Source organism: Novosphingobium sp. TK71 (genome assembly GCF_055361505.1).
The window spans coordinates 2,105,387-2,163,057 of sequence record NZ_JBSZKA010000001.1; the positions used below are offsets into that span (position 1 = coordinate 2,105,387).

General features: G+C 67.4%; 40 protein-coding genes (2 of these 40 running past the window's edge). 23 read left to right on the forward strand and 17 right to left on the reverse strand.

From position 1 onward, the window contains the following. The 4 genes in view from ACXJ16_RS25125 to ACXJ16_RS25140 are tightly spaced (at most 56 nt apart) and all read right to left on the reverse strand, a layout consistent with a single transcriptional unit that may run on beyond the window. On the reverse strand, nt 1-552 hold the 5' portion of the coding sequence (locus tag ACXJ16_RS25125) for an MFS transporter (RefSeq protein ID WP_132469534.1). The gene continues 870 nt to the left of window position 1, outside the view; the window shows 552 of its 1,422 coding nt (coding positions 1-552); its start codon is at nt 550-552; its stop codon lies beyond the left edge, outside the window. Next, nucleotides 549-1,418: a CmcJ/NvfI family oxidoreductase gene (locus ACXJ16_RS25130; protein ID WP_463922462.1), complete on the reverse strand. Its 870-nt coding sequence runs from the start codon at nt 1,416-1,418 to the stop codon at nt 549-551. Before ACXJ16_RS25130 ends, ACXJ16_RS25125 begins: the two co-directional genes overlap by 4 nt. 56 nt (nt 1,419-1,474) lie before the next feature. Continuing rightward, nucleotides 1,475-1,897 (reverse strand): acyl-CoA thioesterase, encoded by a 423-nt coding sequence (locus ACXJ16_RS25135; protein ID WP_054436031.1) that lies wholly within the window; start codon nt 1,895-1,897, stop codon nt 1,475-1,477. 2 nt (nt 1,898-1,899) lie between these two features. Beyond that, complete coding sequence (locus ACXJ16_RS25140) at nt 1,900-2,580, reverse strand: glutathione S-transferase family protein (RefSeq protein WP_463922463.1); 681 nt, start codon at nt 2,578-2,580, stop codon at nt 1,900-1,902. Nucleotides 2,581-2,813: 233 nt separating this feature from the next. On the opposite strand from ACXJ16_RS25140, the gene ACXJ16_RS25145 reads away from it, so the two are divergent. Genes ACXJ16_RS25145 through ACXJ16_RS25160 form a run of 4 tightly spaced genes read left to right on the forward strand, consistent with a single transcriptional unit; the run spans nt 2,814 to nt 6,715 of the window. Next, nucleotides 2,814-3,566 carry a glutathione S-transferase family protein gene (locus ACXJ16_RS25145; protein WP_463922464.1) on the forward strand — a complete coding sequence of 251 codons (753 nt, stop codon included), beginning with the start codon at nt 2,814-2,816 and terminating at the stop codon, nt 3,564-3,566. A gap of 14 nt (nt 3,567-3,580) precedes the next feature. Beyond that, nucleotides 3,581-4,402: a beta-etherase gene (locus ACXJ16_RS25150; RefSeq protein WP_463922465.1), complete on the forward strand. Its 822-nt coding sequence runs from the start codon at nt 3,581-3,583 to the stop codon at nt 4,400-4,402. A gap of 53 nt (nt 4,403-4,455) precedes the next feature. Then, nucleotides 4,456-5,238: a glutathione S-transferase family protein gene (locus ACXJ16_RS25155; RefSeq protein ID WP_054436063.1), complete on the forward strand. Its 783-nt coding sequence runs from the start codon at nt 4,456-4,458 to the stop codon at nt 5,236-5,238. Between the two features lie 40 nt (nt 5,239-5,278). Continuing rightward, nucleotides 5,279-6,715, forward strand: a complete 1,437-nt coding sequence (locus ACXJ16_RS25160; protein WP_463922466.1) for an aldehyde dehydrogenase family protein — start codon at nt 5,279-5,281, stop codon at nt 6,713-6,715. 74 nt (nt 6,716-6,789) lie between these two features. On the opposite strand, the gene ACXJ16_RS25165 is transcribed toward ACXJ16_RS25160, so the two are convergent. Beyond that, entirely contained in the window at nt 6,790-7,704 is a 915-nt protein-coding gene (locus tag ACXJ16_RS25165) for an SDR family oxidoreductase (RefSeq protein ID WP_443478505.1), read from the reverse strand. Nucleotides 7,705-7,771: 67 nt separating this feature from the next. Between ACXJ16_RS25165 and ACXJ16_RS25170 the strand changes: the two genes are divergently transcribed. The 3 genes from ACXJ16_RS25170 (at nt 7,772) to ACXJ16_RS25180 (ending at nt 11,585) form a co-directional block, all read left to right on the forward strand. After that, complete coding sequence (locus ACXJ16_RS25170; RefSeq protein WP_054436037.1) at nt 7,772-8,497, forward strand: nuclear transport factor 2 family protein; 726 nt, start codon at nt 7,772-7,774, stop codon at nt 8,495-8,497. A gap of 69 nt (nt 8,498-8,566) precedes the next feature. After that, nucleotides 8,567-9,874, forward strand: coding sequence for an MFS transporter (locus ACXJ16_RS25175; RefSeq protein WP_443478504.1), 1,308 nt, complete (start codon nt 8,567-8,569; stop codon nt 9,872-9,874). 13 nt (nt 9,875-9,887) lie between these two features. Further along, nucleotides 9,888-11,585: an acyl-CoA dehydrogenase family protein gene (locus ACXJ16_RS25180; RefSeq protein WP_463922467.1), complete on the forward strand. Its 1,698-nt coding sequence runs from the start codon at nt 9,888-9,890 to the stop codon at nt 11,583-11,585. A gap of 22 nt (nt 11,586-11,607) precedes the next feature. Here ACXJ16_RS25180 and ACXJ16_RS25185 read toward each other — a convergent pair whose 3' ends face one another. Next, nucleotides 11,608-12,075, reverse strand: coding sequence for a MarR family winged helix-turn-helix transcriptional regulator (locus ACXJ16_RS25185; RefSeq protein ID WP_054436039.1), 468 nt, complete (start codon nt 12,073-12,075; stop codon nt 11,608-11,610). A gap of 105 nt (nt 12,076-12,180) precedes the next feature. Between ACXJ16_RS25185 and ACXJ16_RS25190 the strand changes: the two genes are divergently transcribed. Then, the gene (locus ACXJ16_RS25190; protein ID WP_463922468.1) at nt 12,181-13,650 is read left to right on the forward strand and encodes a lignostilbene-alpha,beta-dioxygenase; all 1,470 of its coding nucleotides are present in this window, start codon (nt 12,181-12,183) and stop codon (nt 13,648-13,650) included. A gap of 104 nt (nt 13,651-13,754) precedes the next feature. On the opposite strand, the gene ACXJ16_RS25195 is transcribed toward ACXJ16_RS25190, so the two are convergent. From ACXJ16_RS25195 to ACXJ16_RS25215, 5 genes are all read right to left on the reverse strand, one after another. Further along, the gene (locus ACXJ16_RS25195; RefSeq protein ID WP_463922469.1) at nt 13,755-15,377 is read right to left on the reverse strand and encodes an MFS transporter; all 1,623 of its coding nucleotides are present in this window, start codon (nt 15,375-15,377) and stop codon (nt 13,755-13,757) included. 8 nt (nt 15,378-15,385) lie between these two features. After that, the gene (locus ACXJ16_RS25200; RefSeq protein ID WP_463922470.1) at nt 15,386-16,483 is read right to left on the reverse strand and encodes an amidohydrolase family protein; all 1,098 of its coding nucleotides are present in this window, start codon (nt 16,481-16,483) and stop codon (nt 15,386-15,388) included. A gap of 4 nt (nt 16,484-16,487) precedes the next feature. Next, nucleotides 16,488-17,918, reverse strand: coding sequence for an NAD-dependent succinate-semialdehyde dehydrogenase (locus tag ACXJ16_RS25205; RefSeq protein ID WP_463922471.1), 1,431 nt, complete (start codon nt 17,916-17,918; stop codon nt 16,488-16,490). 82 nt (nt 17,919-18,000) lie between these two features. Then, nucleotides 18,001-18,765 carry a nuclear transport factor 2 family protein gene (locus ACXJ16_RS25210; protein ID WP_463922472.1) on the reverse strand — a complete coding sequence of 255 codons (765 nt, stop codon included), beginning with the start codon at nt 18,763-18,765 and terminating at the stop codon, nt 18,001-18,003. Nucleotides 18,766-18,812: 47 nt separating this feature from the next. Beyond that, nucleotides 18,813-20,228 carry an MFS transporter gene (locus tag ACXJ16_RS25215; protein WP_463922473.1) on the reverse strand — a complete coding sequence of 472 codons (1,416 nt, stop codon included), beginning with the start codon at nt 20,226-20,228 and terminating at the stop codon, nt 18,813-18,815. Between the two features lie 137 nt (nt 20,229-20,365). Here ACXJ16_RS25215 and ACXJ16_RS25220 point away from each other — a divergent pair, with 137 nt between their 5' ends. Beyond that, nucleotides 20,366-21,292, forward strand: a complete 927-nt coding sequence (locus tag ACXJ16_RS25220; RefSeq protein ID WP_185999291.1) for an SDR family NAD(P)-dependent oxidoreductase — start codon at nt 20,366-20,368, stop codon at nt 21,290-21,292. A gap of 11 nt (nt 21,293-21,303) precedes the next feature. Beyond that, nucleotides 21,304-22,206: an SDR family NAD(P)-dependent oxidoreductase gene (locus ACXJ16_RS25225; protein ID WP_463922474.1), complete on the forward strand. Its 903-nt coding sequence runs from the start codon at nt 21,304-21,306 to the stop codon at nt 22,204-22,206. Between the two features lie 20 nt (nt 22,207-22,226). Here ACXJ16_RS25225 and ACXJ16_RS25230 read toward each other — a convergent pair whose 3' ends face one another. Then, on the reverse strand, nt 22,227-22,691 hold the full coding sequence (locus ACXJ16_RS25230) for a winged helix-turn-helix transcriptional regulator (RefSeq protein ID WP_463922475.1): 465 nt from the start codon (nt 22,689-22,691) through the stop codon (nt 22,227-22,229). An 86-nt stretch (nt 22,692-22,777) separates the two neighbouring features. On the opposite strand from ACXJ16_RS25230, the gene ACXJ16_RS25235 reads away from it, so the two are divergent. The 5 genes from ACXJ16_RS25235 to ACXJ16_RS25255 all read left to right on the forward strand — a co-directional run bounded on the left by ACXJ16_RS25235 (nt 22,778) and on the right by ACXJ16_RS25255 (nt 27,650). Next, on the forward strand, nt 22,778-23,590 hold the full coding sequence (locus tag ACXJ16_RS25235; RefSeq protein ID WP_463922476.1) for an SDR family NAD(P)-dependent oxidoreductase: 813 nt from the start codon (nt 22,778-22,780) through the stop codon (nt 23,588-23,590). Further along, a complete protein-coding gene (locus ACXJ16_RS25240; protein WP_463922477.1) occupies nt 23,587-25,170 on the forward strand; it encodes a phytoene desaturase family protein in 1,584 nt (527 codons plus the stop codon). Before ACXJ16_RS25235 ends, ACXJ16_RS25240 begins: the two co-directional genes overlap by 4 nt. Beyond that, the gene (locus tag ACXJ16_RS25245) at nt 25,170-25,406 is read left to right on the forward strand and encodes a hypothetical protein (protein ID WP_463922478.1); all 237 of its coding nucleotides are present in this window, start codon (nt 25,170-25,172) and stop codon (nt 25,404-25,406) included. The genes ACXJ16_RS25240 and ACXJ16_RS25245 overlap by 1 nt, the downstream gene beginning before the upstream one ends. A 110-nt stretch (nt 25,407-25,516) precedes the next feature. Further along, a complete protein-coding gene (locus ACXJ16_RS25250) occupies nt 25,517-26,587 on the forward strand; it encodes a VOC family protein (protein ID WP_463922480.1) in 1,071 nt (356 codons plus the stop codon). Between the two features lie 91 nt (nt 26,588-26,678). Continuing rightward, complete coding sequence (locus tag ACXJ16_RS25255; RefSeq protein ID WP_463922481.1) at nt 26,679-27,650, forward strand: nucleoside hydrolase; 972 nt, start codon at nt 26,679-26,681, stop codon at nt 27,648-27,650. 8 nt (nt 27,651-27,658) lie between these two features. On the opposite strand, the gene ACXJ16_RS25260 is transcribed toward ACXJ16_RS25255, so the two are convergent. Genes ACXJ16_RS25260 through hisD form a run of 5 tightly spaced genes read right to left on the reverse strand, consistent with a single transcriptional unit; the run spans nt 27,659 to nt 31,625 of the window. After that, nucleotides 27,659-27,949: an antibiotic biosynthesis monooxygenase family protein gene (locus ACXJ16_RS25260; RefSeq protein WP_463922482.1), complete on the reverse strand. Its 291-nt coding sequence runs from the start codon at nt 27,947-27,949 to the stop codon at nt 27,659-27,661. Then, the gene (locus ACXJ16_RS25265; RefSeq protein ID WP_054436051.1) at nt 27,946-28,353 is read right to left on the reverse strand and encodes a VOC family protein; all 408 of its coding nucleotides are present in this window, start codon (nt 28,351-28,353) and stop codon (nt 27,946-27,948) included. The genes ACXJ16_RS25260 and ACXJ16_RS25265 overlap by 4 nt, the downstream gene beginning before the upstream one ends. Before the next feature lie 5 nt (nt 28,354-28,358). Next, complete coding sequence (locus ACXJ16_RS25270) at nt 28,359-29,510, reverse strand: alpha/beta hydrolase (protein ID WP_463922483.1); 1,152 nt, start codon at nt 29,508-29,510, stop codon at nt 28,359-28,361. Nucleotides 29,511-29,535: 25 nt separating this feature from the next. Then, entirely contained in the window at nt 29,536-30,291 is a 756-nt protein-coding gene (locus ACXJ16_RS25275) for an SDR family NAD(P)-dependent oxidoreductase (RefSeq protein ID WP_463922484.1), read from the reverse strand. A gap of 2 nt (nt 30,292-30,293) precedes the next feature. Continuing rightward, a complete protein-coding gene (gene hisD, locus ACXJ16_RS25280; protein WP_463922485.1) occupies nt 30,294-31,625 on the reverse strand; it encodes a histidinol dehydrogenase in 1,332 nt (443 codons plus the stop codon). A 173-nt stretch (nt 31,626-31,798) separates the two neighbouring features. On the opposite strand from hisD, the gene ACXJ16_RS25285 reads away from it, so the two are divergent. The 8 genes from ACXJ16_RS25285 to ACXJ16_RS25320 form a co-directional block, all read left to right on the forward strand. Continuing rightward, the gene (locus tag ACXJ16_RS25285) at nt 31,799-32,743 is read left to right on the forward strand and encodes a fumarylacetoacetate hydrolase family protein (RefSeq protein WP_463922486.1); all 945 of its coding nucleotides are present in this window, start codon (nt 31,799-31,801) and stop codon (nt 32,741-32,743) included. Then, nucleotides 32,740-33,288 carry a cupin domain-containing protein gene (locus ACXJ16_RS25290; RefSeq protein ID WP_463922487.1) on the forward strand — a complete coding sequence of 183 codons (549 nt, stop codon included), beginning with the start codon at nt 32,740-32,742 and terminating at the stop codon, nt 33,286-33,288. Before ACXJ16_RS25285 ends, ACXJ16_RS25290 begins: the two co-directional genes overlap by 4 nt. Continuing rightward, on the forward strand, nt 33,288-34,037 hold the full coding sequence (locus tag ACXJ16_RS25295) for an SDR family NAD(P)-dependent oxidoreductase (protein WP_463922488.1): 750 nt from the start codon (nt 33,288-33,290) through the stop codon (nt 34,035-34,037). The genes ACXJ16_RS25290 and ACXJ16_RS25295 overlap by 1 nt, the downstream gene beginning before the upstream one ends. Nucleotides 34,038-34,092: 55 nt before the next feature. Further along, on the forward strand, nt 34,093-35,307 hold the full coding sequence (locus ACXJ16_RS25300; protein ID WP_463922490.1) for an MFS transporter: 1,215 nt from the start codon (nt 34,093-34,095) through the stop codon (nt 35,305-35,307). Beyond that, nucleotides 35,300-36,013, forward strand: coding sequence for an SDR family NAD(P)-dependent oxidoreductase (locus ACXJ16_RS25305; RefSeq protein WP_463922491.1), 714 nt, complete (start codon nt 35,300-35,302; stop codon nt 36,011-36,013). The genes ACXJ16_RS25300 and ACXJ16_RS25305 overlap by 8 nt, the downstream gene beginning before the upstream one ends. A gap of 361 nt (nt 36,014-36,374) precedes the next feature. After that, nucleotides 36,375-37,217: a SapC family protein gene (locus ACXJ16_RS25310; RefSeq protein ID WP_054436060.1), complete on the forward strand. Its 843-nt coding sequence runs from the start codon at nt 36,375-36,377 to the stop codon at nt 37,215-37,217. 242 nt (nt 37,218-37,459) lie between these two features. Beyond that, complete coding sequence (locus tag ACXJ16_RS25315; protein WP_463922492.1) at nt 37,460-55,573, forward strand: hypothetical protein; 18,114 nt, start codon at nt 37,460-37,462, stop codon at nt 55,571-55,573. 105 nt (nt 55,574-55,678) lie between these two features. Further along, nucleotides 55,679-57,671, forward strand: partial view of a hypothetical protein gene (locus tag ACXJ16_RS25320; RefSeq protein ID WP_463922493.1) — the start only. 3,455 nt of this gene lie beyond the right edge of the window; the window shows 1,993 of its 5,448 coding nt (coding positions 1-1,993); its start codon is at nt 55,679-55,681; its stop codon lies off the right edge, out of view.

Sequence of the window (57,671 nt, forward strand, 5' to 3'; positions counted from 1 at the left end):
CAGCAGCGCGCCGATCAGGGTGAGCGGCAGGTTGATGAGGAAGATCGACTGCCAGCCGAGCGTTTCGGTCAGCAGCCCGCCCAGCGGCGGGCCGATGACCGGGGCGATCAGGGCGGGCGTGGTGCTGATCGCCAGCATTTCCACCAGCCGGTGCTTGGGCGTGACCCGCAGCAGCACGAGGTTGCCCACCGGCGTCATCAGGCTGGAGCAGAGCGCCTGCAGCGCGCGGGCCGCCACGAAGAACGCCAGACCCGTGCTCAGCGAACAGAGCAGCGAGGCGAGGCCGAAACCCAGCACCGAGCCGGTCAGCACCCGGCGCGGGCCAAGGCGCTGGGCCGCCCAGCTGCTGAGCGGCAGGAACGCGGTGGAAACCAGCAGGTAGGCGGTGATGCCTATGCCCATTCCGCTGGGCGCCACGCCGAAATCGCGCGCCATGTCGGGCAGGGCGGTGGCGATCACCGTCGCTTCGAGGATCGAGAGGAACATCACGAAGGCGACCATCATGGCCACCGCGCGCGGATCGGCCGATGTCTCGGCCGGAACTTCGGTCATCGCGGCTTTTCGAAGTAGGCGATGGCGCGGAATTCGTAGCTTTCACGCACGTGTGCATCCGGGCGGCTGGTGTCGTGGAAGGCGGTGTGCGGCGCGCGCCAGGCGCGGTCGTGGTCGCTGTCGTGGAACTTGATGAAGATCACTTCGTCCCGCGTCATGTCCGGGAAATACCACCAGCGATGGCCGGGGCTGTGCCGGAAGATCGTGGCGGCAACCATGTCCTCCTCGCCCTCTATCGGGGCGTAGAGCGCATCGCCTTGCGGGATCTCGTCCACGTCCACCTTGACGTTGGCCACGCTGTCCTCGTCTCCCACCGACGGCCCTTCGCAAAGCGCCAGCGGCCAGTCCTGCGGCGGAGGGGAGAACGTGCGCCACAGGCTGAAGGCGATGAAACGGTCATATCCCGGCCCGTCCGGGCGGCCTTTTTCGTAAAGGGCGGCGGCGATCTTGTGGGCCGAGCGCGAGTTGAAGTCGACATGGGCCTCGGCGGCGGGCGGCTGGTAGCCTTCGCCCGCGATGATCGGCGAGCGCAGCTGCCCGCCCATGCAGAACACGTAGTCGCACCCGGTCAGGGCCCTGGCGGCACGGGCCACTTCCTCGGGATAGGCGGCGAGTTGCCGCGGGTCGGCAAAGTCCTGCACGGCGGTTTCATGGCGGGAAATGCAGAAGCCGTGCTCATCGAGCGTGAACGGACGCTCGGCCAGCCGGGCGTTGCGGATCGTTACCGGATAGGGCTGGTAGACGCCGGTGTTGAACTCCTTGCCCGGCGCCCAGAAGCGCCGGTTGATGCGCGAGGTGGGCAGCAGGTAATCTATCGTGGTCTCTACTTGCGCGCCGGGGCGGCTGCGCGTGGCTGAATCGGTCATGCTCTCTCTCCCAAGGATGCCGCCCGGCTTTGCGCCGGTGCGGGCAGGCAAGGTGCTCAGCGCAGGAAGCGGTTCCTGACGGCTTCGGGTACGCGCGCGGACTGGAGGCCGCCGGGCCGGTCCGGCGCGGGCACGGTCCAGACGCGCTTCTCGGTGCCTTCCACGCAAATCCGCTCCCCCAGCCGGATGCGGTGGGCGATGGTGAAGCTGCTGTTTCCGAACTCCGGCGCGTCGGCCTCGATGGTCACGACGTCGCCGTAGCTCGCCGGAAAGCCGAAGCGGGCGGACAGGTCCACCAGCGGAAAGCCGGCGACGCCCAGCTCGGCTAGCATGTCGCGCTTTCGGGGCAGTCCGGCCGCTTCGAACAGCAGGACCGTGCTTTCGGCGAACATGTCGATGAAACGGGGGGCGAAGACGATCCCGGCCGGATCGCACTGGCCCCATTCGATGCGATGCTCGCGCGTGAGGAAGGGCGCCATCGTCAGGCCAGGATGTTCTTGCCCTGCCGGGTCGTCTTCTCGGCCATTTCCTCGGCGGATGGCGGCTGGGGCAGCATGAGGCCGCGCTGCACCGCGGGGCGCGCGCCGACGGTGCCGAACCAGCGCCGGAGATGCGGCAGGCCCTCCATGTCGATGCAGGCCCAGTCATGCCCGCGAACCCACGGGAAGCAGGCGATATCGGCGATCGAATAGTCCCCGGCGAGGTATTCGCTCTGCGCCAGCCGCGCGTCCATCACTTCGAACAGGCGGCGGCTTTCGCGCGTGTAGCGGTCTATCACGGCGGGCAGCTTCTCCTCGAAGTAGCGGTTGAACACCGTGGCCTGCCCCATCATCGGGCCGAGCCCGGACATCTGCCACATGACCCACTGGATCACCCGGCTGCGCCCGGCCACGTCGGCAGGCAGGAAGCGGCCGAATTTTTCGGCGAGGTAAATCAGGATCGCACCGGATTCGAACACCGTAAAGCCGCCATTTTCGGTCTCCACATCGTGGTCGATCAAAGTCGGGATGCGGCCGTTGGGGTTGAGGCGGACATACCAGTCCTCCTTCTGCTCCCGATCGGTGAGCGAGATCGCGCGCAGCCTGTAAGGCACGCCGAGCTCCTCCAGCATGATCGTGGTCTTCCAGCCGTTGGGCGTTTCCGAAGTCAGCAGTTCGAGCAAGCGTCTCTCCCGGGTGTTCGCCGCGCGATTCGGCGCGCCTTGCGCAGGGAAGAGAGCAGAGAGCGGCGCGCGCGACCAGAAGAGCACAAACAGTATCACTGGCAGTGACAGGCTGGCCCGCCTCAACCAGTTGGCGATTCTAATAGTATTGATGCTGGGCTTCCACGCGCCGCATTCCCAACGCAGTCTGCCTTCCAGATCCGCAAGGACGAACGGAGAGGGACTGCCGATACATGTTGACGCTCTACAGCTTTGGCCCTGCGGCCAATTCGCTCAAGCCGCTGCTCGCGCTCTATGAAAAGGGGCTGGAATTCACCCCGCGCTTCGTCGATCCCACGCGGTTCGAGCATCACGAGGACTGGTTCAAGAAGATCAATCCGCGCGGACAGGTGCCCGCGCTCGACCATGACGGCCACATCATCACCGAATCGACGGTGATCTGCGAATACCTCGAAGATGCCTTCCCCGATGCGCCCAAGTTGCGCCCGACCGACCCTGTGCAGATCGCCGAGATGCGCGTGTGGACCAAGTGGGTGGACGAATATTTCTGCTGGTGCGTCTCCACGCTGGGGTGGGAGCGCGGCATCGGGCCGATGGCCCGCGCGCTTTCGGACGAGGAGTTCGAGGCCAAGGTCGCCCGCATCCCGATCCCCGAGCAGCGCACCAAGTGGCGCACCGCCCGTGCCGGCTTCCCCAGGGACGTGCTGGAAGAGGAAATGCGCAAGATCCGCGTCTCGGTGGACCGTGTCGAGAAGCGGCTTTCCGAAAGCACCTGGCTGGTGGGCGAGCAATTCACGCTGGCCGACGTGTGCAACTTCGCCATCGCCAACGGCATGCAGAACAGCTTCGCGGATATCGTGAACCGCGAGGCGACGCCGCATCTGGTGAGCTGGATCGATCGCATCAACGACCGCCCCGGCTGCCAGAAGATGTTCGCCAATTCGAAAAGCGAATTCGGCGATCGCGGCCGCAAGGTCACGGTCTGAAGGGGAGAAGGGCGATGGCCAGGGACAACCGCATCACGCTCTACGATCTGCAGCTCGCTTCGGGCTGCACGATCAGTCCCTTCGTGTGGCGCACCAGGTATGCGCTGGCACACAAGGGTTTCGACGTGGACCTCGTGCCCGGCGGCTTCACCGGCATCGCCGAGCGGACCGGCGGGCGCAGCGAACGCGTGCCGGTGATCGTCGATGACGGCGAATGGGTGCTCGATAGCTGGAAGATCGCGGAATATCTCGACGAGAAATACCCCGACCGCCCCATGCTGTTCGAGGGGCCTTCGATGAAGGAACTGACCAGGTTCCTCGACGCCTGGCTCTGGACGACGGCGATCGGGCCGTGGTTCTCGTGCTATATCCTCGATTACCACGACCTGTCGCTGCCGCAGGACCACGCCTATGTCCGGCACTCGCGCGAGACGATGTTCCTTGGCGGGCGCAAGCTGGAGGACGTGCAGGCCGGGCGCGAGGACCGGCTGCCGCTGGTGCCGCCCACGCTCGAACCCTTCCGCAAGCTGCTGCGCGATACGCCGTGGCTGGGCGGGGAAAAGCCCAACTTCGCCGATTATACGGCGCTGGCGGTGTTCCTCTGGACGGCCTCTGTCGCCACCACCCCGCCGCTTACCGGGGACGATCCCCTGCGCGACTGGCTGGACCGGGGCTTCGACCTCTTCGGCGGGCTGGGCCGTCATCCCGCCATGCACACGCTGTTCGGGCTCCGGCTGCGGCCGGGCGACCCGGAACCCTTCGAATCCGGCGGCGCGGGGATAGAGGTGGCGCCGGTCAATCGCGGCGCCGCGCCGCAGGTCGAACCCGCCGATTGAACGGAGCACAGGCTATGGCATGGCATGACGAGCCGCCGGGCGGCGCCTTGCGGATGTACCACATACCGGGCTGCCCCTTTTCCGAACGGGTCGAGCTGCTGCTGGATCTCAAGGGGCTGTCTGGGCTCATGGCCGATCACGAGATCGACATTTCGCTGGCCCGGCCCGACTGGCTTCTGGCCAAGACGCGGGGAACCACCGCGCTACCGGCGCTGGAACTGGAAAACGGCGAGACGCTGAAGGAGAGCATGGTCATCATGCGCTACTTCGAGGATCGCTTTCCCGAAGTGCCGGTGGCGCGGGCCGATCCCTTCGAACATGCAGTGGAGGCGATGCTTTGCGCCACGGACGGGCAGTTCACCGGCGCGGGTTACCGGATGATCCTCAACCGGGATGCGGCCAAGCGCGAAGAGCACCGGGCCGAAGTCGATGCGCAATATGCCCGCCTCGACGACTTCCTGCGGCACTATGCACCTGACGGGAACTATCTGTTCGACCGGTTCGGCTGGGCGGAAGTTGCCTTCGCGCCGATGTTCAAGCGGCTGTGGTTCCTCGAATACTACGAGGCCTACGAAGTGCCGCAGCACCTTTCGCGCGTGCTGCGCTGGCGCGAGGCGTGCCTTTCGCACCCGGTCGTGCAGCGCCACCACGGGCACCGCGAACTGATGACGCTCTATTACGACTATGCGCAGGGCGGCGGGAACGGGCGCCTGCCGGAAGGCCGCGCGGTGTCGAGCTTCACGCTTGATCCCGCCTGGAACACGCGCCCGATGCCCCCGCGCGACAAGTGGGGACCTCCGGCGACCGACGCCGAACTCGGGCTCATCGCGGCCTGACCATCATCGACGAGAACAACCCTCCAACGGGAGCAGGATCATGAAGAGCTATCCGCAGAACTATATCGACGGCCGCTGGACCGACAGCCGGGGCGGCCGCCGTCATTCGGTGGTCAACCCGGCTACCGAGGGGCAGGCGAGCGAGATCGTGCTGGGCACCGCGGCCGACGTGGACCTTGCCGTGGAAGCCGCGCGGCGGGCGTTCGAGACGTTCTCGCAGACCGGCAAGCAGGAACGCATGGCGCTGATCGGGAAAGTGATCGAAGCCTACAAGGCCCGCATTCCCGACATTGCGGAGGCTATCGCCACCGAAATGGGCTGCCCGATCTCCACGGCCTCGACCGCGCAGGCGGGATCGGGCGTGGCCCATCTCGGACAGGCGCTGGCTTCGCTCGATGCCTTCGAATTTTCCGAGAAGATCGGCGACAATACGGTGCTGCGCGAGCCGATCGGCGTCGTCGCGCTCATCACGCCGTGGAACTGGCCGATGAACCAGATCGTCGCCAAAGTGGGGCCGTGCCTGGCCGCCGGTTGCACGATGATCCTCAAGCCTAGCGAGGAAGCACCCAGTTCCGCCGCGATCTTCGCCGAAGTGATGGAGGCCGCAGGCGTTCCGGCGGGAGTGTTCAACCTCGTGCAGGGTGACGGCGCGGAAGTGGGCACCGCGCTGGCGCGGCATCCTGGGATCGACATGATCTCCTTCACGGGCTCCACCCGCGCCGGGATCATGGTGGCCAAGAACGCCGCCGATACCGTGAAGCGGGTGTCGCAGGAACTGGGCGGCAAGTCGCCTAACATCATCCTCGAAGGCACGCCGCTGGACGTGGCGCTTCCCGGCGGCGTGGGCGGGGTGCTGCTCAACTCCGGCCAGAGCTGCGTGGCGCCTACGCGCATGCTGGTCCACCGTTCGCAGCATGACGATGCGGCCGAGAAGGTGGGCGAGATGTTCGCCGCCAAGCCGGTTGGCGATCCGCTCAGCGAAGGGCCGCACATCGGCCCGGTGGTGAACAAGGCGCAGTACGAGAAGATCCAGGGCCTGATCCAGAAAGGCATCGAAGAAGGCGCGACGCTGGTGACCGGCGGGCTCGGGCGGCCCGAAGGGCTGGACAAGGGCTATTACGTCAAGCCCACCGTCTTCGCCGACGTGACGCCCGACATGACCATCGCGCAGGAGGAAATCTTCGGCCCGGTGCTGGTCATCATGCCTTATGACGATGAAGCCGACGCGGTGCGCATCGCCAATGACACGCCTTACGGCCTTGGCGCCTATATCGCGGGCGATCCGGCGCGGGCGGGCAAGCTGGTGGGCAAGCTGCGCGCGGGCGCGGTCTTCGTGAATTCCGGGGGCCTTGCTTTCGACATGCCGTTCGGCGGTTACAAGCAGTCCGGCAATGGCCGCGAATTCGGCAAGTTCGGGATCGAGGAGTTCCTCGAGGTCAAGTCGGTCATCGGCCAGTACCAGCCGGTCGAGGCGTGACGAAGGGGGGCCGGTATCTCCCGGCCCCATATGCCCGCCCCGCAATGGTCGGACGGGGGCGCTGGGCGGATGGATCAGGTCAGATCGGCGATCGACACGGTTCGTCCGCCCGCCGCCGCGCGGTTTCCCTCGCGGCGCAGGCGCTCGATTTCCAGACGGGCCGCGGGGGCCGGTTCGTCGGGCAGGGCCGCCAGCGAGGCCTCGTAAATCTCGCGAAAATCCTCGGCATATTCGGGGTGGGAGAAGATCAGGGGGGCATTCTCCTCGATCCCGCGCAGGGTCTTCTCGCCCACTTCGAGCGGGTCCATGCCGAGGTCGAAGGCCGTGCCGAACTGCGTCAGCGCCGCGCGGTCAAGCTCGCCGAAGCCGCTTTCGCCGAATGTCTCGGGGCGGCGGAAGGCGCTGTCCCAGGCGTTGGTGCGGGTAAGGCCGGGACAGAGCAGCGATACACCGATGCCCTGCGGGGCAAGGTTGTAGCGCAAGGATTCGGTAAGGCCGCGCACCGCGAACTTGCTGGCGGTGTAGATGCCGGCCTGCGGACCGGAGAGATAGGCGGCCATGGATGCGACATTGACGACATGGCTTCCCGGCCCGGTCCGTTTCAGCAGAGGAAGCAACGCGACAAGTCCGTTTACTACACCTCCGAAGTTCACGCCCATGATCCAGTCGTAATCGGCATGGCTGGCTTCGTCCGTCGGGCCGAACACGGAGACGCCGGCATTGTTCACCAGCACGTCGAGCCGGCCGAAGGTCGCCTCGATTTCCCTGGCGACTTCGGCGAAGCGGGCGCGGTCGGTTACGTCCAGTTTCAGGAAAATCGGCGTTTCCCTGCCATTTTCCGCGAACCGTCGCTCCGCTTCGGCGCGGTAGTCCTCATTGCGGTAGCTTAGCGCAAGCCGGAAACCCGCGTTCGACAAGGCGCGGGCGATTCCGAAGCCCAGGCCCGAAACCCCTCCTGTCACGAAGGCCACGCGTTTGCTGTTTTTCATGACAATCCTCTCGGCAAGACGAATTTATTCGTTAGTGTAGCAAATCAATAATCGAGGAGAGATCGAGATGCCAGAGCCTGATTCGAACCTGCCTCCCGCCCATCTCGAAGCCCGTCTCGATGCGCTGGAGCACCGGGTGGGCGAACTGGAGGATGTGAATGCCATTCGCCGCCTGCACTGGGCCTATGGCTATTACATCGATTTCAACCTGCCGGATCAGGTTGCCGAACTCTTCGCCGAGGACGGCGTGGTCGTGTTCCTGTCGGGCGAGTACGTCGGCCATGCAGGGGTGAAGCGCCTTTACGGCGACTGGATCCAGCAGCGCTTCACCGGCGGAAAGCCGGGGCCGGTGAACGGGTTGCTGCTCGATCATTTCCAGATGCAGGACGTGATCACCGTCGCGCCCGATCGCCAGACCGCCAAGGGGCGCTTTCGCGGCATGCTGTTCGGCGGCTGGCACGACGATTTCCAGGACACGCGCGAGGAGATCATGCCGCAGCAGTTCATGGAAGCCGGCATCTACGAGAACGATTACGTGCGCGAGGACGGCGTGTGGAAGATCAAGCGGCTGGACTACATGATGCAGTGGCAGGGCGATTATGAGCAAGGTTGGGCGCACACCACCTCGCATCTCCAGCCCGCCGCGCTGACGTTCCCCGAGGATCCGATCGGCCCCGATCGCCTGCTGCCGCAAAGCGCCCACCGGCCCACCTGGCCCTATCGCCACGACGTGCCGATGCATTTCGCCCATCCCCGGTTCGGCAATGTTCTGGCTGGTCAGGAAGTGGGCTGAAAATCCGCCGGGACAGCGGCGGGGAGAGCCGCTAGCCTCGCAAAAAAGACGATAAAAGAAAGGGAAAGCGTGCCGGCAACAGATCCGCGTGAGATCATCGAGCGTGCCCCGATGTCACGGGCGCAAGTGGCGACCGTGGCGATCATGGTCGGGCTCAATGCGCTTGACGGGTTCGATGTGCTGTCGATCAGCTTCGCCGCGCCCGGCATCGCGGCGGACTGGGGGATCGACCGGGTGGCGCTGGGGGTCGTGCTGTCGATGGAACTGATCGGCATGGCCATCGGTTCGGTGGTGCTCGGCAGCGTCGCGGACCGGGTCGGGCGGCGGCGCACGATCCTCGGCTGTCTCTGCGTCATGGCGCTGGGCATGGCGATGGCGACGCAGGCGACGGGCGTGGCGACGCTTTCGGTCTGGCGCGTGCTCACCGGGCTCGGCATCGGCGGGATGCTGGCGGCGATCAACGCGGTGACCGCGGAATTCGCCAATGCCCGTCGCCGCAACCTGGCGCTGGCGGTGATGGTGATCGGCTATCCGCTGGGCGCGGTGATCGGCGGGCTCGCTGCCGCCTGGCTGCTGACCCTGTTCGACTGGCACGCGATCTTCTGGTTCGGCTGCCTCGCGACGGCGGCGTTCATCCCGCTGGTGTGGTTCCTGGTGCCGGAGCCGGTGCAGTTCCTGCTGGTGCGGCGCGGTCCGGGCACGCTGGCGCGGGTCAATGCCGTGCTGGCCCGCTGCGGCCATTCTCCGGTTTCGGCGCTGCCGCCGCCCACCGTGGAGGAATCCGCCGCCTCCATCGCGGACATCCTGCGCCCCGGCCTGATCGGCACGACGCTGCTGGTCACATTTGCTTACTTCGCCCATGTCGTGAGCTTCTACTTCATCCTGAAATGGGTGCCGAAGATCGTTGTCGACATCGGCTTTCCTCCGCCCGAAGCGGCCGGTGTGCTGGTGTGGGCGAACCTTGGCGGGGCGATCGGCGGGGCGCTGTTCGGCGTGGCGGTGCAGCGATTGCCGCTGAAGGGCGCGACGGTGGCGGTGCTGCTTGGGTCGTCCGTGATGGTGGCGTTGTTCGGCGCGCTCGGCGTGAACACGCTGGCCGGGCTCTCCGCGCTCGCCTTCGCCTCGGGCCTGTTCACCAACAGCGCGGTGTCCGGGCTCTACACGATCTTCGCGCGGGCCTTCCCCACCCATGTCCGGGCGACCGGCACCGGCTTTGCCATCGGCGTCGGGCGCGGCGGCGCGGCGCTGTCTCCCATCGTGGCAGGCATGCTCTTCGAGGCGGGCCTGCCGCTGGCCATGGTTTCCACGCTGATTGCCGGCGGCTCGTTCCTCGCGGCAATCGCCCTGTCCTGCCTCAAGCTGCGCGTGCGCGGCTGATTGGAGGTTCGTCTTGCAATACCAGTCGCATGTCGATGCCCTTGTCCGGCATCTGGAGATCACGCCCTTCCTTTCGGACCTTGCCGAGGCGGGCGTGGAGGTCGATCCCGAAACCTGGGGGCACGTCGTCACGCAGGCCGGGCGCATGGCGGAAGAGCTGGTAGCGCCGCTCGATCCGGTGCTGGACCGGCAGGGCGCTCAGGTGGCGTGCGGCCGCGTGCGGACCGCGCCCGGCCACCGCGAGGCCTGGGCGCGCTATGCGCAGGACGGCTGGCTCGGGCTGCCGCTGCCGGAAGCGATGGGCGGCATGGGGTTGCCGTTGCTCCTGCAGGGCGCCTGCGAGGAACTGCTCAACCGCGCCTCGCCCGCCTTTGCCATGCTGGCCACCCCGGGCCGCACGGCGGCGGAGCTGCTGCTGGAAAGCGCGGCGGAAGAGCTGGCCGGGGAATGGGTGCCGCGCCTGCTTTCGGGCGAATGGGCCGCCACTATCTGCATTTCCGAACCTGACGCCGGCTCGGACGTCGGTCGCATCCGCACGCGGGCGGTAAAGGGCGAAGACGGCGCATGGCGCGTGACTGGCGAGAAATGCTGGATTTCCTATGGCGACCATGATCTTGCCGGGCGGATCGGGCACTTCATGCTGGCCCGGTCTGGCGAAGGGCAGGGCGTTCGCGGGCTCGGCCTGTTCCTCGTGCCTGACGGCGACGGGGAGGGCGCGCGTGGCGGCGTGTTCCTGCGCCGGATCGAGGAGAAGCTCGGCCTTCATGGCTCGCCGACTTGCGTGCTCGGCTTCGAGAATGCGCCCGCCGTGCTGATCGGGCAGGAGGGCCGCGGGCTCCAGACCCTGTTCCACATGATGCTGCGTATGCGGTTTTCCTGCGGTCCGCAGGGGATCGGGGTGGCCAGCGGAGCCTTCGAAACCGCTCTGCGCTATGCGCAGGAGCGGCGACAGGGCGGCGCCCCCGATGCACCGCCCGTGCCCATTGCCGCTCATGCCGATGTACAGCGGATGCTGCTGGGCATGGCGGGCAGGATCGAGACCGCGCGCGCACTGGCGCTGGCCTGTGCGACGGCGCTGGAACTCGGCAGCCGCGCTGCGGACGGGGACGCGCGGGCGCAGTGGCTGTCGCTCGCGCAATTCCTGTTGCCCATCGTAAAGGACGGCGCGGCGCGGCTCGCCTTCGACGTGGCGAGCGAGGCGCTGCAGGTGCTGGGCGGGGCCGGCTATACCTGCGAGTGGCCGGTCGAGCAGCGGCTGCGCGATGCGCGGGTCTTCTCGGTGTTCGAAGGGACCAGCGGCATTCAGGCCATCGACATGCTTCACCGCCGCCTCTGGCGCGAGGAGGGCGAGGGGCTGGCGCGCTTCCTTGCATGGGCGCGCGGCGAATTGCGGGATGGCGAGCCCTCCCGCCAACTGGCGCAAGTGCTGGACCTGCTGGAGCGGACCGCCGCCGATCTTGCGGCCATGCGGGGCGCGGCGCGAGGGGCAGAGGCCGGCGCGACAGCCTTCCTGGACTTGTGCGGCATGGCCGCCTGCGGCTGGATGGCGCTACGCCTGGTCCACCGCGCGGGCGACGATGCGGTGGGCAGGCGCATGAAGGCGGCGGCGCGTTTTCATCTCGCCGAATTGCCCGTTCGCGCCGAAGCGCAGGCCGGGCTGGCGCGCCTTGGTGCGCAGCGGCTGGAGGGGATCGCCGCGCTTCTCGATTAGCGGGCTTTCGGTGGCGCCGCTCTCAGAGGCCGCCGATATCGACGTCGTGAATGCGCTTCAGGAGGGCTGCGAGCATGTGGAACTCGGCATCGGAGAAGCGTTCGCGCAGCCATAGTCCGAGTTCGCCGCTGCGCTCATGCGCGGCGGAAAGCATGGCCACGCCCTGCTCGGTGATTTCCAGCGTCTGGCGGCGGCGATCCTCGGTGGATTGCCCGCGCACGATCAGTTCGCGGCCTTCCAGACGGTTGATGATGCCCATCACCGTGGCGCGGTCCATCTGGAGCGTTCGGCCGATGTCGGCTTGCGAGGTGCCGGGATTCTCGGCGATCAGGAGCATCGCGGTAAGCTGGGTCTGGGTAATGCCCAGATCGCTGAAGATCTCCGAAAAACGGCGCTGCGTGGCGCTTTGGGCCAGGCGCAGGTGCAGGTCCAGAACGTGATCTAGCGTGCGACCGGCTGTCAGTCCCGCGAATGTTTCGGCGTCTCTCATCACGTCCTGTTGCGAGCGTTTGCGGGAATCGTCAAGCGATGGCTTGGAAAATAATTGTCAGTGAAGCATACAATATCGCGACGACAATATAAGACTGGAGAGGTTATGGCCCATTTCCCGGAAACCCCGAGCTTTACCGGGTTCAACACCCCATCGCGGATCGAGGCGGATATCGCCGACCTTGCGCATGAGGGCACGATTCCGCCCGAACTGAACGGTGCGTTCTTCCGCGTCCAGCCCGATCCGCAGTTCCCGCCGCGCCTTGGCGACGATATCGCCTTCAACGGCGACGGCATGATCACGCGGTTCCATATCCACGACGGCCGGTGCGACTTGCGCCAGCGCTGGGCCCATACCGACAAGTGGAAGCTGGAACGCGAAGCCGGAAAGGGGCTGTTCGGCGCCTATCGCAATCCGTTGACGGACGATCCCGCGGTGGAGGGCCGGTTCCGCTCCACTGCGAACACCAATGCCTGGATCTACGCGGGCAAGCTCTGGGCGATGAAGGAGGACAGCCCGGCGCTGCTGATGGACCCGGCGACGATGGAGACCATCGGTTTCGAGACCTTCGGCGGGGCCATGCGCGGGCAGACCTTCACCGCGCATCCCAAGGTCGATCCGGTCACCGGCAACATGGTGGCGATCGGTTATGCCGCCTCGGGGCTCTGCACCGACGACGTGGCCTATTACGAGGTCGGCCCCGATGGCGCGCTGCTGCGCGAGGTGTGGTTCAAGGCGCCCTACTATTGCATGATGCACGATTTCGCGATCACCCAGGACTACTTGGTGATCCACATCGTGCCCTCCGTGGGAAGCTGGGACCGGCTCGAAAAGGGCCTTCCGCACTTCGGGTTCGACCCGAGCCTGCCGGTCTATCTGGGCGTGCTGCCGCGCCGAGAAGGGGTGACAGGCGAGGAGATCCGCTGGTTCCGCCGCGACAATTGCTTCGCCAGCCATGTCCTGAACGCATGGCAGGAGGGATCGCGGGTCCACTTCCTCACCGCCGAGGCGAAGAACAACATGTTCCCGTTCTTCCCGGACGTCCACGGCGCGCCGTTCAACGGCATGGAGGCGATGAGCTATCTGACCGACTGGACCGTGGACATGGCCTCCAACGGCGATAGCTTCGAGGCGATTAGCCGCCTTTCCGATACCGCCGCCGAGTTCCCCCGCATCGACGACCGCTTCACCGGGCGCAAGACGCGTTACGGCTGGATGCTGGAGATGGACATGCGCCGCCCGGTGGAGCTGCGTGGCGGCAGCGCGGGCGGGCTGCTGATGAACTGCCTGTTCCTCAAGGACCTCGAAACCGGGCGCGAGCAGCACTGGTGGTGCGGGCCGGTGTCCAGCTTGCAGGAACCGTGCTTCGTGCCCCGCTCCGCCGATGCGCCCGAGGGGGACGGCTGGATCGTGCAGGTCTGCAACCGGCTGGAGGACCACCGCAGCGACCTGCTGATCTTCGATGCGCTCGATATCGAGAAGGGGCCGGTGGCGACCATCCACGTTCCGATCCGGCTGCGCTTCGGGCTCCACGGCAACTGGGCCGATGCCGGTGCGATCGGGCTGGCGGCCTGAGGAGGAAGGCCCGCAAAAAAGGGGAGAAGCCGCTGCCGGGGCAGGCGGCTTCTCCCAAGCTTCCGGCGGTTGCGGGCCGAAAAGGCGGATGGGTTCGGCGGAATTCAGTCCGCGATGCCGGCGCGGGCCTTGAGGTTCGCCTCATCCCGGGCGGCGCGGCGGGAAACAAGCAGGATCAGCACCACGATGGGCACGGCGACCACGTTGATGCTCAGCATCGCCGTGCGCAGATCGCCGGTGATGTCGGATATCAGCCCGACCACATAAGGGCCCACGCCCATGCCGAGAATGGTCATGACCAGCAGGTAGAGGCTGGCGGTGAGCCCCCTCATGCGCGGCAGGACCTGATCGTAGAGGATCGCGTAGAGCGGCGGCATCCATCCTGTCAGCACGATGCTGTAGACCACGAAGCGCAAGTAGAAGTCCCCGGGCGAAGGTGCCCCGTAGACCCAGAACGACAGCAGCGGCGACAGGCCCATCGACATCAGCGCGATTCCCGCCCGGCCGCCGCCGGGAAACCGCTGGTGCAGCCGGTCGGACAGCGGCCCCCAGATCAGCGGGCCGACGATGCCGGTCGCGGCCGAGAGCAGGCCGAACTGCAAGGCGGTGTCGGCCAGCGAGAGGTGGTAGGTGCGGATCAGGAAACTGGGGTTGAAGGCCATCATTCCGTAGTTGATCGTCGATTGCAGCGTACCCACGGCAATCGCCATGATGAGGGTCGGCGATCCGGCGATCACGCGGAAGGCCTGCCGGTCGCTGGCCTTCACCCCTTGCAGCAGGTTGACGACGACCAGCAGGCCAATGCCGATCACCAGCCATTGCAGGACGTGCGGATCGATCGCGAAGGCGCCGAAGCCGAGCGGCGGGCGCGGTGACCGGGCCATGCCGATCCGCGCCAGCACGGTTCCCGCCACCACGATCAGGGCGAGTGCGGCAAAGTTGATGGCCACGCTGCGCAGGCTTGCCCGGCGCAGCGCCATGGCCACCCAGTGGCAGCCCGGCGTCACCGCGCCCAGCAGCGAGAGGCTGGCACGGAAGGGATGCGGATCGGGCGGCGTGGCGATGCCGTCCATCACGCCGCGTTCGGGTTCGCGCAGGCGCCAGAGGAAGATCGAAAGCACGAAGCCGGGCGCGGCGGCCACGAGGAAGGCGAATTGCCAGCCCTTCAGGCCCAGCGGCGCGGTGCCCGGCACGAAGGCGTCGCTCCACATCTGCGCGGCCAGTCCGCCCAGTACCAGCGATCCGCCCAGCCCCAGCGCAATGGCCGAGGCCATCACCGCCATCACGAAGCCCCGCCGGTGGCGCGGCCAGTAATCGTAGATCAGCGAGGTGCCCGCAGGCTGCGTCGCCGCTTCGCCGATGCCGACGCAGAGGCGGGACGCGGCCAGCATGGCGAAGCTGGAGGTCATCCCCGCCATGGCGGTGGCGGCCGACCAGAACAGGATGCTCAGCGACAGCAGCCGCCCGCGCAGCCAGCCATCGGCAAGGCGGCCGACCGGCAGCGAGAACAGCGCGTAGAACAGTGCGAAGACGGTGCCGAACAGCAGGCCCATCTCGGCATCGCCGATACCGAGGTCCTGTTTGATCGCCGGGGCCAGGATCGCGAGGATCTGGCGGTCCAGCAGGCTCATCGCATTGGTCAGGGCGATCAGCGCCAGCGCGTACCATCCGCCGCGCGCGACATGGCGGGCCGGACCCGTCGCGACCTGTCCGACCGGCGGTTTCACGTCTGCCTTCACAGGGCGAACCAGCGTTCGGCGTTGGTCTGGAAGAACTTGCGCTTCACCTCCGGAGCCATGTCCATGGCATCGAGCTCGCGGACCTCTCCGGCTTCGTACTGATAGGGATAGTCCATGGCGTACATCACCCGGTCCTCCCCCATGACCTGCTGGGCGAAGCGGATCGCCGGTTCCCAGGCCATCCCGCTGCACGTTACCAGCACGTTGCTGCGGAAGTATTCGGCGATGGTCTTGTTGAGCGGCTTCATCCGTTCGTAGCGCTGGGAGCGGATTCCGGCCTGGTGCATGTAGTCCAGCCGGTAGAGCCAGTATGGCAGCGCCTCGCCCATGTGGCCGACCATGATCTGGAGGTCGGGATAGCGGTCGAAGATGCCGATGGTGATGAGCCGCAGCAGGTGCATCCCGGTTTCCACGCCGAAGCCGTAGATCGCGCCGTCCAGCCCGGATTCGAGCAGCGGCCCGATCATCGCGTCGGGCGGCGTGCCGGGATGGATGTAAAGCGGCTGGTCGGTATCGGCCAGCGCGCGGAAGATCGGGTCGAAGGCAGGATCGTCGAGATAGCGGCCTTGCGTGTGGCTGTTGATCTGTACGCCCCGGAAACCCAGCTCGAAAGCGCCGCGCCGGATCTCGCGGGCGGACCATTCCGGGTCCTGCGGCGCCACGGCGGTCATGCCGATGAAGCGATCCGGGTGGGCTTCGCAGCGTTCGGCCAGCAGGTCGTTCGCGGAAAGCGCGATGCCGCGCGCCTCGTCCAGGTCGAGCAGGGGCTGGACGCCCGGCGAAGTGAGCGCGAGCACGGCCTTGTCGATGCCGGTCGCGTCCATGTCGGCGATGCGGCGCTCGCCGAGATCGAGCAGGCGCTCGATGATCTGCATCGCGCGTTCGCTGGGGCTCTGGGCATAAAACCCCCAGAGCGAGGTCATGCCCCGGTCCGCCGTGCCGTCGCGCACCATGCGCAAGTAGACGTCGATCTGTTCGCGCGTGGCGAAGGCTTCCTCGGTGGCGATGCGCAAGTAGCCCTGCCTGCCGCCGGTCCTGAGGGCGCCGGTTTCGGGTGTGGTGGCCGGCAATTCGTCGATCATCTGCAATCCCATCCTCTTATCCTTCGTGGACGGCCTTGGTGACGAGGCAGGCCATGACGCCTTCCGGTCCGTCCTCGTGCCCATGTCCCGACCATTTGACCCCGCCGAACGGCGCATCGGCCCCGCCGATCATGGTGGTGTTGATGCCGAGCATTCCGGTTTCGATCTGCGCGGCGAGGCGTTTCTGCCGTGCCCCGTCGCCGGTCCAGGCATAGGCGGCGAGCCCATAGGGCAGGCGGTTGGCCTCCTCGATCATCGCCTCCTCCCCGGAGAAGCGGTTGATGAGCGCGACGGGGCCGAACGGCTCCTCGTTCATGATCCGCGCGGAGAGGGGCGTGTCGGACAGCACGGTGGGGGCATAGAAGAAGCCGCGGTTGCCGATCCGCTCGCCGCCTGCCTCCAGCCGGGCGCCCGCCGCCACCGCCTCGCGCACGAGTGCGTCGATGGCCTCGACCCGCCGCGGATTGGCGAGCGGGCCGACCTGGCTCTCCGGCGCAAGGCCGTCTCCCACTTTCAACCCGCGCGCGCGGCGGGCGAAGCCTTCGCGGAAATCCTCGAACACCGCATCCTCGACGATGAAGCGGGTGGGCGAGACGCAGACCTGCCCGGCGTTGCGATACTTGTGGCTCACCACGGTATCGAGCACGCGGTCGAGGTCCACGTCGGCGAAGACCAGCACCGGGCCGTGCCCGCCCAGTTCCATGGTCGTGCGCTTGAGGTCGTCTGCGGCGAGTTTCGCAAGGTGGCGGCCCACCGTGGTCGATCCCGTGAAGGACAGCTTGCGGATCACCGGGCTGGCCAGCAGGTGGCGGCTCACTTCGTCCGGCGCGCCGAACACGGCTTGCGCCGCCGCCGGCGGAAGGCCCGCGTCGAGCAGGCACTGCAGCACCGCGAGCGCCGAGGCCGGGGTTTCCTCCGCCGCCTTCAGGATGACAGAGCACCCCGCCGCGATCGGCGCGCCAAGCTTGCGGCCGGGGTTGCCGATGGGAAAGTTCCACGGTGCGAATGCGGCGACCGGGCCTACCGGTTCATGGACCACGGTAGAGCGCATCCCTTCCGGGCGCACCAGCGCGCGGCCGTAAAGGCGGAAGCACTCTCCGGCGTAGAATTCGAACAGGCCGATGTTCATGCCCACTTCCACGCGGGCCTCGCTCAGGGTCTTGCCCTGTTCGAGCACGGCGACATGGGCGATCTCCTCGCACCGCTCGCGCATCAGCCGCGCGGCGCCCTGCAGCACATCGGCGCGCTGCTGCGGCGTGGATCTTCGCCAGAGGCGGAAGCCGGCGGCGGCCACCTCCAGCGCGCGGTCGAGATCGGCGGCGTCGGCAAGCGGGAGCTGGCCCAGCACTTCGCCGGTGGCGGGATTGAGCACGGCGTGCGTGCGGCGCGTGCCGCCGGATACGCGTTCGCCGTCGATGATCATGGAAAGCGCGGGGTACTGGATCATGCCTCACCTGGGCCGGAGGAATGGGGAGCCTGTCCGCCGGGGAGGGAGCCCCGGCGGACAGGCGGACGCGCGCTGCGCGTCTCTACTCGGCGGGAACGGCTGTGCTGCGCGCGTTCTCGCGATCGATGTCGCCCTGCCAGCGCTCCGCCACCATGGGCTTTCCGGTAACCGGGTGAGGCAGGTGGAACGGCAGCAGCTTGTGCGTCGGCCACAGCCAGTGATCCTCGATCAGGGCATCGGGGCCGCTGGGGTCTTCCGGGTAGAGGGTCTTGGGGAAGGGCACGTATTCGGCCTCGGTGAAGGCCCAGCCCTTGTCGAAATCGGCGTGCCAGTGCGGGAAGTAGTTGAGCACATGGATGCGCCAGACGCCGTCCACCTTCTTGTAGGTGTTCTCGTAAATGCCGCCTTCCCACCACTGGCGCGCATTGGCGGTGAGGGGGTTGGAGGGGTCGGTATAGTCGCGGTGCCGGCCGGCCTGCATCATCGAGCGGGCGCGGGCATGGGCGGTTACGCCGTCCGCCTCGATGGTGACGATGTCCTGCAACTGCGGATGGTCGAGCAGGAAGCCGTCGATCGGGCCGTTGTTGCCGTGCGTGAAACGCTTCTGGAACCGTTCGACATAGAGGCGGTGCACGCCCTCCCGGCCCTTCCACACGCCGCCGAAGAAGCGCACTTCGCCATCTTCGGTGAACAGGTCGATCACTTCGTTGTACATGCACTTGTCGATCAGGTAGCCGTAGAGATGCTGGAGCTTGCGCACGTCAAGCTCGTCCTCGCGCACGGTGAGGCGGCGTGCCAGTTCAGCCACTTGCGCTTCCAGCGCGTTGATCCGGTCAGTGTCGGCCATTTCGGTTCTCTCCTTGTCGTCCTGTTGGTTTTCAATTGGCAGGATCGTTACATTCCAAGCGCTTCGAGGCGCTCGATCTCCTCGCGATAGGGGCGGATGGCGCGGTAGATGCACAGCGTTGCCAACGGCAGCAGGACCACGGCGGTGATCTCCAGCGCCAGCCAGAGCTTCGCCGGATCGACCACGATGTATTGCGCGACCAGACCGATCACGAAGCTGCCCATCGCCCCGAAGAACGTGAACATGAACAGGTAGATCGCCGTCACCTGGCCGCGCATGGCATTGGGCGCCACGCGCTGGATCGCGGCGTTCTGCGGCACCGCCCCGGCAATCCCGAACATCGCGCCAAAGGACATGACGAGGATCGAGAGCAGCCCGGTTGGCATCAGCGGCGCCAGGATCGAGCAGACCGTCACCACCGCAAAGCAGATGAAGGCGGCGCGCACGTTGGCGTCCTTGTGGCGCCTCGCCAGCCATTCGACGAAAGTACCGCCCAGCAGCAGCCCGAGCAGCGAGGAAACCAGCACGGTCACGGACGTTACCGCGCCGATCTGCGCCTCGTTCCAGCCATAAGTGCGGATCAGGAACGGCACGCGCCAGAAGGCGAGGCCGAAGCTCTCCAGCGCGCTGAGCGCAAGGCCGAGGAACAGCGGATAATAGACCCGGCGGTTGGCGCGGATCGCCTTGGCGGCATCGAGGCCGGTGAAGGTCATGACGCGGCGGGCGAGCGTCGCCCCCTCGGGGATCTGCGATGCGATGTCGTGACGGACCAGCCGCTGCGGCTCACGCACGGTCAGGAACAGCAGGGCGATGAGAAAGGCGGGCATCCCGATCCACACCAGTATCCACTGCCAGCCCAGGATGCGCAGCGGCCCGAGGGCGGTCGGCGCCCAGTGCGCGGTCAGGGCGATGAGCTGGCCGCCCACCAGTGGGCCGAGCGTCGATCCGCCGATGAAGCCGAATTGCAGGATCGCGAAGGCGCGGGTGATCTTTTTGGGCGGGAACATGTCCGCGATAAGCGAATAGGACGAGGGCGCATGGGCCGATCCGCCTGCCGCCAGGAACACGCGGCTGCCCACGAACTGGGTGAAGGTCTGCGCGATCCCGCCCAGCATCGTGACGAACCCGATCACCGTGACCCCGCCTGCCAGCACATATTTGCGCGGCCAGATATCGGCGAGCCGGGCCAGCGGGATGCCGACGAAGAGATAGCAGATGATGCTGGCGGGCCCGGCCAGGAAGCCGAGCTGCGAATCGGTGAGGCCGAAGTCGGTCTTGATTCGCTCCGCCAGCATGCCGAACACGACCTGGTCGAAGAAGGTCAGGAAGGTGGCAAGGACGATTACCGTCAGCGCCCAGTAGGCCGAGGCCGAACCCGGCCAATTGCGTTCTTCCGCGCCCTGCGGGGCGGTTCCGGGCGCCGGTTCCTCGATTGGCGCGATACTGGCTGCTGCTACCGCCATGGCCTCTCCCATCCATCCTCTCGCCCTGTCGTGTTCGGCATAGGCTCATTCGTGATTGTTAGCCTTGCATACAATCTCTCGATGGTGAACAAAAGAGATCAGATTCGAAAAAAGCACATCGAGAGAGGAGAGAGGGCATGCAGGATCTTCCGGGGAAGACCGCTTTCGTGACGGGCGGGGCCAGTGGTATCGGACTGGGAATTGCGAAGGCGCTGCTGGGCGCGGGCATGAACGTGACCATCGCCGATATCCGGCAGGACCATCTTGACGAAGCGGTGGCCGAACTGGACGGGGGCGAGCGGGTTCTGGCGATCCGGCTGGACGTGACCGACCGTGCCGCCTTTGCCGCGGCGGCGGATCGGGCAGAGGCCAGGTTCGGCAGGATTCACCTGCTTTGCAACAATGCCGGCGTCGCTGTCGTCGGCCCGACCGACGTTGCCACGTTTGCCGACTGGGACTGGGTGATGGGCGTCAACCTGGGCGGCACGGTCAACGGAATCGTCACGATTTTGCCTAGAATCCTGTCACATGGCGAAGGTGGGCATATCGTCAACACGGCTTCGATGTCGGCGCTCGTGCCGGCTCCGGGGACGACGATCTACTCCTCCGGCAAGGCGGCGGTCGCCTCCATGATGGAATGCATGAGACCCGAACTGGAATCCCGCGGAGTGATCTGTTCGGCGTTCTGTCCCGGCGCGGTCCAGTCCAACATCGCGCAGGCCAGCCAGACCCGCCCCGACGCGCTTGGGGAGACCGGTTATGCCGAGGCCGACAAGGGCCGCCAGGCGGGCGGGCAGTTCTTCCACCTCTACCAGACCAAGGAGGAAGTGGGGCAGCGGGTGCTGGAGGGCATTCTCAACGACGAGCTTTACATCCTCACGCACGGAGAGTTCCTGGTGGGTGTGCGCGAGCGCGGGGAAGCCACCACGGCAGCGGTCCAGACCCAGCTTCCGGATAACGAAGAATATAAGCGTACCTTCGCAATTCTGTTCCGCAATCCGGCCATCACCGATGAGATCGCGCGCCAGAACCGCCTCCGCGCGGACCAGCGCGCCGAAGCCTGAGGAGGACGCCGATGAAGGATCTGGCGGGAAGAACCGCATTCGTCACCGGCGGGGCCAACGGCGTTGGCCTTGGCCTCGCACGGACGCTGCTGGCCGAGGGCTGCAAGGTGGCCATCGCCGATGTGCGCGAGGATGCGATTGCCGAGGCGCTGAAGACGCTGGAGAACCAGCCCGTGATCGGCGTGCCGCTCGACGTGTCCTCGCGCGAAGGCTTCGCCGAGGCGGCGGACCGGGTGGAGCGCGAGCTTGGGCCGGTGAGCCTGCTGTTCAACAATGCGGGGGTGAACCTTTTCCAGTCGATCGACGAATCTTCCTACGACGACTGGGACTGGCTGCTGGGCGTGAACCTGCACGGCGTTATCAACGGCGTGGCGACGTTCGTTCCGCGCATGAAGGAGCGCGGGCAGGGCGGGCATGTCTGCAACACGGCCTCGATGGCGGCATTCCTCGGTAGCGGGGTGCCGGGCATCTACAACACCACCAAGTTCGCGGTGCGCGGGCTCAGCGAATCCCTGCGCTACAGCCTCGCTCCGCACGGGATCGGGGTTTCGATGCTTTGCCCCGGGCTGGTGAAGACGCATATCTACGCCAGCGACGAGATCCGCCCCGAAGCGCTCAAGGCAGGGGCCAAGGCGGTGAACACGGCCTTCGTCGGCCAGCTCGAACAAGTCCATCAGGCTGGCATGGAGCCTGAAGTAATCGCGCGGCGCACCATCGATGCGGTGAAGGAGAACCGGTTCTACGTGTTTTCCCATCCCGAATTTCGCGAGGAACTGGCGGAGGTCTTTGCCGAGGTCATCAGCGAGTTCAGGGATTATCCCGCCGATCCCGGCTTCGACGCGCGCATGAAGATCGAGGAAGGCCGCCGTGCGCGTTACAGGGAGGCGCGGGAAGCAGCCCGGCAGACGGTGTAAGGCGGGGGCGGCTGAATGTGTCAGTCCGCCTCGCGCGCGTCGAAACGAAGGCGGGCGCTGCGAATGACCTGCTGGCGCTCGTTCACCCAGTCGATCATGCCGCGCGCCCGGTCGCCCAGTTCCACGCCGAGCGGGGTGAGGGCATAAGTCACGCGCGGCGGTATGTCCTCGCTCACCGTCCGTTCGGCAAAGCCGTCGCGTTCGAGCGTGCGCAGCTTGAGCGTCAGCACGCGCTGCGAAATGTCGCCTTCTTCGGAAAGGTCGCAAAGCGTGCGTCGCAGGTCGGCGTGGCGTCTTTCGCCGGTCCTGAGCACCAGCAGGATCAGCGTCGACCAGCGATCGCCCAGCAGGCCCATGACGCTGCGCACCGGGGCGTCGCGCGCGGTGCCATGCGCCTGCATGTCCGCCGCGAGTTCGGCGATGCCCCCGCGCTCCTGCTCCCCGCGCCCCTGCTCCCCGCTTTCCAATTTACCTGCATCCATCATCGCGAGGGCACAAAAAAGTGCCTTCTTCCTGCTGCCTTCCGACACTTTATGACCTTTGCGGGCAAGATCAATCATGGGAGAGAAACATGGCCATTGACGCCATCCGCCTCGACGGAAAAGTCGCCATCGTAACCGGCGGCGCCGGCGGGATCGGTTCCGCCACCGCGCGCCTCATGACCGCGCGCGGGGCCAGGGTCGCCATTGCCGACATCGCCTTCGAAGCGGCGACCGCGCTGGCGGAGGAATTGCCTGGTGCGATCGCGGTGCCGCTCGATCTCGAGGACGAAGGCTCGATCGAGGCGATGATCGCCGCCACCTTGCGCCACTTCGGACAGCTCGATGTGCTGCACAACAATGCTGCGCTGCTCGGTCCTGAAATCGCGCGGGACGATGGCGATATCGAGGGCATGGATACCGCGCTGTGGGAACGGACTTACCGGATCAATGTGCGCGGAACCATGATCGCCTGCCGCGCCGCGCTGCCGCACTTGCGGGAAAGCCGGGGCAACGTGGTCAACACGGTCACCAATCTGGCATTGCAGGGCCATGTCATCCAGGCCGCCTATGCCTCTTCCAAGGCGGCGGTCATCCAGATGACGCGATCCATCGCGGCCAGCCACGGCATCCACGGCATACGCTGCAATGCCGTTGCGCCGGGGATGACGATGACGCCCGCCCTGCGGGAAGCCTTCCCCCCGCCGCTTCGCAAGATGGTGGAGGATGAGACCCTGCGGGATCGGCTGGGCGAGCCCGGCGACATCGCCGAAGCGGTGGCCTTCCTCGCTTCGGAAGCGGCGCGCAACATCACGGGCCAGGTGCTCGTCGCCGATGGCGGCTGCGCCAGCCATGTCCCCGGCATCGCTCCGTTCCGCGCCTTTCTTGCGGGAGGCGAGGCATGAGCCAGTACGATATCGTCGTCATGGGCGGAGGGCACAACGGCCTCGTTGCCGCCGCCTACATGGCCAAGGCGGGCAAGAAGGTGATCGTGCTCGAACGCAAGCCCCACTACGGCGGCGGCGTTTCCACGCGTGAGCTGATCCAGCCCGGCTTCTGGCATGACGAACACTCCAACGTGCACATCATGATTCAGGGCAACCCGATGCTGCGCGAGGACGAACTGGGCCTCTTGGGCAAGTTCGGTCTCGAATACATCTATCCCGAACTGCCCCATGCCTCGATCTGGGAGGACGGCACGATCGTGCGCTCGTGGCGCGATCTCGACCGGACTTGCGAGGAAATCGCCATGTTCTCGCCAAGGGATGCGGAGGCCTATCGCAAGTTCGCCACCGCCTCGATGGCGGCGCTGCCCATGTTCATGTCCGGCCTCTATGCCCCGCCGTTCCCGATGGGGGCCTTCGTGGCGATGATGGACCAGTCGGACGAGGGGCGTTTCCTCCTCGATGTCATGCAGCGTTCGGCGCTCGACGTGGTGAACCAGTACTTCGAAAGCGACCTCCTGCGCATCCACATCGTGCGCATGGTCACCGAGAACCTCCAGATGCCCGATGAACTGGGCACCGGCATGGGTGCTTTCCTGATGCCGGGGATCATCCACGCCTATGGCTGTTCGATGCCCAGGGGCGGTTCCGGCCAGCTTTCCCACGCGCTGGTCCGCGCGATCGAGCATTTCGGCGGCGAAGTGCGGTGCAATGCCGAAGTGCGCCGGGTCATCGTCTCGGGCGGCAAGGCGGTCGGCCTCGAACTGGTGGATGGCGAGACGTTTACCGCCAAGGACGGCGTGATCGGCGCGATTCATCCGCATGTCCTGCGCAAGTTCGTGGCCGAAACGCCCGAGCCGGTGCTCCAGCGGGCGGAGCGGGTCACCCAGTCCACCTTCTCGATCAACCTCACGCACCTGACCCTGAAGGAGCGGCTGCGGCTGAAGGTCGGCAATGAAACCAATGCCATGATGACCGAACTGATGGACTTCTACACCATGCGCGACATGCTGCTGGAGTACGACAAGCTGCGGCGCGGCGAAGTGTCCGAACGGCTGATCGCTGGCGGGGACAACACGCTCTTCGACCCCAGCCGTGCCCCCGAAGGTGCAGGCGTGTTCTACGGGGTTAACTTCGCGCCCTATGATCTCTGGCCCGGCGGTCCGGCTTCGTGGGACGAACGCAAGGAGGAGATCGCCGACCGCGCGCTGGCGCAGTACCGGAAATTCTACGCGAACCTCGATGACGGCAACATCACCGGCCGCCTGATCCGCTCCCCCGTCGATCATGAGCGGGACAGCCCGGCCAGCTTCCTCAAGGGTGACATCCATGGCTGCGCGCCGTTCTTCTACCAGTCCGTCGCGCACCGGCCCACGCCGGACCTCGGTTCGCTCAGGGTTCCGGGGATCGAGGGGCTCTATCTCGTCGGGCCGTTCATGCATCCGGGCGGCGGGGTGTTCGGCGCGGGCCGGGCAACGGCGATCCAGATGATGGATGACCTCGATATCGAATTCGACAAGGTCTGCGCGGGAGCGGTGTGATGGTGGACAGGAAGAAGACTCCGGTGATGCGCATCCTCGATGCGCAGGACAAGGAACTGATGGCCGTGCGCCGGATCGAGCGGGACGGCGACAATCTGGTCATTCGCGGCAAGATCTTCGGCGCCATGCCGATGGTGGCGAAAGTCACGCCGCAGGAGGCACGCGCGGCGCTCCGACTGCTTGACGCGAAGACGGTGCTGTTCCTGCTGAGCCTGCTGTTTCGCAGGAGCCGCTGACAGCGCGGGGCATCGGCGGGCTCGATAGAAGCGATCCGATTCCATGCGTTTTTCCAGGCTGCTCCGGCCCCCCATAAGGGGACTCCGGAGCAGTCAGGATTGAAACAAGCATGAGCATTCTGGGAGTTGAGAGCGTTCTGTTCGGGGTGACGGACCTGGCGGAACATACGCGGTTCTGGACCGATTTCGGCCTGCCGCTGGAAAGCGCAGGAGCGGACGAAACGGTGTTCCGCCTCGCATCGGGCAGCCGGGTCATCCTCCTGCGCCACGGCGATGCGCGCCTGCCGAGCCCCGATCCGTTTCCCGGAGACGGCCTCAAGGAAACCGTCTGGGGCGTGGACACGGCCGACAGCCTCGAAGCGATTGCCGTCAGCCTGGCGCGCGACGTTGCCGTTTCCCGCAATGCGGACGGCGCCGTCCACGCTGTCTGCCCCGATGGTCAGCCGATTGCGCTGCGCGTGTGGGACAAGCGGGTGTTCCATTCCGAAGCGAGCCCGGTGAACACGCCCACCAGCTATCCGCGATTCAACCAGCACCGCATCTGGCGCCGGGCAGCGATACCCAAGACGATCAATCACGTCGTGTTCTTCTCTCCCGATTATGTCGGCAGCTTCGAATTCTACGAACGCCATTTCGGCTTCCGTTATGTCGATCATTCGAAGGGCTCGGGCATCTTCGCGCGGGCGGACGGCACGTATGAGCATCATTCGATCTTCTGGGTGAACTGCGACCTGCCTATCGCGCCCGACCACTTCAAATTCATGCACATCGCCTTCGGCATGGACGACATCGACGAAGTCATGCTGGGCGCCAACATCATGGAGCGAAAGGGCTGGAAGAACGAGAGCATGAACAGTTCGGGCGGCATATCCCGCCACCGCATTTCCAGCGCGATCTACTATTACTGCGACATGCCCGGAAAGGCGGGCGAAGCGGAGTACCACGCCGACACCGACTATCTGGACGACAACTGGGTGCCGCGCGCCTGGGATTTCCGCTTCGGTTCGCTGCTCTGGTCGAACAATGCCCCGCCGATCTTCCGGGGCGACAATATTCCCTGGGACATGGCGTTCGACGCCGATCGCGCCAGTTTCGCGCCGTTTCGCAAGACCCGGCCCGGCAAGCTCCCGGTCCATGGCAAGCTGAACGAACTGACCGAGGACGACGAGCACGCGCTTTGACGGTGCGGGGCTGACGGATCGGCCGGCTTGCGACTTGCATGGCGGCCGCAGTCGTATAAATTGGAATAATAATTCTTGAATGGGAGGGCGCGTGCCATCACGTCGCAGTTTCGTCGCGTCCTGCGGGGTGATCGTGGGAAGCGCGCTGCTTCCGGGTTTCGGCCGTGCGGAAACCTATCGCCGGATCCCGCAGAAGGCGTCGGCACGGGTCATCGTGGACAACGATTTTGCCGGCGATCCGGACGGTCTGGTCGCGCTGGCGCATCAGTTGCTGTCGCCCCGTACCCATACCGTGCTTGTCACTGCATCCGCGCTCGACCCGAAGCTGCTGGGCGATGTGCCTGCCGGAACCACGGCTGCTGCCGGACGCGCCGTGGCGAAGGAACTCATCCGCCGCGCGGGGATCGCAAAGGCGCCGCCGGTGATGGCCGGATCGGAACTGCTGGGCGCCGTCCAGCCCGAGGCGAGCGCTGCGGCGCGGGCCATCGTGGCCGAGGCCATGCGCGACGATCCCCTGCCGCTCTACTTCACTTGCGGCGGCCCGCTCACCAACCTTGCGGCGGCGCTGCGCCTTGAACCGAAGATCGCCGGACGCATGACGGTGATCTGGATCGGAGGCGGCGCCTATCCGGCGGGCGGCTGGGAATACAATCTTTCCTCCGACATCGCCGCCGCACAGATCGTGATCGAGCAGTCGAAAGTGCCGCTCTGGCAGATTCCGCAGGATGCCTATCGGCAGATGCAGTTCTCGGTCGCGGAACTGGCCGAGCAGCTTCGGCCGATCTCGCCCTTCGGCGAATGGCTCTACGACCGTTTCACGACGCCGCCCGCGTTCGTCGATGTGGGCGGAAGCTGGCCGCTGGGCGACAGCCCGACCGTGTTGCTCAGCGCGATTTCGCAGGAGAGCAGCACGCATGTCGATCTGCCCGGCCGGCGGATCAAGGCGGACTGCACATATGGTGAGGAAATCGCGGGGCGGAGCCTGCGCGTGTTCCGAACGCTGGATGCGCGGCTTACGTTCGGAGATTTCTTTGCCCTGATGCGGCTCCACGCGCGCAGGTGAAGTTTAGCTCAGCAGGCCTGCACGAAATGCTCGACCGAGGGGGCTTCGACGAAGAAGGGTCCTGCCAGCGCGCGCCAGGCCTGAAAACCTTCGGACTCGCGGAAATCGACCAAGTGGGCCTCTACGCTCTCCCAGCCGACCACGAGGTGATAGCGCGCGGGATTCTCCACCGAGCGTTGCAGTGCGAAGGAGACGAAGCCCTTGGCCGCTTCGAAATGCGGGCGGGCCTCGGCAACGGCCGCCTCGAAGGTGGCGGCGCGCGCCGGGTCGATGGTGAGGGTGGCGATTTCGTGGATCACAGGCTCGGCTCCTCGACGAATTCGATCAGGTTGCCCGCGCAGTCGCGGATGAAGCAGCCCTTGCCGAAGGCCTCCCGCACCACGAATGCCACGTCCGCGTGCTTTTCCGCCATTTCCGTCAGGAACACTTCGAGGTCTTCCACCCGGAAGGCAACGTGCTTGTTGCCATGGGTCTTGAGATCGCGCGGAGGGAAGCGGCGGTCTTCGGGGAGGGCGGCGGCACCTTCCACCTCGAAGATCTCGAACCGCAGCGGGCCCTTGCGGACCATGGCGGTGCGGGATTTCGCCGCCTCGATATAGAACTTTTTCTCGACCTCGAAGCCGAGCACGCGGCCGTACCAGTCGATCGCCTCGTCAAGGCTGGGGACGGAAACGCCGCCGTGGTGGAAGGTGAATTCGGCCATCTGGATCAGCCCATTTCCGAGAAGGTTTCGGCGCACCAGTCGGCGATATAGTCGCGCATGCCGGTGCCGTTGTCGGCGCCGCAGTGCTCTACCTCGAAATCCTTCCTGGTGAAGATGCGGAGCGTGCGCCTGGGGCTGTTCACCGCCTGATCGTAGCTGAGCTGCGCGTTGAAGGCGGGGATCTGGCGGTCGTTCTCGCCGTGGGTGACGAGGAAGGGCATGCGGATTTTCTCCACCTGCCCGTCGAGCGTGATCTGGTCGGCATATTCGAGGAAAGCGTCGCGGTCTTCGATCCCGAACACCCACATGACGTGATCCCAGTAGTGCGGCACCGGGTTCTCGCCCTCGTTGGCGAGGCGTTCGCGCTGGCGGCGGCCCCAGACGTGGTTGGCGCCCATCACCGCGCAGAGCGCATAGCGCGGCTCGTTGGCGGCGATGCGCGGCGCGTGGTAGCCGCCGAAGGAGAGGCCGAAAATGCCGATACGGTCGTGGATCACATCGCTGCGCGTCAGCAGGTATTCGAGCGCGGGCGTGCCCCAGCGCTCACCGTCGAACACGGCGGGAAGGCCGCGCTTGCGGATCGCCTCGCCGGTGCCGGGCTGGTCCACGAACAGGGTGTTCATCCCCCGCTCCAGGTTCGACTGGCCATGCCCCGCCATGCAGACCTGCTCCTTCATCGAATCGAGCCCGTTGACCGAGACCAGCGTGGGGCGCGGCGTGCCCGAACCGTCGTGGACGAAAATGGCGGTGTAGGCGCCGTCCTCGTAGGGAATCTCCACTTTGTCGACATGCAGCCCGCGCAGCTTCGCGCCCTTGTGGAACAGTTCCAGACCCTTGTCATAGGCCGCCCAGCGCGGGGCATAGTCGCGGCTCTGCATCCGTTCGGCAGCGAGGTAATAGCCGGAGGCGCGCAAGTACTTGGTGCCGGCGGAGAGCAGGTAGCCGGCGGCCTCGTCGCCTTCCGCATTGGCCGTGACCTGATCGGCGACGGCGATCCAGCTATCGAACATCTGTGCGGAACCGGCATCGGCGCCGGCCTCGCTCGCTTCCATGATCGGGCGGTTGGCCTCGTCGATCTCGCCGTAATTGCCCCCGCAAGCGAGCGCGAGGTTGGTGGCGAGGTTCCAGACGTAGTTTCCGGGGAACGGTTCGAACATGATCTATCCTGAAAGGGTAAGGGAGTTATTCGGCGGTCCAGCCGCCATCGACGACAAGGCTGGTGCCGGTCATCAGCGCGGAAGCGTCGGAGGCGAGGAACAGCACCGCGCCCATCAGATCCTCCACCTGACCGATGCGGCCGAGCTTGATTTTGGAAAGCACGCTGGCTTTGAACGCCTCGTCCTCGAAGAACGGCCGGGTCAGCGGGGTTTCGATGAAAGTGGGCGCGATGGTGTTGGAGCGGATGCCGTGCGGGGCAAGGTCCAGCGCCATGGCCTTGTTCATGCCCTCCAGCGCCCATTTGCTGGCGCAGTAAAGCGCGCGGTTCGGTCCGCCCACGTGCCCCATCTGGCTGCCCATGTGAATCAGGCTGCCCGGCGTGCCGGTATCGATCATCCGCGTCACGCAGGCCTGCGCCACGAAGAAGGCGGACTTGAGATTGAGGTCGAGCACGGCGTCGTAATCGTCCTCGCTCACCTCCCACATCGGCTTGGGGCGGTTGGTGCCGGCATTGTTGACGAGGACGTGGAACGGCGCGCGGTCCGCGAAGAATGCGGCGACAGCGCCGAGGTCCGAAACGTCGAGTGTCGCGGCCTTGGTGCCATTCCCGATCTCCTCGGCTGCCGCGTCGATCTCTGCCGAGGTGCGGGCAACAAGCGTGACCTCCGCGCCCGCTGCCGCCAGCGAGGCGGCGGCGCCGAGGCCGATGCCTCGGCCCGCCCCGGTCACCAGAGCCCGTCGCCCGTCAAGGCGCAGGCTCGGCGTCTGCGGGATCGCCACGGTCAGGCCGCCGTTTCGGGTGTCGGTTCGGCCTGCCCGGCATAGGGCACGTTGCGCCCGCCGAAGCGGCGCACGCGGATATTGGCCTGCTCGCCGTGCCCCGCGAAGCCTTCCAGCGCGCAGAGACGCGAGCAATATTCGCCGATCAGCGCCGAAGCCTCGTCGGTAGTGACGCGCTGATAGGTGCAGGTCTTCAGGAATTTGCCGACCCAGAGACCGCCCGTGTAACGCGCCGATTTCTTCGTCGGCAGCGTGTGGTTGGTGCCGATCACCTTGTCGCCGAAGCTGACATTGGTGCGGCTCCCCAGGAACAGCGCGCCGTAATTGGTCATGTTCTGGAGGAAGTAGTCCGGATCGGCGGTCATCACCTGCACGTGCTCGCTGGCGATCTCGTCGGCGATGTTGACCATCTCCTCGTAGCTGTCGGCCACGATCACTTCGCCGAAGTTCTCCCAGGCCTTGCGGGCATGATCGGCGGTGGGGAGGATCTGGAGCAGTCGCTCGATCTCGGCCATGGTGGCGCGGGCGAACTTCTCGGAATTGGTCAGCAGCACGCCGGGGCTGTCAGGCCCGTGCTCGACCTGGCCGAGGATATCGGTGGCGGCGATTTCGGGGTCGCAGCCGATCTCGTCGGCAATGATCAGCGTTTCGGTGGGGCCTGCGAACAGGTCGATGCCGACGCGGCCGAAAAGCTGGCGCTTGGCTTCGGCGACGAAGGCATTGCCGGGGCCGACGAGGATATCGACCGGATCGATGCTCTGCGTGCCGATCGCCATCGCGCCGACGGCCTGAATACCGCCCAGCGCATAGATCGCATCGGCCCCGGCCATGGCTTGGGCTGCGACAATGGCGCGCGCCGGCTTGCCCTGGAACGGCGGGGCGCAGGTCACGACGCGCTTTACCCCCGCAACCTTGGCGGTGATCACCGACATGTGCGCGGAGGCGAGCAGCGGATACTTGCCGCCGGGCACGTAGCAGCCGGCCGAACCCAGCGGGATGTTCCTGTGGCCGAGCACGACGCCGGGCAGCGTCTCGACCTCCACGTCCTTCATCGAATCGCGCTGGATCTGGGCGAAGTTCTTCACTTGCGCCTGCGCGAACTCGATGTCCTTGCATTCCTGCGGGGTCAGGCTGTCGACGCAGGCGTCGATCTCGGCCTGTGAAAGGCGATAGTCGTCGCGGTCCCAGCCGTCGAACTTGATGGACATCTCGCGCACCGCTTCGTCGCCGCGCTTCTCGATATCGGCAAGTGCCGCCTCGACGATGTCGCGAACCTTGCGATCCGCGTCTGCCTTTGCCTCGGCAGTGGCGCCGCGCTTCAGCCAGGTGGCCATTGTATTCTCCCGATCCGGTGTGACGTGATTTTCATCGGACCTAGCGCCGGCGGGCGAGCGGGGACCATCGCATGTTATCGATGGCTTGCTATCGATCCTATGCCGTTGTTGCCGCAGGGGGGCTTCGCTAGCCGTTCTTCCAAGCAAAGAGCATTCCGGGAGAACAAGGAACAATGCGCCTCGCCACTCTCGATGACGGCACCCCCGACGGGCGCCTCGTCGTCGTTTCGCCCGAGGGCGACCGTTTCGCGCCTGCGCCTGTGGATACGCTGCAGCAGGCGATGGAAAGCTGGGCCTTCGTCGCGCCCGTGCTGGCCGGGATTTCGGAGTTTCCCGAAGCATTGGATGCCGCGTTGCTGCGTGCTCCGTTGCCGCGTGCGTGGCAGTGGCTCGATGGCTCCGCTTTCGCCTGCCACGGCGAACTGATGGACAAGGCACTCGGCGTGGTGCCGGTGAAGACCGGCAAGCCGCTGATGTATCAGGGTACTTCCGACAAGTTTTACGGCCCTGCCGAGGACGTGCGCTTCCTCAGCGAAGAGAACGGCATCGATTTCGAAGGCGAATTTGGCGTGATCGTCGATGCCGTGCCGATGGGGACTTCGGCTGAGGACTGCATGAAGCACATCCGCCTGATCGTGCAGATCAACGACTGGTCGCTGCGCAAACTGGCCGGGCCGGAGATGAAGACCGGCTTCGGCTGGGTTCAGGCCAAGCCGCCCTGTTCGATGGCGCCCTTTGCGGTCACGCCGGAAGAACTGGGCGATGAGTGGCGCAACGGCCGCGTCTGCATGAACCTCTTGGTGGACTGGAACGGCCAGCGCTTTGGCGCCGCCAATGGCGAGCCGATGGGGCATGGTTTCCACGAGCTGGTCGCCCACGCCTGTGCCACGCGCGATCTGGTGGCGGGCACGGTGATCGGATCGGGCACCGTTTCCAATGAGAATTACCGCGAGATCGGCTCCTCCTGCATCGCCGAGCGGCGCGGGATCGAACTGGTCGATTTCGGAGAGCCCCGCACCGAATTCATGCGCTTTGGCGACACCGTGCGGATGCAGGGAACCCTTGCCGATGGCCGCGCGCCGTTCGGCGTCATCGAACAGAAGGTCGTAAAGGCATGAGTGAAGTTCTTTCCGATTCCGGCCTGCCGCCGATCCAGCGCGTCGTTACCGGGCATGATGCGCAAGGCCGCGCGGTGTTCCGCTCCGAAGACGTGACGCCGACGAAAATGATCCCCTCGGGCGATGCCTCGTTCCTGACCATCTGGACGACCGCCACCGTCCCCGCCGACAACAACGACGAGATCGAGGGGCGCGAACGCCCCACCGGGACCACGCTGGAAGGCGGATCGGTGATCCGCGTGGTGGACATGCTGCCGGGCAAGCAGAGCCCGATGCACCGCACCAACTCGATCGACTACGGCATCGTGCTGAAGGGCGCGATCGAACTGGAGCTGGAAGACGGCCGCAAGACGATTGTGCGCGAAGGCGGCATCATCGTCCAGCGCGGGACCAACCATCTCTGGCGCAATACTACCGCAGAGGTTTGCCGGATCGCCTTCATCCTGATCGAGGCACCGGCCTATCTCCACAACGGCGTGCCGCTGGACGAGGCCAAGCCCGAGCAGGTCGATCCGGTCTACAACGCGGCGGCGGACAAGGGCTGATGTTCGACCTCTCCGGCAAAAGCGCGATCGTCACCGGCTCCACACGCGGGATCGGGCGCGCCATTGCCGAGGGGCTGATCGCACAAGGCGCGCGCGTGGTGATCTCCAGCGAGGATGCGCAGGACACCGCACGCGTCGCTGCCGAACTCGGGATGCCGGGCCAGCCTTGCGATGTGACCGACGATGCGGCGCTGGCCGCTTTGGTGGATCGCGCGGTGGCTGAATTCGGCGGGCTGGACGTGCTTGTCTGCAATGCCGGGATCACCGGCAGGGCGGGGCCTTTCGCCGATCTCGACATGGCCGACTATGCCCGTGTCATGGCGATCAATCTCACCAGTCAGGTCGCGCTCTGCAATCTGGCCCTGCCGAAAATCGCGGAGCGCGACGGCGGGGTTGCGGTGCTGGTTTCCAGCCTTTCGGGGCTGAGGGGCAACGGGCGAATCAACGCTTATGCTCTCGCCAAGGCGGGTGTTGCGCAACTGGCGCGTAATCTGGCGGTGGAGTGGGGGCCGCGCGGGGTGCGCGTGAATGCGATCTCGCCCGGTTTCATCGCCACCGAACTGTCAGGACCTTTGCTGGCGGACGAGGCCTTCATGGCCCGCCGCATGGCGATGACGCCGCTTCGCCGCCCCGGCACGCCGCAGGAGGTCGCAGGCGCTGCCGTGTTCCTGGCTTCCGACGCAGGGGCTTTCGTCACCGGGCACAACCTCGTGGTGGACGGCGGCACGCTGATAACCGACGGTAGCTGAAAAAAGCGCTTTGATATCAGGCCGGAAAGAGAACCGGCCGAAGGAAAGGGAGAGAATGACACGCCATCATGAACCGGGCATGCTGACCGGCATCTCGCTGCTGCTGCCGATCACGCTGACAACGATGGCGATCGTGCTGTTGACGCCGATCATTCCCGACCTGATGGCGCATTACCGCACGGTACCCGGACACGAATACTGGGTGCCGATGGTCCTGACGTTGCCTTCGCTCTGCGTGGCGCTGCTCTGTCCGCTCGCAGGGATGCTGGGCGACTGGTTCGGCCGGCGGCGCCTCCTGTTGGCGGCATTCCTGCTCTATGCGGTTGTTGGCGTCATGCCGGTTTTCCTGACCGACCTCACGCATATCCTGATCTCGCGCGTGGGCGTGGGGATTGCCGAAGCGCTGATCTACGTTCTTTCGACGACGATGATCGGCGACTATTACAAGGGTGCCTCGCGGGACAAATGGCTGGCGGCGCAGACCGCCTTCGCCTCGATGTCGGCGCTGCTCTTCTTCAACCTCGGCGGTATCATGGGCGAGGGTGGCTGGCGCACGCCGTTCTGGGCCTATGCCTCGGCGCTGGTGATGTTTGTCCTGGTCTGGAAGTTCACCTGGGAGCCCTCGGGGGACGGCTTCAGGGAAGAGGACGCCGATGCAGCGCCGCATAACCGCTCTTGGGAGGGGTTCCCCTGGGCAAGGATGGCGATGATCGTTGCCATTACCGTCTACGGTTCGGTGTTCTTCTATACGGTGCAGATCCAGGCACCGAGCGGGCTTGCCGAACTGGGCCTCGCCAGCCCGGCCGAGCGAGGTTTCCTGACCTCGATCGCTTCGATCGGCGTGCCGCTGGGCACCTTCCTCTATTCGCGGCTGGGCCGTAAGTGGCCTGTCGGCAGGCTGCTGCTCCTTGAATTCGCGCTGCTCTCGATGGGCTTCATGCTGATGGCCCGGTCTGGCGCGGTGCCGGGCTTCCTCGCCGGGTGCTTCGTCAACCAGGTAGGTGCGGGCCTGCTTCTGCCGACGTTGCTGGTGTGGTCCATGTCGATCCTGAAGTTCGAATTCCGTGGACGCGGAACCGGCTTCTGGCAATCGGCTTTCGCTTTCGGCCAGTTCCTTTCGCCCATCGTGGTGACCTTCGCGGGCCAGCGCACCGGGGGCTTGCTCGGCGCTTTCTCGGTGCTCTCGATAGCGGCGCTGGGCGGCGTGATAGTCGCCTTGCTGGCCGCGCGCGCGTCTCTTGGCAGGAACGGAGCGACGGCGCATGGCTGAGCGTCTGAACGACAAGATCGCGGTCGTCACGGGGGCGGCGAACGGCATCGGAGAAGGCGTGGCGGACATGTTCCGCAAGGAGGGCGCCGCGGTGATCGGTGTCGACCTTTCGGGAACGGATCGGAACTGCGACCTCACTGACGAAGCGGCCACGAACGCACTATTTGCGGAAATCGGCGCTTCGTGCGGGCGCATCGACATACTTGTGAACGCGGCGGCCTTTGCGGTGTTCGGCTGGATAGAGGACCTTGGTTATGCCGACTGGCGAAAAACGCTGACCGGCGAACTCGACATCGTCTATCTGGCGACCCGCGCGGCCTGGCCGTGGCTCAGGGCAAGCGGCAAGGCCAGCATCGTCAACTTCGCCTCGGCCAATGCCCGTCATGCCCTCGAAGGTTCTCCTGCGCTGGCGCATTGTGCGGGCAAGGGAGGCGTACTGGCCATGACGCGGCAGCTCGCGATGGAAGGCGCTCCGCATGGCATCCGCGCCAACACCATCGCGCCCGGTTTCATCCGCACTGCGGCCACCGCGCGCCACCTCGAGGCGGACCCGGCCTTCGAGCAGCAGGTTCTGGCGAAGAACATGCTCAAGCGACTCGGCGAGCCCGAGGACATCGCATGGGCCGCCACCTGGCTCGCAAGCGACGAGGCCCGGTACGTTACCGCTGCAGATATCGCGATCGATGCCGGCGCCACGGGTTGGTGACAGCGGCCAGAGGCGGCTTATCGTGCCCGCCTATCGTGCCGGCCTATCGTGCCGGCGGTGTTTTCTGCCCCGAAACATCCGGACCAGTGCCCTCCGCGTTAGGGTTTGAAGCCCCCAATTGCCCGTGTCTCGCACAATTTCGGCGCCGCGAAATCGCAGGGGCCGTTTACCTCCTATATTAGCCAATAGGTAAATGTCCGGATTGCACCGCGGATTGGTGTGTCCGATAGAATTCATCCTTGCGGCCTTGTTTACCTTTCCCTAGGCCGCAAACTGTATAAGTCACTGAATTCCGATGGATAGCGCGATTGGGGTGCGATCTGTCGGGGGGTGATTTTGGGGCATTATAGTTTGGTGGGGCATGACCGAAATTAAGCAAAAGAATCGCAAGGCCGTCGATGTGGCAGCCGGTGTTGACGCCGCTGTCGGTGGCACCGTTGCAGGCGCTGTCGCGGGTGGGGCCGTGGCTGAGCCGCAGGTGAACGGCAGTCTGCCGCTCTACCGCGAACCGCGGCCTGTACACAGCGTCACGCACGCCGATGCAGCTGTCGTCGTCGCGCCGACCGATTTCGGCTTTGCCGCTACCGCACCGATGATCCAGCTCACTGTTGATGAGTTCGAGCGCGCGGCACTCGACTATCCGATCCTGTTCTTCGGCGAAGATCGTCAGCCCTACGTCGTTACCGGCCTCGAAGCCGAGCGGAACCTTTTCGTTTCGGAAGGGCGCTATCAGGCGGGGGCCTATATTCCGGCCTACCTGCGCCGTTATCCCTTCGTCTTCGCCCGTGACGAGGGAAGCGATCGCCTGATCCTCTGCCTGGACCACGCGTCGGGCCGCGTTGCGAACAGGGGCGATGAAGATTCGGTCGTCCTTTTCGAAAAGGGCGAACCTACCGAACTGACGCTGCAGGCGCTGCACTTCTGCGAGAATTACGAAGCGGCTCAGGCACGCACCCGCGTTCTCATTGCCCTGCTGGACGAACTCGACCTGTTCGAGCCCAAGCGGGTCCATTACACGGCGCCGAATTCGACCGAGCCGAGCCTGCTGGTGGAATATGTGACCGTGAACCGCGCCCGGTTCGAGGGGCTGGATTCCGAACAGTTCCTGCGGCTGCGCGAAGCGGGAGCGCTGCCCGCGATCCATGCGCAGATCGCTTCGCAAGCGAAGTGGGACGCCCTGGCGGCCGTCGCGCGCGACACCTGACACCGACCGACCGGCACCGCCTTGCCTGCTCCCGGTGGGAGCGGGGAGGGCGGCGTTGACTCGCGTGCGCGTAATCAAACCGGAAAAAATTTCTTAACAATCTGATAAGTAAGAAATTTTTCCTCTTCATTTCTAAGTGTTGTCCCGGATTCCCCGCTGGCGATCCCGTGTCGTACAGCTGCGAAATCCCGCCCCGGGGGCGGGCCGGGCAACTTGCCGACCAGGCATCCGGGGGGCATACCTTGTACACTTCTGAACCTTTCGCTGGCCGTTCCACCGCGAGCACGGCGCAGGACCGCCCGTCCCGTTCCTGGCGTTCGAGCGCGTCCGTGGCGACGCTTGCGGCGATGATGGTATTCGGCGGTGTCCTGCCGGTTCAGGCTTCTGCCGCTCCAACCCCGACGCCATCCCCCGCGCCTGCCCCCACGCCGTCCCCGATCGTCATGCCGCCGGTCGGCGCGCAGGTCCTCAACCCGGTGACCGGCGAGTTCGAGACCGTCACCAAGCAATTGCCGCCGATGCAGGTGCAGACGGACGGCAACAACGTCATCCTGCTCGCGGACGAGGTCGGACAGACGTTCGACGTTTCGGGCACGACCTACACGGTCACCGCGGTCACCACGGATGCGGGCGGCGCTGTTACCGCGGTTTCGCTGGAAAGCTCTGCCGACAACACGATCAGCACGACTGACGCCGTCACCTCGATTGCGCCTGCCACCAATGCCACCGGCGCCGACGAGGTGCAGTTCCAGTCAGGCATCAACGACAGCATCTACCGCAAGGTCCTGCGCGGGCGGAACGGCGGCAATGGCCATATCGGCGCACTGTTCATTTCCGCGGGGGACGGTGGTTCCGGCGCCAAGGGCGATGACATCAACCAGACGATTTCGGGGTCCTATACCTCGCGGTCCAACAATCTGGCGGCCGTCATCGTGCAGAGCATCGGCGGTGACGGCGGCAAGGGCGGCAACGGCTATCTTGGTTCGGACGGCGGTTCGGGCGGCAACGCCGGCGTCGGCGGAGACGTCAACCTCGTCAGCAATGCCCAGGTCCTGACCACCGGCAGCAACAGCTACGGTATTCTCGTCAGCAGTTCGTCGGGCAAGGGCGGCGCGGGTGGTTCCGGCTTCCTGTCGGGCGGCGGTTCGGGTGGCGGGTCTCCGGGCGTAGGCGGAGACGCCACGGCCACGAACAACGGCACGGTCGCCACGCAGGGTGCAGGCTCGATCGGCATTCTCGCACAGAGCCTCGGCGGGTCGGCCGGTGACGGCGGCGGTAGCTGGGGCCTCGTCTCGTCGAGCGGCGGCGGCAGCTACGGCGGCAAGGGCGGTGACGTCCGGGTCAACCAGAACGGTGTGGTCCAGACCGAGGGCGAGGGCGCGCACGGCGTGCTCGCGGAATCCATCGGCGGTTCGGGCGGCGATGGCGGCAGCGGCGGCGGCCTGTTCGCCGACGGCAGCAACGGCGGCGCCGGCGGTCCGGGCGGCGACGCGACGATCACGGCCGGCAGCAATTCGTCCACCAAGACTTCCGGCGATTTCGCCCATGCCTTCTTCGCGCAGTCCATCGGCGGCGGCGGCGGCAACGGCGGCACCACGGTGGGTCTGGTGGCGCTCGGCAGCGCGGGCAGCCAGGGCAGCGACGCGGGCTCCGTGATCGTGAATCTTGCAGCCGGTGCCTATGCCTCGACCTCCGGCACCGGCTCTTACGCGGTGCTGGCGCAGTCGGTCGGCGGCGGCGGCGGCAGCGCCGGTGTTACCGGCGGCCTCGCCGCGCTGGGCGGCTCGGGCGAAGGTGGCGGCAACGGCGGCACCGTGCTCGTGACTTCCGGCGCGACGCTTGTGACGACGGGCGAGGCGGGCAAGGGCATCTTCGCGCAGTCCATCGGCGGCGGCGGCGGCAACGCTTCGGGTTCGGGCGGCCTGGTTGCGCTGGGCGGTTCGGGCGCGGGCGGCGGTAATGGCGGTCTGGTCCAGGTTACGCAGACCTCGGCCGGCTCGGTCACGACCGGGGGAGACTGGTCCGACGCGATCTTCGCCCAGTCCGTAGGCGGCGGCGGCGGCTCGGGCTCCGGCTCGGTCGGTCTCGTCGGCCTTGGCGGATCGGGCGCCACGGGCGGTCTCGGCGGTACGGTGATCGTCGACAACGAAGGCGCACTGAAGACCACGGGCGATTACGCCCGTGGCATTTTTGCGCAGTCTGTCGGCGGCGGCGGCGGTGCAGGCGGCAATTCGACCGGCCTTGTCGGTATCGGCGGCAGCGGTTCGGGAACGAGCCCGGGCGGCAATGTCACCGTCACGAACGGCGGATCGATCTCGACTTCCGGCGAACGCTCGATCGGCATCCAGGCCCAGTCGGTCGGCGGCGGCGGTGGTGACGGCGGTACGTCCACCGGCCTCATTTCCATCGGCGGGTCCGGCGGCGGCGGCGGTGCCGGTGGTATCGTCACCGTCACCAACAGCGGAACGATCACCACCAAGGGCGACCAGGCACTGGGCATCATCGCCCAGTCGATCGGCGGCGGCGGCGGCAATGGCGGATCGAGCACCGGCGTTCTCGCTATAGGCGGCGCGGGCGGTAACGGCGGCAAGGGCGGCAAGGTCGTCCTCAACCAGACCGGCCTCGTTTCTACTTCCGGCGACGATGCAACGGCGATCTTCGTCCAGTCGATCGGCGGCGGCGGCGGCAACGGCGGCTCGGCGGTTTCTGCAGGTCTCTTCGTCAGCGCGGCCTTCGGCGGCAAGGGCGGCGGCGGCGGCGCAGGCGGCGACATCTGCGTCAACACCAACTCTTCGTGCACCACGGCCAGCGCAAGCATGGGCTCGGCCTATATCGAAACCTTCGGAGACCGTTCGAGCGGCCTCTTCGCGCAGTCTGTCGGCGGCGGCGGCGGCAACGGCGGCTTCGCGCTCTCGGCCTCGGCGGGTCTCGGTGCCACCGCCTCGATCGCCTTTGGCGGCTCGGGCGGATCGGGTGGTTCGGGCGGTGCGGTGCGCGTGGGCCTTCAGGGCTATATCGCGACCAAGGGCGATCTTTCGGACGGCATTTTCGCCAGCTCGGTGGGCGGCGGCGGCGGTAACGGCGGCTTCTCGGTAGCGGCGGGCGCATCGCTCGGCGGATCGCTGACGATGAGCTACGGCGGCGCCGGCGGCGTGGGCGGTGCCGGCGGACTGGTCGACGTCGAAAGCGCAACGGACATCTCCACCGAAGGCGACCAGTCGCGCGGCATCTTTGCGCAGTCCGTCGGCGGCGGCGGCGGCAATGGTGGCTTCTCGGCCAGTGCCGCGATCGGCCTTGGTGCGATCACCTCGACCTTCGGCGGCGCGGGCGGCGCGGGGTCGGATGGTTCGACTGTCACACTCGTCTCGGTCGGCACCATCTCCACCAAGGGCATCCAGTCCGACGCGATCTTTGCGGAGAGCGTTGGCGGCGGCGGCGGTAACGGCGGCTTCGCGGTCGGCCTTGCCGGGGGTGCGGCCGGCGCGGTCAGCCTCACGTTCGGTGGCAGCGGCGGCAACGGCGGATCGGGTGACGACGTCTTCGTCTCCTCGACCGGCGATCTTTCCACCGAAGGGCTCAGCTCCAACGGTATCTTTGCGCAGTCCGTCGGCGGCGGCGGCGGCAATGGTGGCTTCGCGGTTTCCGGCTCGGTCGGCGGCGCCGGCGCAATGTCCGCGGCCTTCGGCGGCAGCGGCGCGAATGGCGGCAATGGCGGCAAGGTCACGGTCGGCAGCACCGGTACGATCACGACGGTCGGCGATCTTTCCAACGGCATCCTCGCGCAGTCTGTCGGCGGCGGCGGTGGTAACGGCGGCTTCTCGGCAGCCGTTTCGGGCGGCGGCATCGGCGCGGCAGGCCTTTCGATGGGCGGCGCGGGCGCCGACGGCGGCGATGGCGACGAAGTCTCGGTCACCTCTAACGGCGGGATCTGGACGCAGGGTGCGGCCTCGGCCGGCATTCTCGCCCAGTCTGTCGGCGGCGGCGGCGGCAATGGCGGTCTCGCGATCTCCGCCAGCGGCGGCTGGGCGGGCGGTGCATCGCTCGCCTTCGGCGGCGGTGCGGGCAATGGCGGCACCGGCGGCAAGGTCACTCTGGTCAGCAGCGGTAATATCCTGACCGAAGGCGACAGCTCCCAGGGCCTGTTCGCGCAGTCGGTGGGCGGCGGCGGCGGCAACGGCGGCGGTGCGATCGCTGTTGCAGGCGGGCAGGGTGGCGGCATCTCCGCGTCGTTCGGCGGTGATGGCGGCAATGGCGGCTCCTCGGGCGCGGTCAGCATCGACAGCACCGGCGACATCCAGACGCTCGGCGACAATGCCGATGCGATCTTCGCGCAGTCGCTCGGCGGCGGCGGCGGCAACGGCGGTTTTGCCATTTCCGCCTCGGGCGGCCAGTTCGGCGCGGTCAGCCTCTCGATGGGCGGCACCGGCGGTCGCGGCGGCTCTTCGGGTGACGTTGGGGTCATCTCCGATGGCGATCTGACGACTTCGGGCGACTTTTCGGCTGGCGTGCGTGCGCAATCGATCGGCGGTGGCGGCGGTAACGGCGGCTTCGCGATCTCTGCGGCAGGCGCTCAGTTCGGCGCCGTTTCGCTCTCCTTCGGCGGCGACGGCGGCACGGGCGGCGCGGCAGGCAACGTAACGCTGGTCTCGACCGGCGATATCTGGACCGAGGGCAATTACTCGCAGGGGCTGTTCGCACAGTCTGTCGGCGGCGGCGGTGGTAACGGCGGTTTCTCGGTCAGCGCTTCGGGTGCGCAATACGGCGCGGCTGCCATCGGCTTCGGCGGCAAGGGCGGCACCGGCGGTGCGGCGGGCAATGCGGACCTCACCAATACCGGCGACATCGTCACCCTGGGTGATTTCAGCGCGGGTGCGCAGGTCCAGTCGATCGGGGGCGGCGGCGGCAACGGCGGCTGGAGCGTCAGCGCGGCAGGCGGCCAGTATGGCGCTGTCGCGATCGGCTTCGGCGGCAGCGGCGGCGCGGGCGGTACGGCGGGCGATGTTACGCTCACTTCGACCGGCCAGATCGCCACGACCGGGGACCAGTCAAGCGGCCTCGTGGCGCAGTCCATCGGCGGCGGCGGCGGCAATGGCGGCTTCTCCGCCAGCGTTGCAGGCGCACAGTACGGCGCGGCGGCGCTCTCGTTCGGCGGCACCGGCGGCACGGGTAACGACGCGGGAACGGTCACGCTGGCCAACACCGGCGACATCTACACCGAAGGCACGCTTTCGAACGGCATCTTCGCGCAATCCGTGGGCGGCGGCGGCGGCAACGGCGGATTCTCCGTCGCGGTCGCGGGCGCGCAATACGCCTCGGCGGCGCTGGCGCTGGGCGGATCGGGCGGATCGGGCGGTGCGGGCAAGGCGGTCTCGGTCGTCTCGACCGGCAACATCACCACGCTGGGCGATCAGGCGGACGGCATTCTTGCGCAGTCGATCGGCGGCGGCGGCGGTAATGGCGGCTTCGCCATTTCCGGCACCCTGACCGCCAGCAGTGACGGCGTTTCGGCCTCGGTCGCGATCGGCGGCAAGGGCGGCTCCGGCGGCGAGGCGGGCGACGTTTCGCTCGTCAGCACCGGCGACATTTCGACGAGCGGCGCCAGTTCGGTCGGCCTCTTCGCCCAGTCCGTGGGCGGCGGCGGCGGCAATGGCGGTTTCGCGGGCGCGCTTTCGCTGTCGGTGGGCAATGCCGTGGCTGTGGGCATCGGCGGTTCGGGCGGCACCGGCAATACGGCGGGCAACGTCTCGCTGGGATCGACCGGCAACGTTTCCACCACGGGCAACCTCGCGGCGGGCATCCAGGCCCAGTCGATCGGCGGCGGCGGCGGTAACGGCGGCTTCAGCCTGACCGCCTCGGCCACGGTCGAGGGTCAGTCCATCGGCAACAGCAGCGGTGGCACCGGCGGCAGCGGCGGTCTGGCCGGCAATGTCGACGTGACCAGCCTTGGAACCGTGCAGACCACGGGCGAACTGGCTAACGGCATCTTCGCGCAATCGGTCGGCGGCGGCGGCGGCAATGGCGGCTTCTCGGTTTCCGCCAGCCTTTCGGCCAAGGGCGATTCCGATACGCAGAGCGTTGGCGGCAATGGCGGTACCGGCAACGATGCGGGCATGGTCAGCGTCTCGGCCACGGCCGGTGCCAATGCGGCCATCGAAGGCTATTCGGTCGTCACATCGGGAACGGGTTCGAACGGTATCCTTGCCCAGTCTGTTGGCGGCGGCGGCGGCTCCGGCGGTTTCTCGGTTGGCGGGGCGTTCTCGGGTGAAGGCGATGCCGCCTCCAACCAGGTTGGCGGCAGCGGCGGCGCGGGCGGTAACGCCTCGACCGTCGATGTCGTCAATGTCGGCAAGATCCAGACCACCGGCAATATCGCCAACGGCATCTTCGCGCAGTCGGTCGGCGGTGGCGGCGGCAACGGCGGCTTCTCGGTCGGCGCCGGTGTTTCGATCAAGGGCGATGCGGAATCAAGCGTCGGCGGCGGTGAAGGCGGCGCGGCGGGCAATTCCGACGATGTCAGCGTAGACACTACCGGTTCGATCTACACCGAAGGCGCGGCGTCCAACGGCGTGCTTGCCCAGTCGGTCGGCGGCGGCGGCGGCACCGGCGGTTTCTCGGTCAGCGCGGGCTTCAGCGCGGAAGGCGATTCCACCAGCGACAGCGTTGGCGGTGGCGGCGGTTCGGGCGGCAACGCCGGCAACGTCACGGTCGTGGCGCGTGAGGGCATCACCACCAAGGGTGACGGTTCCAACGGCGTCTTCGCGCAGTCAGTTGGCGGCGGCGGCGGCTCGGGCGGCTTTGCCGTGGGCCTCGGCGTTTCGCTGAAGGGCGATGCGGAATCGAACGTTGGCGGCGGCGAGGGTTCGCTGGGCGGCACGGCGGGCGACGTTTCGGTCACCACCGAAGGCACGATCTGGACCGAAGGCGCAGCGGCAGCGGGCATCTTTGCGCAGTCGGTCGGCGGTGGCGGCGGCAACGGCGGCTTCTCGGTCGGCGCGGGCTTCTCCAGCGAGGGCGGTTCGTCCTCCACCAGCGTCGGCGGGGCCGGCGCGGGCGGCGCGACGGCGGGCAACGTCACCGTCCATGCCGATAGCGACATCCAGACCAAGGGCACCGGATCGAACGGCATCCTCGCCCAGTCGATCGGCGGCGGCGGTGGTAACGGCGGCTTCGCCGTGGGCCTTGGCGTCTCGATCAAGGGCGACGCCGAATCCTCGGTCGGCGGCGGCGGCGCGGGCACCGGCTCGAATGCCGGCGATGTAACCGTGACCGGCACCGGCACGATCGTCACTCTGGGCGATCAGGCCAACGGCGTCTTCGCGCAGTCTGTCGGCGGCGGCGGCGGCAACGGCGGCTTCTCGGTCGGCGCAGGCCTCAGCCTTGACGGCGAGGCGACCAGCGACAGCGTCGGCGGCTCTGGCGGCGGCGGCGGCAGCGCCGGCACCGTCACGGTGGACCGCGTGGGCGACATCGGCACCAGCGGCGCCAATTCGAACGGAATCCTGGCCCAATCGGTGGGCGGCGGCGGCGGCAACGGCGGCTTCGCCGTGGGCCTTGGCGCCTCCATGAAGGGCGATGCGACCTCCAGCGTGGGCGGCGGCGAAGGCGGCACGGCCGGTGACGGCGCGGACGTGTTCGTGTCCGACGTGGGCATGATCGTCACCAGCGGCACCAATTCGAACGGCATCTTTGCACAGTCCGTGGGCGGCGGCGGCGGTTCGGGCGGCTTCTCGGTCGGCGCGGGCTTCAGCCTCGAAGGCGGGGCGACCAGCACCAGCGTCGGCGGTTCGGCAGGCGCGGGCGGTAGCGCGGGCACGGTTTCCGTCAGCCATGACGGCGATATCCAGACCACGGGCGCATCGGCCAACGGTATCTTTGCGCAGTCCGTGGGCGGCGGCGGCGGTGTCGGCGGCTTTGCCGTGGGCCTTGGCGCGTCGATGGATTCGGACGCCAAGTCCAGCGTCGGCGGCGGCGCGGGCGGCGCGGCCGGTTCGGCTTCGGACGTTACCGTAGACCAGACCGGTACCATCATAACCTCGGGCGCGGCGGCCAACGGCGTGCTGGCCCAGTCCATCGGCGGCGGCGGCGGCGTCGGCGGATTCTCGGTCTCGGCGGCCTTGTCCTCCTCGGGCGGTGCGGCTTCGGATTCGACCGGCGGTTCCGGCGGTTCCTCGGGTGATGCTGGGTCAGTCAGCGTGTCGGTCGATGGCGATATCCAGACCGACGGTGCGCAGGCGCGCGGCGTGGTTGCCCAGTCCATCGGCGGCGGCGGCGGCTCGGGCGGCTTCGCGGTTGGCGCGGCTGCATCAATCGAAGGTGATGCGGAATCGGCGACCGGCGGCGGTGCCGGTGGCTCCTCGGGCAACGCAGGGGACGTCAGCGTCGATGTGAACGGCAATGTCGTCACCAAGGGCGCGGCATCCGTAGCGCTGCTCGCGCAGTCGATTGGCGGCGGCGGCGGTGCGGGCGGCTTCGCGGTGGGCGCGGCGCTGTCCAGCAGTGGCGGCGCCACGGCTGAATCGACCGGCGGCGACGGCGGCTCGGCAGGCGATGCGGGCGACGTTTCCGTCACGCACACGGGCGGTATCGAGACCTTTGGCGCGCAATCGGGCGCGATCCTGGCGCAGTCCATCGGCGGCGGCGGCGGTTCGGGCGGCTTCTCGGTCGGCGGCGCGCTGAGCGTTGAGGGTGAGGCGAACTCGACCATCGGCGGCGGTGCGGGCGGTTCGGCCGGCAATGCCGGCACCGTGGACGTGGCCAACACCGGCGACATTTATACTCACGGCGCCAACTCCACCGGCATTGTCGCCCAGTCGATCGGCGGCGGCGGCGGAAACGGCGGCTTCTCGGTCTCGGCAGGTCTTGCTCTTTCGGGCGCGGATGCGGTTTCCAGTTCGACCGGCGGCGCGGGTGGTTCGTCCGGCTCGGCCGACGACGTGTCCGTGACCTCCATTGGCAATATCAAGGTCGAGGGCGATCACAGCCGCGGCATCGTGGCGCAGTCGATCGGCGGCGGCGGCGGTACCGGCGGCTTCTCGGTTTCCGGCGCCATTGCCACCAAGGGTGCGGGCGCGTCCGACAGTGTCGGCGGCGCTGGCGGCGCCGGTAATGCGGCGGGCAATGTCACTGTCGTTTCTCAAGGTCAGATCCTGACGGCAGGCGATGCCACCAATGCGGTGCTGGCTCAGTCCATCGGTGGCGGCGGCGGCGCGGGCGGCTTCTCGGGAAGTCTTGCGGCGGCGCTGGGCGGCGGTTCGGCGGTCAGCTCGGTTGGCGGCGCGGGCGGCATCGGTTCCGATGCGGGCAACGTGGATCTGACGCTGAGCGGCGCGCTCGGCACGCTGGGCAATGGCTCGGCAGCGGTCGTTGCGCAGTCCATCGGCGGTGGCGGCGGCGTGGGCGGTTTCTCGCTCGGCCTTGCGGCGGCTTCCAACGGCGAAGGCGCCAGCGCGGTCACCGGCGGCTCGGGGGGCGATGGCGGCGTCGGCGGCAATGTTCTCGTTTCCACCAGCGCACTCATCCAGACCCACGGTGCGCTTTCCGATGGCGTTCTGGCGCAGTCGATCGGAGGCGGCGGCGGCTCGGGCGGCTTCGCCGTAGCCGGCACGCTGGCGCTCGGCGAAAAGGCGGCTTCCAGTGCCACGGGCGGTGCTGGCGGTTCCGGTCAGGATGCCGGTCTGGTCACCGTGCAGAACACCGGCGATATCTACACCTTCGGTGCATCGTCCAACGGCGTGGTTGCCCAGTCGATCGGCGGCGGCGGCGGAAACGGCGGCTTCGCCGGTTCGCTGACGATTTCGTCGACTTCGGAAGCCGTGACCAACAGCCTCGGCGGTTCGGGCGGCGTTGGTGGCAATGCCGGTGCGGTCAAGGTCGTGACCACCGGCGATATCCAGGTCCTGGGCGATCGCTCGATGGCTATCGTCGCGCAGTCGATCGGCGGCGGCGGCGGCTCGGCCGGCTTCTCGCTGGGTGCCTCTGCCTCGCAGGCCGCTTCGGCAAGCGACGCGGTCGGCGGCTCGGGCGGCGCAGGCGGTGACGGCGGCACGGTCGAAGTCGCCAACGGCTCGACCGGCACGGTCGTGACTACCGGCAACTTCGGCTACGCGATCCTTGCGCAGTCGATCGGCGGCGGCGGCGGTTCGGGCGGGTTCGCCACGGGCGGCGCGCTCTCGCTGTCCGAAGGCGCAAGTTCCTTGGTCGGCGGCGGAGCCGGCGGCGCGGCGGGTGATGGCGGCAATGTCGGCGTCAACAACTACAGCCTGATCCAGACCAGCGGCGACGGCGCCGTGGCGGTCTTCGCGCAGTCGATCGGCGGCGGTGGCGGCTCGGGCGGCTTTGCGGTCGGCGCGGGCCTTGCCGGCGGCAGCGACAGCACGCTTTCCAATGCCATCGGCGGCGGTGCGGGCACTGGCGGTTCGGCGGGCACGGTCTCGCTCTATAACGACGGTACAATCCTGACGCAGGGCGCCAACGCAACGGCGGTGCTGATGCAGTCCATCGGCGGCGGTGGCGGCAACGGCGCCTTCGCGGTCAGCGGCGCGCTGGCCAAGGGCGGCGCGGCGAACAGCTCCATCGGCGGAGACGGCGGCACGGCCGGTTCGGCGGGCGACGTCACGCTGGTCAACACGGCGAACGCCACGATCGTCACCGAAGGCGCGATGTCCATCGCCATCCAGGCGCAGTCCATCGGTGGCGGTGGCGGTTCGGGCGGCTTCTCGGTCGGCGCGGGCCTTGCCCTTGAAGGCGATGCCAGCTCGACCGTGGGCGCGGGATCGGGTGGCGCGGGCGGTTCGGCCGGCGTGGTTTCGATCAATAACGCGGGCGATATCGGCACGCGCGGCGATGGCTCGCTGGCGGTGCTGGCACAGTCGATCGGCGGTGGCGGCGGTTCGGGCGGCTTTGCCATCTCGGGCGGCCTCAGCGTGCAGGGCGGCGCTGCCAGCAATGCCGTGGGCGGACAAGGCGCGGGCGGCGGTGACGGCGGCCTCGTTTCGGTCACCAGCAGCGGCACGATCCAGACGCTGGGCGCCAATGCAACCGCGATCCTGGCCCAGTCGGTGGGCGGCGGCGGCGGCGCAGGCGGGTTCTCCGCCGGTGCGGCAGCGGCCAGCGCCGATGCGGCATCCAACCTCGTCGGCGGCAGCGGCGGCGCGGCAGGTGCGGGCGGTGACGTGACGATCGCCAACAATGGGGGCACGATCACCACCGATGGCGACTTGTCCTACGCGGTCTATGCGCAGTCTGTCGGCGGCGGCGGCGGTTCGGGCGGCTTTGCGGCCGGCGCGGGTCTCAGCCTTGAAGGCGATGCGGAATCCGCCGTGGGCGGCGGCAGCGGTGGCGGCGGCGGCGCAGGCGGCCTCGTCAGCCTCGACAACACCGGCACGATTGCAACCAAGGGTGCAGGCTCGGTCGCGGTCTTCGCACAGTCCGTGGGCGGCGGCGGCGGTGCCGGCGGCTTCGCGGTGGGCGCTGGCCTGACCGCACAAGGCGGCTCTGCTTCGGACAGCGTTGGCGGTTCGGGCGGTGCTGGCGGTGCTGGCGGCGTGGTCTCGATCACGACCGATGGCCTGGTCCAGACGGAAGGCGCCAATGCGACTGCGATCTTCGCGCAGTCTGTCGGCGGCGGCGGCGGCAAGGGCGGCTTTGCCGTGGGTGCCTCTGCATCGAAGGCAGACAGCGCCTCGACCGTGGTCGGCGGCAGCGGCGGCGCGGGCGGTGACGGCGGCGAAGTCTCCGTGGCCAATGGCGCGGACGGCGCGGTCGTCACGCTGGGCACGCTGTCTTACGCGGTCTTCGCGCAGTCGGTCGGCGGCGGCGGCGGTCAGGGCGGATTCTCGGCTGGCGGCGCGCTGAGCCTTGAGGGCGATGCGAATTCGTCGGTCGGCGCGGGCCTTGGTGCCGGCGGCGGCATCGGCGGCGTCGTTTCGCTGAGCAATGCCGGCAAGATCGGCACGGCCGGAGACGGCTCCATCGCAGTCTTCGCCCAGTCCGTGGGCGGCGGCGGCGGCGCCGGCGGCTTCGCGGCGGGCGGCGGCCTCACCATCGAGGGTGGTGCGGCGTCCAACTCGGTTGGCGGCGCAGGCGGAGCGGGCGGTGCCGGCGGCATTGTTTCGCTGGTCAACACCGGCTCGATCCGTACCGAAGGCGCCAATGCCACGGCGGTCTATGCCCAGTCTGTGGGCGGCGGCGGCGGTGCCGGTGGCTTCTCGGTCGGCGCCAGTGCCTCGAAGGCGGACAGCGCCTCGAACACGGTTGGCGGCAGCGGCGGAGCCGGCGGTGACGGCGGCGAAGTTTCCATCGACAACGGCGCCGGTGGTTCGATCACCACGCTGGGAGACTTCTCCTACGCGGTCTTCGCGCAGTCGGTCGGCGGTGGCGGCGGTTCGGGCGCATTTGCGGCCGGCGGCGCGCTCAGCCTTGAAGGCGACGTGGAATCCAGCGTCGGCGGCGGTTCGGGCAGCGGCGGCGGTATCGGCGGCAACGTCACGCTGACCAGTCTCGGCGCGATCCAGACGGCGGGTGAGGGCGCGATTGCGGTCTTTGCCCAGTCCATCGGCGGCGGCGGCGGTGCCGGCGGCTTCGCAGCGGGCGGCGGCCTCTCGGCCGAGGGCGGCGCGACTTCCAACACGGTTGGCGGATCGGGCGGCGCAGGCGGTTCGGGCGGCACGATCACGCTGGAGAACGGTGGATCGATCCTGACGCTGGGCAGCAATGCGACCGCGCTCTTCGCGCAGTCCGTAGGCGGCGGCGGCGGTGTCGCCGGCTTCTCGACCGGCGGCGCGGCTTCGCAGGCCGGTGCGGTTTCGCAGACGGTCGGCGGAGACGGCGGCTCGGCAGGCGATGGCGGTGACATCACCGTCAGCAATGCAGTCGGCGGCAAGATCGAAACCGATGGCGCCATTGCCTACGGCGTCTTCGCGCAGTCTGTCGGCGGCGGCGGCGGTGCAGGCGGCTTTGCGGCCGGCGGCGCGCTGGCGCTGGGCGACGACGTGGAGAACGGCGTCGGTGGCGGCATCGGCGGTGCTGGCGGCCTTGGCGGCACGATTGCGATCGGCAACGCAGGCCAGGTCGTCACGCTTGGCGACGCCTCGATCGCGATCTTCGCGCAGTCTGTCGGCGGCGGCGGCGGTGCAGGTGCCTTCGCGGCAGGCGGCGGTCTTTCGGCCGAGGGCGCTTCGGCCAGTTCGTCGGTCGGCGGAGCCGGCGGTGACGGCGGCGCGGGCGGCAATATCACGGTCTCAAACAGCGGCCTCGTGGCGACGGCCGGCGATCAGGCGGTGGCGATCCTTGCCCAGTCTGTCGGCGGTGGCGGCGGTGTCGGCGGCTTTGCCGTCGGCGGCGCAGCGTCGCAGCTCGATGCCATGTCCGACACGATCGGCGGCAGCGGCGGTGCAGGCGGTATCGGCGGCGACATTACCGTGGACACCAGTGGTGCGGTCTATACCGAAGGCGCCTTCGCCTACGGCATTCAGGCGCAGTCCATCGGTGGCGGCGGCGGTAACGGCGGCTTCGCGGCCGGCGCGACCGTGGCGCTCACTGGCGATGCGCAGTCGACCATCGGCGGCGGAACCGGCGGTGGCGGCGGCCTTGGCGGCGCGATCACGCTGACCAATAGCGGCACCATCGAAACGCTGGGTGCCGGGGCCGTTGCGGTCTTCGCGCAGTCAATCGGTGGCGGCGGCGGTTCCGGCGGCTTTGCGGGCGGTCTCACCGGATCGGGCGGCGGTGCCTTCGGTTCGACCATCGGCGGTGCGGGTGGCGATGCCAGCCAGGGCGGTGATATTACCGTCAGCAACAGCGGCCAGATCCATGCAGCCGGTGCCAATGCGGCGGGCGTCTTCGCCCAGTCCGTGGGCGGCGGCGGCGGGCTTGGCGGCTTCTCGCTGTCGGCAAGCGGCGCGGTTTCCAGCCTTTCCAACACGCTTGGCGGTTCGGGTGGAGCCGGTGGTGATGGCGGCGCGATCAGCGTCACCAATGCCGCGGGCGCGACCATCGTGGTCGATGGCGATCTGTCATACGGCGTCTTCGCGCAGTCCATCGGTGGTGGCGGCGGTTCCGGCGGCTTCGCGGTCGACGGCACCATCGCCACCGGCGGCGCGGTCAATTCGACCCTCGGCGCTGGTTCCGGCGGCGGTGGCGGCAATGGCGGCGCGATCACGCTGACCAATGCCGGCAACGTGCTGGCGCAGGGCGCGGGCTCGGTTGCGGTCTTCGGCCAGTCGGTCGGCGGTGGCGGCGGTTCGGGCGGCTTCGCGGGCGGGCTCTCCGTCGGCGCGGGCGGCGCGATCAGTCAGTCCATCGGCGGCGCAGGTGCCGGCGGTGGCAATGGCGGCGACATCGCGGTGTCCAACAGCGGCGTGATCCAGACGCTGGAAGCCAACTCCATCGGCGTCTTCGCGCAGTCGATCGGCGGCGGCGGCGGCCTTGGCGGCATGTCCATCTCGGGCTCGCTCAGCACCGGCAGCTCCACCACCACGAGCCTTGGCGGTTCGGGCGGCGCCGGCGGTGACGGCGGCACGATCACGGTCAGCAACAGCGGCGTGATCGATGCCAAGGGCGATCTGTCCTATGGTGTCTTCGCGCAGTCCATCGGCGGCGGCGGCGGTACGGCGGGCATGGTCGTTTCCGGCACGCTCAGCACGGGCCTTGGCGGCATGACCTCCGCGCTCGGCGGCACAGGCGGTGCAGGCGGCAACGGCGGTGACATCACCGTTACCAATACCGGCTCGATCCTTGTGGAAGGTGCGGCTTCGGTCGGCATTCTGGCGCAGTCGATCGGCGGTGGCGGCGGTGCGGGTGGCTTTACCGGTTCGCTGGCGGTCACCGGCGGTTCGCTGAACACGCAAGTGGGCGCAACCGGCGGCGCTGGCGGCGACGGCGGCGACGTTACCGTTACCTCGACCGGCAGCATCGTGACGCTGGCGGACGACTCCATCGCCGTGCTCGCCCAGTCCATCGCGGGCGGCGGCGGCCAGTCTGCTTATGCCATCACGGCGCAGGCGGGTGCCTTTGACGGTGTGAACCTCAACCTTGGCGCTCAGGGCGAAGGGATCAGCGGCCGGCAGGGGCAGGTCGTGGTCAACCTCTCGGGCGGCGTGCTCCAGACGGCAGGCGCGCTCTCTTACGGGTTGCTGGCCCAGGCCATCGGCGCGGGCGGCGGTAACGTCGCGCTCTCCGTGCCCGATCCGCTGGAAGTCGGCTCGAACGGCCTGACCCTGCAACTGGGCAGCACCGGCGGCGTGGCGGGTGACGGCAACGTCATCGACGTGACCAATGCGAACGAGGTTTACACCAAGGGCGCGGGCGCCGTCGGTTTCGCGGCGCAGTCCATCGGCGGCGGCGGCGGCACCGAGGGTGTCACCGGCGACGTGGTGCTGGGCAGCGGCGATGCGGTCTGGGCGATCAATGTCGGCGGCAGCGGAGATTCCGCCGGTTCGGGCGCGGCGATCACCATCGCCAACAGCGCGACCATCGTTACCGAGGGCGACGGGGCCATCGGCCTGCTCGCACAGTCGGTTGGCGGCGGCGGCGGCCTTGGCACGATGGCGCTCGGCCTTGCCGATGGTTCGCTTTCGGGCGCTTCGCTGAACCTCGGCGGCTCGCAGACCACGGTGGGCAATGGCGGGGACGTGACCTTCACGACCTCGACCGGCGCCATCGGCACTTCGGGCAACCTCGCCTCGGCGCTGGTCGTCCAGTCGATCGGCGGCGGCGGCGGCGTGGCCAGCCTGTCTTCCATGGAAGGCGGCGCGCTGGGCGACATCACCCTTGCAGCCGGATCGACCGGCGGTGCGGGCGGTGACGGCGGCAACATCGTGCTCGACCAGAAGGCGGATGTCGTCACCAGCGGCACCGGCGCCAACGCGGTGCTCGTGCAGTCCATCGGCGGCGGCGGCGGTCTTGCTACGCTCGACAACACCGGCGGCACCGGCACGGTCACGAATGTGGACCTTGGCGGCGCGGCGAGCGGCTCGGGCGGCAACATCGACTTCACTCTCGATGGCCGTGTCCAGACTACGGGCGCAGGTGCGGCGGGTGTCGTCGTGCAGTCGATCGGTGGTGGCGGCGGCTATGTCAGCGCCGTGGGCGCCGATGCCGATGGCACGCTGACGCTCGGCACTTCGAACGGTGCAACCGGCAACGGCGGTAACGTGTCGGTGGCGATCAACAAGACGATCACCACCACAGGTGCCGGTTCGACCGCACTTCTGGTGCAGTCGATCGGTGGCGGCGGCGGTGCGGCCTCGATCGTTGGCGCTGACGGCAAGGTGCAGACGCTCGACGTGGTGGATGCCGGTGCGGCAAGCCCGCTGCGCATGGCACGCCTGATGTCGGTGGCCGCGGGTTCGGTGGATGCCGGTACGGTAGACGTGACGGTAGACGCAGCGATCCGCACCAGCGGGGCCAATGCCAATGGCGTGGTCGTTCAGTCGGTCGGCGGCGGCGGCGGCGCGGTAGGCTCGGAAACGAGCGTGCTCGGCGGTTCCGGCGCGGGCAATGCGGTGAACCTCACCGTCAATGCCGATGTCGTGACCACGGGGGCCGGTTCGAGCGCGCTTGTCGCGCAGAGCACCGGCGGCCTCGGGGGTGGCGCGATCATGCTCGACATCGGCGATGTCGATGTCGTCGGCGGTCTGGGCGGCCATGCCGTCTCGCTGCTTGGCGGCGCCGACAACACCGTAACCAATGCCGGCACGCTCCAGACCATGGACGGGCAGGAAGGCCTGGTGATCTACGCGGAGGGCGGCAACAACACGATCGTCAACTCGGGCACCATCGTCGGCTCGATCGATCTCGGCGAAGGCTTCAACAGCTTCACCAACGTCGATGGCGGCATCTTCCTGGCCGGTTCGCTGGTCAACGTCGGTTCGGGTACGTTCGTGAACGCGGGCATCCTCAATCCGGGTGGTGGCGGCGTCGTGTCGCAGCTTGCGGTGAGCGGCGGCCTGACCCTGACGGCGCAGAGCGAGTACAACCTCGACCTCGACTTCAGGACCAACACGGCCGACAAGGTCGTCGTCTCCGGCGCTGCGGCGCTCAACGGGCGCGTGACGACGAACCTGCTGAACCTCGGTTACGCCAAGAGCGGCGTCAACGAGGCGGTGATCCTGGAGGCAGCCGGCGGTATCACCGGACAGGATGCGGTCGAACTGGTCGCTCCGACTTCGGCGGTGGCGAGCTTCAGCCTCGGCTATCCTTCGATCAACGAGCAGTCGATCCGCTACACGATCGAGTTCGCTCCGACCGGGCTGACCCAGCGTCAGGCCGTGATCGGCAACGTGCTCGACCGTATCCAGGAAACGCCGACCGACGCCTTCGCGCCGACGGCCGCCGCGATCATCTCGATCCCGACGGTCGGCGCGCTGGGCACGGTCTACGACAGCCTGACCGGTGAAGGCGTCACCGCGGCGCAGAGCGCGGCGTTGTCCGCGATCGGCAACAACCATGACGTCATCGACAGCCAGATCGTCAGCCGCGTCGGGACTTTTGCGTCGGCCTGGCGCAAGGAACCGCTGGGCAACCTCTGGATGGCGATCCAGGGCGGCCGCCAGCGTCTCGACGGCACCGATGGGGCGCACGATACGCGCACCAGCGGTTACGTCATCCAGGGCGGATGGGACTATCGCCCGGACGCGCGCAGCGTGATCGGCGCCACCTTCGGCTACGATCCGCAGAGCTTCTCGGTTCCGGGCGTGAGCACCTCGGGCAAGGCGAAGGTCTATACCTTCGGTGCCTATGCGGGCTTCCATCCGGGCGCCTGGACGATCAGCGCGGACCTGCTGCACAGTTCTGCCGACACGACGTACCTACGTGACATGTGGCTCTATGCCGACGGCAATGTGCAGGCGCATGGCGACTTCACCATGCACGCCTGGTCGGGCCGGGCGCAGGTCGCGCGTCAGTTCGGCCAGGGCAACCTGGTGTTCCAGCCCTTCGGTGCGCTCGAGGTTACCCGGCTTTCGCTGCCGGCCTATGTCGAGCACCAGGCCGATGGCGAGGCGGCGACCCTTGGTCTCGCCTTCTTCGGCAAGGACTGGACCCGTGCGCGCAGTCTGCTCGGCGCCAATGTTGCTGGCCGCATAGACCTGCCGGAAGGCAAGGCGCTGGTTACGACGCTGCGTGCAGCCTGGGTGCATGACTTCGACACCGAACGCTCGGTCACCGCGGCCTTCGCCGGGGCGCAGGACTACCGCTTCACCGCCGCAGGCGCGGAAGCGGTGGGCGACAGCGGCCGGATTGACCTGCGTTCCACCCTGCAGATGCGCAAGGTGGACCTGCAGTTCAGCGTCGGGGCCAACCTCGGCAAGGGCTACAGCGACCTGACCGCCATGGCGGGCATCCGGTTCCACTTGTGATCCCGATGTCCCTCACGGCCACCAACCCTCTTTCCAGCTTCCCCTCGATTTCGGGCAGGTCCGCGCGGACCTGCCCCACAGAATTGCGCTAACAGGAGAATTGCCTTGAAGACCAAGCTCATGGCCGGCGCGTCGGCGCTGACTCTGGTGATGATCGCACCCGGTGTCGCGATGGCGCTACCCAGCGGCGAATGCGGCGTTCCGAACACTTCGGCCAGCCCGAACGTTGCTTCGTGCATTGCGGATACGGACGACTTCCAGAACGGGATCTCTTACGACCAGTCGATCTACGGGACGGCTGCCGATCTCAAGGTCGATCTCTACGGGACCGTCCTGGTCAATGCGACGACGAATGACACGGGCGTAAGCGTCTCCGGTTCGGCCGATCATGATGCCCTGATCACTGCGCGCAACGGATCGCGGATCAATGCCTCCCGGACCGGCCTGGAAGCAGAGACTTTTGGAACCGGCGATGCCGTGATCGAGAATCACGGCCGCGTGACAACCGGTGCACTGGGTGCGACCGCCTTGGCGAGCGGTACGGGCATGGCCTCCATCACGAACGCCAGTGACGGCACGATCACAGTAACGCAGCCGTCGGGTTCGTCTGTTCCCGTAGTTGCGGGCCTTGCCATAACCGGTCAGAACGGCAACGTGCTGAACCAGGGCATCGTTACCGTGAATTCCTTGGGCGCAGCGGGATCGGTCGCTTACGGCCTCGGCGGCATGGGCCTTGGCGGAGGCACCGTCACCCTGACGAACGCCAGCCAGGTGACGGTGACCGCGACGGACGGTGACGCCATCGGCATCGGCTCGCCCCCCAGTGACGGCAACCTCGCAATCGCGAACAACGCCAACCTGACGGTCTCGTCCGGCACGGGCAGCGCGACGGGCCTTGTTGCCGTGGGTACGGGCTCTGTCGGCACCACCAGCCTGACGAATACCGGCGTTCTTTCTGTCACGTCGCAGGGTGGGGCCGCCGTCGGCATGTCTGCGGCCCAGCGCAGCGATGTTGCCATGGCGGCAACCCGCGCCAGTGCCGGGAGCACCTTCAGCGTTTCCGGCGCTGACGCCACCGGTTTCGAAGTGACGGATGCCAGCGGTGCGGTAAGCGTTTCGGGCACCGGGCAATATGTGCAGGTAACAGCGACCGGCGATGCGACCGGTGTGTCGGTTTCCGGCGGAACGACGCAGGATGTTTCGTTCGAACCTGCGATCGTCGGCGGAATCGGTTATTCCGGCGACGTTGCGGTGAACGCGGGCGGCCAGGCCGCCGGGGTGCTGCTTAGCGGCGCCACGGGCGGCGTTTCGGTGGACTTCACGGGCGCGCGTCTCTCGGTCAGCAGCACGGGCGGCGGTGCCACCGGCATCTCCGTGGAAGGCGGCAGCACGGTCGGCATCTCCGTGGTGCCGGGACTGGGCAGCGGCGCGACGCTTGCGGTTTCCGCAGCGGGTGGCACGGCCATGGGCATCGCGACTTCGGGCGCGACGGGCGCGCAGACTGTTGCCGTGGGCGATGGGTTCCGTGTCACCAACACGGCCGGCGATGCACACGGCATCGCCCTGGCAGATGGCACGGATCAGACGGTTTCGCTGGCCTATGGCGCTACGGTTACCGGCTCCGACGGTGCAACGGGCGTCCGGCTCACGGACGGTTCGGGAGCAATCGCACTGACCAGCTCGGGTGCGCTTTCGGTTGACGGCGGCATCGGAGATGCCGACGGCGTTTTGCTGAGCGGCGGTTCGAGCCACGCGGTCACGCTGGAAGATGCCTTCACGGTGACGAGCGAAGGCGATGTGCGCGGCGTTTGGTCCGAAGGCGCGCAGGGCAGCGTCTCCATCGCAGCGCAGGACACTTTCGGCGTCACCAGCACGGGCGAAGGGCGCTATCTGACCGGCATCTACATCGGTTCCGGTACGGACGAAACCGTGGCTCTTTCGAAGGGGCTCTCGGTTCAGGCATCGGGCGAGGCTGCCGGTGTCGTGATGCAGGGCTCCGGCGCCCTCACGCTGACCTCGGCGGAGGATTTCGCAGTCACTGCCACGGATGGAGCGGCTCTGGGCGGCTACATGATCGGCGGCACGTCGCAGAGCGTCC

Bases quoted from the DNA above. Each gene is read 5' to 3' on its own strand.
- ACXJ16_RS25145 (WP_463922464.1), top strand. From the start codon at position 2,814: ATGTTGACGCTCTACAGCTTTGGCCCTGCGGCCAATTCGCTCAAGCCG.
- ACXJ16_RS25215 (WP_463922473.1), bottom strand. From the start codon at position 20,228: ATGGCGGTAGCAGCAGCCAGTATCGCGCCAATCGAGGAACCGGCGCCC.
- ACXJ16_RS25305 (WP_463922491.1), top strand. From the start codon at position 35,300: ATGGCTGAGCGTCTGAACGACAAGATCGCGGTCGTCACGGGGGCGGCG.
- ACXJ16_RS25270 (WP_463922483.1), bottom strand. From the start codon at position 29,510: ATGTTCGAACCGTTCCCCGGAAACTACGTCTGGAACCTCGCCACCAAC.
- ACXJ16_RS25290 (WP_463922487.1), top strand. From the start codon at position 32,740: ATGAGTGAAGTTCTTTCCGATTCCGGCCTGCCGCCGATCCAGCGCGTC.
- ACXJ16_RS25130 (WP_463922462.1), bottom strand. From the start codon at position 1,418: ATGACCGATTCAGCCACGCGCAGCCGCCCCGGCGCGCAAGTAGAGACC.
- ACXJ16_RS25265 (WP_054436051.1), bottom strand. From the start codon at position 28,353: ATGGCCGAATTCACCTTCCACCACGGCGGCGTTTCCGTCCCCAGCCTT.
- ACXJ16_RS25295 (WP_463922488.1), top strand. From the start codon at position 33,288: ATGTTCGACCTCTCCGGCAAAAGCGCGATCGTCACCGGCTCCACACGC.
- ACXJ16_RS25300 (WP_463922490.1), top strand. From the start codon at position 34,093: ATGACACGCCATCATGAACCGGGCATGCTGACCGGCATCTCGCTGCTG.
- hisD (WP_463922485.1), bottom strand. From the start codon at position 31,625: ATGGCCACCTGGCTGAAGCGCGGCGCCACTGCCGAGGCAAAGGCAGAC.
- ACXJ16_RS25220 (WP_185999291.1), top strand. From the start codon at position 20,366: ATGCAGGATCTTCCGGGGAAGACCGCTTTCGTGACGGGCGGGGCCAGT.
- ACXJ16_RS25155 (WP_054436063.1), top strand. From the start codon at position 4,456: ATGTACCACATACCGGGCTGCCCCTTTTCCGAACGGGTCGAGCTGCTG.
- ACXJ16_RS25230 (WP_463922475.1), bottom strand. From the start codon at position 22,691: ATGATGGATGCAGGTAAATTGGAAAGCGGGGAGCAGGGGCGCGGGGAG.
- ACXJ16_RS25240 (WP_463922477.1), top strand. From the start codon at position 23,587: ATGAGCCAGTACGATATCGTCGTCATGGGCGGAGGGCACAACGGCCTC.
- ACXJ16_RS25150 (WP_463922465.1), top strand. From the start codon at position 3,581: ATGGCCAGGGACAACCGCATCACGCTCTACGATCTGCAGCTCGCTTCG.
- ACXJ16_RS25170 (WP_054436037.1), top strand. From the start codon at position 7,772: ATGCCAGAGCCTGATTCGAACCTGCCTCCCGCCCATCTCGAAGCCCGT.
- ACXJ16_RS25225 (WP_463922474.1), top strand. From the start codon at position 21,304: ATGAAGGATCTGGCGGGAAGAACCGCATTCGTCACCGGCGGGGCCAAC.
- ACXJ16_RS25200 (WP_463922470.1), bottom strand. From the start codon at position 16,483: ATGGGATTGCAGATGATCGACGAATTGCCGGCCACCACACCCGAAACC.
- ACXJ16_RS25190 (WP_463922468.1), top strand. From the start codon at position 12,181: ATGGCCCATTTCCCGGAAACCCCGAGCTTTACCGGGTTCAACACCCCA.
- ACXJ16_RS25165 (WP_443478505.1), bottom strand. From the start codon at position 7,704: ATGAAAAACAGCAAACGCGTGGCCTTCGTGACAGGAGGGGTTTCGGGC.
- ACXJ16_RS25160 (WP_463922466.1), top strand. From the start codon at position 5,279: ATGAAGAGCTATCCGCAGAACTATATCGACGGCCGCTGGACCGACAGC.
- ACXJ16_RS25250 (WP_463922480.1), top strand. From the start codon at position 25,517: ATGAGCATTCTGGGAGTTGAGAGCGTTCTGTTCGGGGTGACGGACCTG.
- ACXJ16_RS25185 (WP_054436039.1), bottom strand. From the start codon at position 12,075: ATGAGAGACGCCGAAACATTCGCGGGACTGACAGCCGGTCGCACGCTA.
- ACXJ16_RS25235 (WP_463922476.1), top strand. From the start codon at position 22,778: ATGGCCATTGACGCCATCCGCCTCGACGGAAAAGTCGCCATCGTAACC.
- ACXJ16_RS25245 (WP_463922478.1), top strand. From the start codon at position 25,170: ATGGTGGACAGGAAGAAGACTCCGGTGATGCGCATCCTCGATGCGCAG.
- ACXJ16_RS25205 (WP_463922471.1), bottom strand. From the start codon at position 17,918: ATGATCCAGTACCCCGCGCTTTCCATGATCATCGACGGCGAACGCGTA.
- ACXJ16_RS25285 (WP_463922486.1), top strand. From the start codon at position 31,799: ATGCGCCTCGCCACTCTCGATGACGGCACCCCCGACGGGCGCCTCGTC.
- ACXJ16_RS25135 (WP_054436031.1), bottom strand. From the start codon at position 1,897: ATGGCGCCCTTCCTCACGCGCGAGCATCGCATCGAATGGGGCCAGTGC.
- ACXJ16_RS25210 (WP_463922472.1), bottom strand. From the start codon at position 18,765: ATGGCCGACACTGACCGGATCAACGCGCTGGAAGCGCAAGTGGCTGAA.
- ACXJ16_RS25310 (WP_054436060.1), top strand. From the start codon at position 36,375: ATGACCGAAATTAAGCAAAAGAATCGCAAGGCCGTCGATGTGGCAGCC.